Source organism: Erythrobacter sp. (assembly GCF_039988855.1).
Taxonomy (GTDB): domain Bacteria; phylum Pseudomonadota; class Alphaproteobacteria; order Sphingomonadales; family Sphingomonadaceae; genus Erythrobacter.
In genome coordinates this window covers 56,014-111,506 of the sequence record NZ_JBDXIY010000018.1, presented here as the reverse complement: position 1 = coordinate 111,506, position 55,493 = coordinate 56,014, and the positions used below count along the sequence as shown (strand labels likewise).

59 protein-coding genes (2 of these 59 only partly in view) are annotated in these 55,493 nt (G+C 54.9%); 29 read left to right on the top strand and 30 right to left on the bottom strand.

Features of this window, described 5'->3' with window-relative positions; genetic code table 11:
* Positions 1-128 carry the end of an O-antigen ligase family protein gene (locus tag ABJ205_RS12080; RefSeq protein WP_348156126.1) on the top strand. 1,258 nt of this gene lie to the left of the window's left edge, so 128 of the gene's 1,386 nt are visible here — the last part of the coding sequence; its start codon lies beyond the left edge, outside the window; it ends in the stop codon at positions 126-128.
* A 476-nt stretch (positions 129-604) separates the two neighbouring features.
* Here ABJ205_RS12080 and ABJ205_RS12075 read toward each other — a convergent pair whose 3' ends face one another.
* Both ABJ205_RS12075 and ABJ205_RS12070 read right to left on the bottom strand, forming a co-directional pair.
* Positions 605-1,078: an acyltransferase gene (locus tag ABJ205_RS12075; RefSeq protein ID WP_348156123.1), complete on the bottom strand. Its 474-nt coding sequence runs from the start codon at positions 1,076-1,078 to the stop codon at positions 605-607.
* A 749-nt stretch (positions 1,079-1,827) separates the two neighbouring features.
* Positions 1,828-1,950, bottom strand: a complete 123-nt coding sequence (locus ABJ205_RS12070; RefSeq protein WP_348156121.1) for a hypothetical protein — start codon at positions 1,948-1,950, stop codon at positions 1,828-1,830.
* Positions 1,951-2,617: 667 nt separating this feature from the next.
* Between ABJ205_RS12070 and ABJ205_RS12065 the strand changes: the two genes are divergently transcribed.
* On the top strand, positions 2,618-2,803 hold the full coding sequence (locus ABJ205_RS12065) for a hypothetical protein (protein ID WP_348156118.1): 186 nt from the start codon (positions 2,618-2,620) through the stop codon (positions 2,801-2,803).
* 269 nt (positions 2,804-3,072) lie between these two features.
* On the opposite strand, the gene ABJ205_RS12060 is transcribed toward ABJ205_RS12065, so the two are convergent.
* The 4 genes from ABJ205_RS12060 to ABJ205_RS12045 are packed head-to-tail and all read right to left on the bottom strand — an operon-like array spanning position 3,073 to position 8,632.
* The gene (locus tag ABJ205_RS12060; RefSeq protein ID WP_348156116.1) at positions 3,073-3,993 is read right to left on the bottom strand and encodes a hypothetical protein; all 921 of its coding nucleotides are present in this window, start codon (positions 3,991-3,993) and stop codon (positions 3,073-3,075) included.
* Positions 3,990-5,819: a glycosyltransferase family 2 protein gene (locus tag ABJ205_RS12055; RefSeq protein ID WP_348156113.1), complete on the bottom strand. Its 1,830-nt coding sequence runs from the start codon at positions 5,817-5,819 to the stop codon at positions 3,990-3,992. The genes ABJ205_RS12060 and ABJ205_RS12055 overlap by 4 nt, the downstream gene beginning before the upstream one ends.
* Positions 5,816-7,381, bottom strand: coding sequence for a hypothetical protein (locus ABJ205_RS12050; RefSeq protein ID WP_348156111.1), 1,566 nt, complete (start codon positions 7,379-7,381; stop codon positions 5,816-5,818). The genes ABJ205_RS12055 and ABJ205_RS12050 overlap by 4 nt, the downstream gene beginning before the upstream one ends.
* Before the next feature lie 36 nt (positions 7,382-7,417).
* Positions 7,418-8,632 (bottom strand): NAD-dependent epimerase/dehydratase family protein, encoded by a 1,215-nt coding sequence (locus ABJ205_RS12045; protein WP_348156109.1) that lies wholly within the window; start codon positions 8,630-8,632, stop codon positions 7,418-7,420.
* Positions 8,633-8,830: 198 nt separating this feature from the next.
* On the opposite strand from ABJ205_RS12045, the gene ABJ205_RS12040 reads away from it, so the two are divergent.
* Positions 8,831-9,943 (top strand): endo-1,4-beta-xylanase, encoded by a 1,113-nt coding sequence (locus ABJ205_RS12040; RefSeq protein ID WP_348156106.1) that lies wholly within the window; start codon positions 8,831-8,833, stop codon positions 9,941-9,943.
* A 110-nt stretch (positions 9,944-10,053) separates the two neighbouring features.
* Here ABJ205_RS12040 and ABJ205_RS12035 read toward each other — a convergent pair whose 3' ends face one another.
* From ABJ205_RS12035 to ABJ205_RS12025, 3 genes are all read right to left on the bottom strand, one after another.
* Entirely contained in the window at positions 10,054-10,773 is a 720-nt protein-coding gene (locus ABJ205_RS12035) for a hypothetical protein (RefSeq protein WP_348156103.1), read from the bottom strand.
* A 238-nt stretch (positions 10,774-11,011) separates the two neighbouring features.
* The gene (locus tag ABJ205_RS12030; protein ID WP_348156101.1) at positions 11,012-11,494 is read right to left on the bottom strand and encodes a glycosyltransferase; all 483 of its coding nucleotides are present in this window, start codon (positions 11,492-11,494) and stop codon (positions 11,012-11,014) included.
* Complete coding sequence (locus tag ABJ205_RS12025) at positions 11,491-11,949, bottom strand: glucuronosyltransferase (protein ID WP_348156098.1); 459 nt, start codon at positions 11,947-11,949, stop codon at positions 11,491-11,493. The genes ABJ205_RS12030 and ABJ205_RS12025 overlap by 4 nt, the downstream gene beginning before the upstream one ends.
* 191 nt (positions 11,950-12,140) lie before the next feature.
* Between ABJ205_RS12025 and ABJ205_RS12020 the strand changes: the two genes are divergently transcribed.
* From ABJ205_RS12020 to ftsH, 3 genes are all read left to right on the top strand, one after another.
* Entirely contained in the window at positions 12,141-13,220 is a 1,080-nt protein-coding gene (locus ABJ205_RS12020) for a CaiB/BaiF CoA-transferase family protein (protein ID WP_348156095.1), read from the top strand.
* Between the two features lie 3 nt (positions 13,221-13,223).
* On the top strand, positions 13,224-13,676 hold the full coding sequence (locus tag ABJ205_RS12015) for a MaoC family dehydratase (protein ID WP_348156093.1): 453 nt from the start codon (positions 13,224-13,226) through the stop codon (positions 13,674-13,676).
* A gap of 266 nt (positions 13,677-13,942) precedes the next feature.
* Positions 13,943-15,904, top strand: a complete 1,962-nt coding sequence (gene ftsH, locus ABJ205_RS12010) for an ATP-dependent zinc metalloprotease FtsH (RefSeq protein ID WP_348156090.1) — start codon at positions 13,943-13,945, stop codon at positions 15,902-15,904.
* 75 nt (positions 15,905-15,979) lie between these two features.
* Here ftsH and ABJ205_RS12005 read toward each other — a convergent pair whose 3' ends face one another.
* The 4 genes from ABJ205_RS12005 to ABJ205_RS11990 form a co-directional block, all read right to left on the bottom strand.
* Positions 15,980-17,263: a DUF3667 domain-containing protein gene (locus tag ABJ205_RS12005; protein WP_348156087.1), complete on the bottom strand. Its 1,284-nt coding sequence runs from the start codon at positions 17,261-17,263 to the stop codon at positions 15,980-15,982.
* Between the two features lie 100 nt (positions 17,264-17,363).
* Positions 17,364-18,095, bottom strand: a complete 732-nt coding sequence (locus ABJ205_RS12000; RefSeq protein WP_348156085.1) for a ParA family protein — start codon at positions 18,093-18,095, stop codon at positions 17,364-17,366.
* Positions 18,096-18,283: 188 nt separating this feature from the next.
* Positions 18,284-18,628 carry a DNA-directed RNA polymerase subunit omega gene (gene rpoZ / locus ABJ205_RS11995; RefSeq protein WP_348156082.1) on the bottom strand — a complete coding sequence of 115 codons (345 nt, stop codon included), beginning with the start codon at positions 18,626-18,628 and terminating at the stop codon, positions 18,284-18,286.
* 96 nt (positions 18,629-18,724) lie between these two features.
* A complete protein-coding gene (locus tag ABJ205_RS11990; protein ID WP_348156080.1) occupies positions 18,725-20,242 on the bottom strand; it encodes a replicative DNA helicase in 1,518 nt (505 codons plus the stop codon).
* Between the two features lie 138 nt (positions 20,243-20,380).
* Here ABJ205_RS11990 and ABJ205_RS11985 point away from each other — a divergent pair, with 138 nt between their 5' ends.
* From ABJ205_RS11985 to ABJ205_RS11975, 3 genes are read left to right on the top strand one after another with little or no spacing between them, the layout of a single operon-like run.
* Positions 20,381-20,911, top strand: a complete 531-nt coding sequence (locus tag ABJ205_RS11985) for a UPF0262 family protein (RefSeq protein WP_348156077.1) — start codon at positions 20,381-20,383, stop codon at positions 20,909-20,911.
* A 26-nt stretch (positions 20,912-20,937) separates the two neighbouring features.
* Positions 20,938-21,651, top strand: coding sequence for a glycoside hydrolase family 25 protein (locus ABJ205_RS11980; RefSeq protein ID WP_348156074.1), 714 nt, complete (start codon positions 20,938-20,940; stop codon positions 21,649-21,651).
* Complete coding sequence (locus ABJ205_RS11975; RefSeq protein ID WP_348156071.1) at positions 21,630-22,079, top strand: cytidine deaminase; 450 nt, start codon at positions 21,630-21,632, stop codon at positions 22,077-22,079. The genes ABJ205_RS11980 and ABJ205_RS11975 overlap by 22 nt, the downstream gene beginning before the upstream one ends.
* A gap of 51 nt (positions 22,080-22,130) precedes the next feature.
* Here ABJ205_RS11975 and ABJ205_RS11970 read toward each other — a convergent pair whose 3' ends face one another.
* From ABJ205_RS11970 to ABJ205_RS11960, 3 genes are all read right to left on the bottom strand, one after another.
* Positions 22,131-22,832: a DUF4197 family protein gene (locus tag ABJ205_RS11970; protein ID WP_348156068.1), complete on the bottom strand. Its 702-nt coding sequence runs from the start codon at positions 22,830-22,832 to the stop codon at positions 22,131-22,133.
* Positions 22,833-22,916: 84 nt separating this feature from the next.
* Positions 22,917-24,050 carry a M14-type cytosolic carboxypeptidase gene (locus ABJ205_RS11965; RefSeq protein ID WP_348156065.1) on the bottom strand — a complete coding sequence of 378 codons (1,134 nt, stop codon included), beginning with the start codon at positions 24,048-24,050 and terminating at the stop codon, positions 22,917-22,919.
* Positions 24,050-24,721, bottom strand: coding sequence for a hypothetical protein (locus ABJ205_RS11960; protein ID WP_348156062.1), 672 nt, complete (start codon positions 24,719-24,721; stop codon positions 24,050-24,052). Before ABJ205_RS11960 ends, ABJ205_RS11965 begins: the two co-directional genes overlap by 1 nt.
* Positions 24,722-24,785: 64 nt before the next feature.
* On the opposite strand from ABJ205_RS11960, the gene galE reads away from it, so the two are divergent.
* The 3 genes from galE to ABJ205_RS11945 all read left to right on the top strand — a co-directional run bounded on the left by galE (position 24,786) and on the right by ABJ205_RS11945 (position 26,813).
* The gene (galE, locus tag ABJ205_RS11955; protein ID WP_348156213.1) at positions 24,786-25,835 is read left to right on the top strand and encodes a UDP-glucose 4-epimerase GalE; all 1,050 of its coding nucleotides are present in this window, start codon (positions 24,786-24,788) and stop codon (positions 25,833-25,835) included.
* Between the two features lie 109 nt (positions 25,836-25,944).
* Positions 25,945-26,070 (top strand): type B 50S ribosomal protein L36, encoded by a 126-nt coding sequence (ykgO, locus tag ABJ205_RS11950; protein ID WP_007165381.1) that lies wholly within the window; start codon positions 25,945-25,947, stop codon positions 26,068-26,070.
* Between the two features lie 140 nt (positions 26,071-26,210).
* On the top strand, positions 26,211-26,813 hold the full coding sequence (locus tag ABJ205_RS11945) for an HAD-IA family hydrolase (protein ID WP_348156058.1): 603 nt from the start codon (positions 26,211-26,213) through the stop codon (positions 26,811-26,813).
* 168 nt (positions 26,814-26,981) lie between these two features.
* On the opposite strand, the gene ABJ205_RS11940 is transcribed toward ABJ205_RS11945, so the two are convergent.
* The gene (locus ABJ205_RS11940; protein ID WP_348156056.1) at positions 26,982-27,323 is read right to left on the bottom strand and encodes a hypothetical protein; all 342 of its coding nucleotides are present in this window, start codon (positions 27,321-27,323) and stop codon (positions 26,982-26,984) included.
* A gap of 235 nt (positions 27,324-27,558) precedes the next feature.
* Here ABJ205_RS11940 and ABJ205_RS11935 point away from each other — a divergent pair, with 235 nt between their 5' ends.
* Both ABJ205_RS11935 and recQ read left to right on the top strand, forming a co-directional pair.
* Complete coding sequence (locus ABJ205_RS11935; RefSeq protein ID WP_348156053.1) at positions 27,559-28,113, top strand: helix-turn-helix domain-containing protein; 555 nt, start codon at positions 27,559-27,561, stop codon at positions 28,111-28,113.
* Positions 28,114-28,279: 166 nt separating this feature from the next.
* Positions 28,280-30,073: a DNA helicase RecQ gene (recQ, locus tag ABJ205_RS11930; RefSeq protein WP_348156211.1), complete on the top strand. Its 1,794-nt coding sequence runs from the start codon at positions 28,280-28,282 to the stop codon at positions 30,071-30,073.
* A gap of 11 nt (positions 30,074-30,084) precedes the next feature.
* Here the strand turns inward: recQ and ABJ205_RS11925 are convergent, their stop codons facing one another.
* Positions 30,085-31,581 carry a YifB family Mg chelatase-like AAA ATPase gene (locus tag ABJ205_RS11925; RefSeq protein WP_348156050.1) on the bottom strand — a complete coding sequence of 499 codons (1,497 nt, stop codon included), beginning with the start codon at positions 31,579-31,581 and terminating at the stop codon, positions 30,085-30,087.
* 162 nt (positions 31,582-31,743) lie between these two features.
* Between ABJ205_RS11925 and ABJ205_RS11920 the strand changes: the two genes are divergently transcribed.
* From ABJ205_RS11920 to ABJ205_RS11890, 7 genes are all read left to right on the top strand, one after another.
* The gene (locus tag ABJ205_RS11920; protein WP_348156047.1) at positions 31,744-32,793 is read left to right on the top strand and encodes a hypothetical protein; all 1,050 of its coding nucleotides are present in this window, start codon (positions 31,744-31,746) and stop codon (positions 32,791-32,793) included.
* Positions 32,794-32,919: 126 nt separating this feature from the next.
* Positions 32,920-33,054 carry a 50S ribosomal protein L34 gene (rpmH, locus tag ABJ205_RS11915; protein ID WP_348156045.1) on the top strand — a complete coding sequence of 45 codons (135 nt, stop codon included), beginning with the start codon at positions 32,920-32,922 and terminating at the stop codon, positions 33,052-33,054.
* Between the two features lie 126 nt (positions 33,055-33,180).
* Complete coding sequence (gene rnpA / locus ABJ205_RS11910; RefSeq protein ID WP_348156042.1) at positions 33,181-33,579, top strand: ribonuclease P protein component; 399 nt, start codon at positions 33,181-33,183, stop codon at positions 33,577-33,579.
* Complete coding sequence (gene yidD, locus ABJ205_RS11905; RefSeq protein WP_348156039.1) at positions 33,576-33,785, top strand: membrane protein insertion efficiency factor YidD; 210 nt, start codon at positions 33,576-33,578, stop codon at positions 33,783-33,785. The genes rnpA and yidD overlap by 4 nt, the downstream gene beginning before the upstream one ends.
* A gap of 72 nt (positions 33,786-33,857) precedes the next feature.
* Complete coding sequence (gene yidC, locus ABJ205_RS11900; protein WP_348156036.1) at positions 33,858-35,657, top strand: membrane protein insertase YidC; 1,800 nt, start codon at positions 33,858-33,860, stop codon at positions 35,655-35,657.
* Between the two features lie 4 nt (positions 35,658-35,661).
* The gene (gene yihA, locus ABJ205_RS11895; RefSeq protein WP_348156034.1) at positions 35,662-36,372 is read left to right on the top strand and encodes a ribosome biogenesis GTP-binding protein YihA/YsxC; all 711 of its coding nucleotides are present in this window, start codon (positions 35,662-35,664) and stop codon (positions 36,370-36,372) included.
* Between the two features lie 239 nt (positions 36,373-36,611).
* Positions 36,612-37,598, top strand: a complete 987-nt coding sequence (locus ABJ205_RS11890) for a hypothetical protein (protein WP_348156031.1) — start codon at positions 36,612-36,614, stop codon at positions 37,596-37,598.
* A gap of 88 nt (positions 37,599-37,686) precedes the next feature.
* Here ABJ205_RS11890 and ABJ205_RS11885 read toward each other — a convergent pair whose 3' ends face one another.
* Positions 37,687-38,121, bottom strand: a complete 435-nt coding sequence (locus ABJ205_RS11885) for a VOC family protein (protein WP_348156028.1) — start codon at positions 38,119-38,121, stop codon at positions 37,687-37,689.
* Positions 38,122-38,251: 130 nt separating this feature from the next.
* On the opposite strand from ABJ205_RS11885, the gene ABJ205_RS11880 reads away from it, so the two are divergent.
* Entirely contained in the window at positions 38,252-38,908 is a 657-nt protein-coding gene (locus ABJ205_RS11880; protein WP_348156025.1) for a glutathione S-transferase family protein, read from the top strand.
* Positions 38,909-38,955: 47 nt separating this feature from the next.
* Here the strand turns inward: ABJ205_RS11880 and ABJ205_RS11875 are convergent, their stop codons facing one another.
* Entirely contained in the window at positions 38,956-39,423 is a 468-nt protein-coding gene (locus ABJ205_RS11875; RefSeq protein WP_348156022.1) for a cupin domain-containing protein, read from the bottom strand.
* A 30-nt stretch (positions 39,424-39,453) separates the two neighbouring features.
* Here ABJ205_RS11875 and dapE point away from each other — a divergent pair, with 30 nt between their 5' ends.
* Both dapE and ABJ205_RS11865 read left to right on the top strand, forming a co-directional pair.
* Positions 39,454-40,611 carry a succinyl-diaminopimelate desuccinylase gene (gene dapE / locus ABJ205_RS11870; protein WP_348156020.1) on the top strand — a complete coding sequence of 386 codons (1,158 nt, stop codon included), beginning with the start codon at positions 39,454-39,456 and terminating at the stop codon, positions 40,609-40,611.
* Positions 40,612-40,631: 20 nt separating this feature from the next.
* The gene (locus ABJ205_RS11865; RefSeq protein ID WP_348156017.1) at positions 40,632-41,888 is read left to right on the top strand and encodes a dicarboxylate/amino acid:cation symporter; all 1,257 of its coding nucleotides are present in this window, start codon (positions 40,632-40,634) and stop codon (positions 41,886-41,888) included.
* On the opposite strand, the gene ABJ205_RS11860 is transcribed toward ABJ205_RS11865, so the two are convergent.
* From ABJ205_RS11860 to dapB, 4 genes are read right to left on the bottom strand one after another with little or no spacing between them, the layout of a single operon-like run.
* Positions 41,885-42,373, bottom strand: a complete 489-nt coding sequence (locus ABJ205_RS11860; RefSeq protein ID WP_348156014.1) for an N-acetyltransferase — start codon at positions 42,371-42,373, stop codon at positions 41,885-41,887. The genes ABJ205_RS11865 and ABJ205_RS11860 overlap by 4 nt on opposite strands.
* Positions 42,370-43,023 (bottom strand): endonuclease III, encoded by a 654-nt coding sequence (nth, locus tag ABJ205_RS11855; RefSeq protein WP_348156012.1) that lies wholly within the window; start codon positions 43,021-43,023, stop codon positions 42,370-42,372. The genes ABJ205_RS11860 and nth overlap by 4 nt, the downstream gene beginning before the upstream one ends.
* Positions 43,020-43,883, bottom strand: coding sequence for an ion transporter (locus ABJ205_RS11850; protein WP_348156009.1), 864 nt, complete (start codon positions 43,881-43,883; stop codon positions 43,020-43,022). Before ABJ205_RS11850 ends, nth begins: the two co-directional genes overlap by 4 nt.
* A gap of 29 nt (positions 43,884-43,912) precedes the next feature.
* Positions 43,913-44,641, bottom strand: coding sequence for a 4-hydroxy-tetrahydrodipicolinate reductase (gene dapB, locus ABJ205_RS11845; protein WP_348156006.1), 729 nt, complete (start codon positions 44,639-44,641; stop codon positions 43,913-43,915).
* 35 nt (positions 44,642-44,676) lie between these two features.
* Here dapB and ABJ205_RS11840 point away from each other — a divergent pair, with 35 nt between their 5' ends.
* Positions 44,677-45,378, top strand: a complete 702-nt coding sequence (locus tag ABJ205_RS11840) for an NAD-dependent deacylase (RefSeq protein ID WP_348156003.1) — start codon at positions 44,677-44,679, stop codon at positions 45,376-45,378.
* A gap of 5 nt (positions 45,379-45,383) precedes the next feature.
* On the opposite strand, the gene yaaA is transcribed toward ABJ205_RS11840, so the two are convergent.
* The 5 genes from yaaA to mutM form a co-directional block, all read right to left on the bottom strand.
* The gene (gene yaaA / locus ABJ205_RS11835; RefSeq protein WP_348156000.1) at positions 45,384-46,172 is read right to left on the bottom strand and encodes a peroxide stress protein YaaA; all 789 of its coding nucleotides are present in this window, start codon (positions 46,170-46,172) and stop codon (positions 45,384-45,386) included.
* A 347-nt stretch (positions 46,173-46,519) separates the two neighbouring features.
* On the bottom strand, positions 46,520-47,284 hold the full coding sequence (locus ABJ205_RS11830) for a HesA/MoeB/ThiF family protein (protein WP_348155998.1): 765 nt from the start codon (positions 47,282-47,284) through the stop codon (positions 46,520-46,522).
* A gap of 153 nt (positions 47,285-47,437) precedes the next feature.
* Positions 47,438-48,898 (bottom strand): chromosomal replication initiator protein DnaA, encoded by a 1,461-nt coding sequence (dnaA, locus tag ABJ205_RS11825; protein ID WP_348155995.1) that lies wholly within the window; start codon positions 48,896-48,898, stop codon positions 47,438-47,440.
* A gap of 444 nt (positions 48,899-49,342) precedes the next feature.
* On the bottom strand, positions 49,343-49,603 hold the full coding sequence (gene rpsT, locus ABJ205_RS11820; protein ID WP_348156209.1) for a 30S ribosomal protein S20: 261 nt from the start codon (positions 49,601-49,603) through the stop codon (positions 49,343-49,345).
* A 159-nt stretch (positions 49,604-49,762) separates the two neighbouring features.
* A complete protein-coding gene (mutM, locus tag ABJ205_RS11815) occupies positions 49,763-50,578 on the bottom strand; it encodes a bifunctional DNA-formamidopyrimidine glycosylase/DNA-(apurinic or apyrimidinic site) lyase (protein WP_348155993.1) in 816 nt (271 codons plus the stop codon).
* A gap of 151 nt (positions 50,579-50,729) precedes the next feature.
* On the opposite strand from mutM, the gene ABJ205_RS11810 reads away from it, so the two are divergent.
* Both ABJ205_RS11810 and ubiB read left to right on the top strand, forming a co-directional pair.
* Positions 50,730-51,485, top strand: coding sequence for a class I SAM-dependent methyltransferase (locus ABJ205_RS11810; RefSeq protein ID WP_348155991.1), 756 nt, complete (start codon positions 50,730-50,732; stop codon positions 51,483-51,485).
* Positions 51,486-51,490: 5 nt separating this feature from the next.
* Positions 51,491-53,083: a 2-polyprenylphenol 6-hydroxylase gene (ubiB, locus tag ABJ205_RS11805; protein WP_348155988.1), complete on the top strand. Its 1,593-nt coding sequence runs from the start codon at positions 51,491-51,493 to the stop codon at positions 53,081-53,083.
* Positions 53,084-53,194: 111 nt separating this feature from the next.
* On the opposite strand, the gene ABJ205_RS11800 is transcribed toward ubiB, so the two are convergent.
* On the bottom strand, positions 53,195-53,584 hold the full coding sequence (locus ABJ205_RS11800) for a hypothetical protein (protein ID WP_348155986.1): 390 nt from the start codon (positions 53,582-53,584) through the stop codon (positions 53,195-53,197).
* 165 nt (positions 53,585-53,749) lie between these two features.
* Between ABJ205_RS11800 and coaBC the strand changes: the two genes are divergently transcribed.
* Entirely contained in the window at positions 53,750-55,465 is a 1,716-nt protein-coding gene (gene coaBC / locus ABJ205_RS11795) for a bifunctional phosphopantothenoylcysteine decarboxylase/phosphopantothenate--cysteine ligase CoaBC (RefSeq protein ID WP_348155983.1), read from the top strand.
* Positions 55,462-55,493, top strand: the 5' portion of a protein-coding gene (gene dut, locus ABJ205_RS11790) for a dUTP diphosphatase (RefSeq protein WP_348155980.1). 427 nt of this gene lie beyond the right edge of the window; only the first 32 of its 459 coding nucleotides appear in the window; the start codon lies at positions 55,462-55,464; the stop codon falls past the right edge of the window. Before coaBC ends, dut begins: the two co-directional genes overlap by 4 nt.

Sequence of the window (55,493 nt, the reverse complement as noted above, 5' to 3'; positions counted from 1 at the left end):
CTAGCTTAGGCGCTCAAGTCATTCATTCGCCTAAGACCCGACTTTCAAGTGCAAGATTGGCTGCTATACAGCCAACTGCTTTCGGGCACAGCGCCGCTGTATCGCAAGGTGATCGACTTAAGCCGTAGTGCAGACCAAAGCTTACCCGGAATAGGGCTGGGTCGCTTCCCTGACAGTACTTCAGTCTCGTTAGATGTCGCTTATGTTCGAGGTATGAATATGATTATGACATTAGGCGAGGAGATTATCGGAGTGCTGAAAAAGGCCGTGGGGGTCGCTAATAAAGCGGGCCTTGCTTGTGATTTGGCCGCCTGTTCCCGGTCAACACCTATGGCACAGATTAGGAGTTGAAATTTAAGGGGCGTTTGTTTTTCGCCGTAGTGACGAAGGAACGAAGATGAGAAACAAACAGTCACAGTCCAAGGCGAGTACCAAGCATGTGGTAAAGGACATCCGCCGCGAGGGATCAATAGACATGTGCCCAAACCCGTACTCAAACAACCAAAATCTTTTAGCTTTTGGGCAGTGAGTTGGGTTTGGGAAAAGATCTAACTGATGCAAGCTAAGCGCCAATGCATTGAGCCTGCTTAGAGATTAAAGTCACTTAATTGCTGGCCTCCTCAGCCTCCTCAAAAGCCGCAAGTTCATGAGGTTGCAGGTTGCCCATAATGCCAAAGCGAGCGGTTTTGATGTTGCTTTTGAGGATCTTGCCAGGATTTCCTGCAACAATACTGCGAGCGGGGATATCTTGTGTGACTATTGTTCCGGCAGCAACGACACAGTTATCTCCCACGCGCACGCCGGGAAGAATAATCGAGCCCGCCCCAACAAAGCAGTTTGAGCCGATATATGTACTTACATGGATGCGTTTGACGAAGTCGTGGGTGAAGATGTGTACGCTTGGCGTGATGATGGTATAGTCTCCTATGTGGACGCCCTTGGGATGAGTGTAGTCCAGATGGGCTTTGCGCGAGATTCGTACGCCCTCACCTATCGACATCCCCCATATCTTGCGCAAATAGGCGCAATGGAACACCTGGCGGGCAAGGTACAATCGGGTGCGAATTTTAGCGAGCATAGCTTTTGTTTTGTTCCCTAACCGCTCTCAGTCGGAGCGGCGTCAATCGTAGCAATAGACGGCGCACATGCCAATATTGTGTGGCGACATCATTTTGAAAATGCGTTTCTTGGGTGCAGCCGTGGCTTCCAAGTTGCGAGCCAAAGCTGTGGTCACCTTATTGGCTGGGTCTGTGATTTGATCATGAGGCTTCAGCAAGCGGTTCTCTGGCGTAAGATCCCTACCGTATTCTTACAGATCTCAGGCATTGTGCTGTAGGTGTCGAACCTCGTCCCTAGTGGCAGCATGCGCGGTGTCGCGTGGAAGCCTGCATTTGCTGGTTTTCATGAAATGCCTCATACTTGGGGCTTATGGCCAGAAGAGGTGCCGCCTCGCAGGGGTTCTAGCACGATCATGACGCTGTCCTCAGATGAGATGCGCCAAGGCGTTGCCTGCCGGATATCTTTTATTCTGCGATCGGCACTAGCGTTTTGGTCTTGGGCGTTTGTTTCTCTTAACTTTTACTTTATGATGGCGACGCGAAACAAACAAATCTTGATAGGCAATCCCAAAGTCGCGCCATAGGTGCTGACGGGGAACAGATTAAGTCTACAGAACTTTTGTCACGAGTTGGTGCTTAGATTAGCAAATCGTTAGCCTTGTCGTATTGATTGATATTGGGTGTCTAGTTTGCGGTATTCCTAGTGAGGATATTGGACTAACTTTTATGTAGCGTTCTTTGCCCACTCGCCCAGCGGAGGGTTGCGAATTTATTGCTTGCGGCAAATCTTGTGAAGTGCGACGTCAGAAACGCCGAATTCTATGGCGAGGTGGATCACGGCTTTAGACCAGACTAGGTCGTAAAACTCGCGGCGCGTGAATGTCTGGCTCATGCTATTCTTTCGAGATTTGATTTTCTGGGCTCGTCAGAGTTCACCAATGCTCTCACTTGGAGGCGCTTATCCCACATTTTTTAATTCTACGGACTTGTGGGGTAAGCCAGAACAACTTTAGATCATTGGGCGTTCGTCGGAATGTTCGGCGATGATGTCTATGCAATGGTGGACCGCACCCCTCAGGATCGCAGACCTTGTGAGAGGGCCTGCGGCGATAGCGTGGCTTGCACGGATATGGACATGCACTCACAGAGCGGATCCTGAACCCTCGCCTTTCTTGCAAGTCCGTACAATTCGGGTGGTACCGAAGCAGCAAGACCGCACTGGCCTTTTTAGTGAGTTATTGAGAGGGGTGGTGTCTCGGAGCAACCGTGTACGTCCTGATGCTGTAAAAGGGCTATAAAACAGTGCTTTATGACATTTTCCGGGCCTATTTCCGGGCTTTGTTGTCCGACGAAGACAAATTCGCAATATATTTGAATATGTTATGTTCTAAGTGCGAGTCCTCTTCTGGCACCATTTCTCTCAAAATATGTAGAAAAATCAATTATTTGTGCCAGACCAAGAAATTTGGCCCACCTTTTCGTCCACCTCGTTTTTTGCGATGCAGTGGCGTCGAATGGCGTCCTATGTTCAGCTCCTTTGAACCGATGGGGGTGGGCAAATGGCGGCAAAGGCTAAATCCAAGATTGAAGCGAAAGAGCTTCTCATCGCGATCGAAACCTTCGAGCGGTCCTACCACATCGCAAACCACCGCACCGAGATTTGCCGTGTAGACGACGAGGCGATAATCGACATTAATGACGCAATCGTTCTATCCAGCAGCTTGCTTTGGTTTCTCGGCGTCTAAGATGGAGGCTCCGATACCTAACGCGTAAAGAACAGAGCTTGGCGTCACTGACACGAATGATCCGACGGATCATTGAGGGGTTCCAACGCAGGGCTTGGTACTTGACCGTTGCCACCCTCTGCGACTTGAATGAAGGTCTAATTTCCTCACTCGACCGACTGAAAGCCGTTACTCAACTAGCGGCTTAAATCACACCTTCGCTTAATGACTGAAGATGAGAGCGGAAATGGATATTTGCGATTGATAGGAACACGTGATCATTCCGGCAATCAATCGAGCTTAGCTCGAATGCCTACACGCCCGATCACGCCTCCAAAATCACGAGTGGGAATGTTGGAAGAGTGGTCGATATAACCCAATTCACCAAACATTATGAGCGAGCTTGAAACGCGGCGTTCCAAACCACCACTGATGCGCCAAACGTTGTCATCGCGCGCAAGAGGGAAAGCCTGGCTAAAGTCATCTTCGTAGTCGCGGTTAAGGTAAGAGGCACGCGCGAAGCCCGTGAAATCATCGCTCAAAGGTGTCTGGGCAAGCACTCTCACGCCCAAACCTTGAAAACTGAAACGATCGTCATCGGCATCAATGTCGAGGACGAATGCAGCAATGCTTAGCGAAGTGTTGCTCCCTTGCGGGCGGTAGGTGTGGCGCAGTTCGCCAAGCAGCTCAGTTTGATCAAAACCGGTGAAGCGCTCCTCGCTTTGATCACGGTAGCCATAGCGAAACCGTCCAACACTCGTATGACCATCGCCATGCCGATAGATTAGCTGGGAATCCGCACGGCCACGGGTGAAAACCCTGCCCTCATCGCCAATGACATGGTCGGCCGTACCGCCCAATCGCAACCGCACACGTCCACCGTCTGTTAGCGGGATATCTTGGCTGGCTCCGACAGTGAATGAATAACGATTAAACAAGCTATCGGTTGGAAAGACTTCTGCTCCAATGCTGCCGAATATTCGGGTATCATCGATCCGGTAACTCCCCAGCAGAGCACCGCCGATGACGCCTTCCAGACGTTCTTGATCAACATCGTTTTCGACAATGTCGGGCGGAACGACGGAGCGCCCACCATAGGTTTCAAGCTCAAGAACAAAGGGATCATCTGCGGATTGCGCCATTACGGAAGAGTGCGCAAAAAAGGCCGAAAGAACGAACACTGTCTCGTTGAGTTTGGGGGGCAGTGTCATTGAACCGTTCCTGGTCTTTCGATTGTTGATTTTTGAGTAATTGGGCTTGCTGACCCACGTATCCGGATCGAAAGAACCGATTCCAGAGTGTACCAAGCCCGCAATGCCCGAAAGGCAAAATACTCTGGCATGCCAAGCAGCGCGATCCATTCTCGGTTGATAATGATCGCAAAAAAAGCAACCAGCGCAGGTGCGCCAACCAAAACAGCGATGATGGACTGCCACACCAAAACGTTGTCGGTGCCGGTGTCAGTCAAAAGTTGGAACAGTCCAAAAATCAAGATGGGGACCATCATCGCGCGCCGCGCCGAGTTGAGCAGCATATAGGGAAGCACAAGTTTGGCGCGAACACTTAGGCTCCGGTTCACCAAGGTATTTTTGGCGCGCGCGGTGACGTGATAAACTGACCGGAACCACCGCATGCGCTGCTCCCGCATATGTGCGACGGTTGCAGGAACCTCAGACACATACTTAACCCTTTGGTCGACAATCGCGTGATAGCCCAGCTCTGAAATCCGAAAAGACATGTCAGTGTCTTCGCCGTTCATGCCAGTGGCAAAGGGGCCAGCCTGGTGCAGAGCCTCCGCACGGTAAAGTGCAAACATCCCGGGTACACCGATCAATCCCCAAAACGCGCTTAACGCTGGGGCGTAGTAGCCATGCTTAAGCAGTACTTCCACCAGCCGCGCGCGGTCAAACAGCCCGCCACCCGGAGGCAGTGGGACACCGCCGACCACGCCAATGTGCGGGTCATGAAAATTCTGTATTGCAAGATCGATTGAGTCTGGATTGATTTGAGTGTCGGCGTCGATCCGCAGGATCAATTCGTGTTTAGCCTCTTCAACAGCTCGATTGAGAGCGAAGGCCTTTCCCGGAGTAGCGACATGGATCACCCGGCCATCAACCGCCTGTGCTGCGTCAATGGCATCTTGTGCCACCTTTGCAGTGGAATCTTGCGAGCCATTGTCCATCACAAGCAATTCAACCGGCTCAGACAGGTGCCGAGCTGCTTCATCAATGTGGCGGATGGTCTCGCCTATGATGTGCTCTTCATTAAAGGCGGGAACAATCACGCTGACGGGGGCTGAAAAGTCCTTCGCAGCAGAAATCGCCCGTTCGATTACGCCGACTATGTACAGCAGCAGGAACAGCATCGGCAGGAAAAGAAAGACACCCGGCCCAATCCCTCCGAGCAGGGTCAGCTCTCGCATGCCATCAATCACCGGGCTATTCAAAGAGCCGATAAACCCAGAGATAAATCCAGAGATTGTTGCGATCGCCAGAAAGCGCAGAAACATGCGCAGGTTTTCCTGTTCGCCGGTTCGAACATGTTTGGGCTCAGGCATGGCACCGCGCTCCACCAGCATCAAAGAGAACAGCGCAAACCCGATCAGTCCAGCAAAAATCTGAACTAAGGTTAGCGGATAGGGGATGCCTAGAAGCGATAGAAACGCTGAATTGGTCAAATCCAAGAGCGCGCATATCGCGAGAAACCTGAGAACGAGATCTGCCGCGAACTTGATCCGCGCAGAAATCTTGCCCGATGCATAGATCGAGAAGGAGATATAAAACGAAATCACATAGGTTCGGATTGCGATCGAATGCTCACCGGAATAGGGGGCAAAAACATAGTCTCTCTGCGGGAACAGCCAGTCAAAGGTACCAGCTTGAAAAAGCCACAATTGCACGACCGACAAAATGCCAAATGTTAACAACAAAGCCGGCGCTCGCATTGTTGAGACTTTGACTGACAGGCCTTCGGGCTGACTATCGATGGAGCGATAGTCAATCGACTTGCGGATTGTGCTATCTTGCGTTGGGTTCATCGCGCAGTCGCTGGAGCGGACACTTGCGACGGTTGATTGATGACGCTGACCAACAAAGCGACCCCAGGGATGTCAGGCAAAACCCCAGAACCCAATCGATGGGCAACAATTCGTTCGCCGGGCTCCTGCCGCAGGAATACAATCCAACCCGCACGGCCTTCTTTCAAAGCAATATTGGAAGCCACTTCTCCATTGCTGGCTACATGGATGTCAGCGGAGTTAGCATTGTCACTCACTGCCCAAGTGTCCGGATTAAGGTTCGACAGAAGCACTGTCGCAGCTCTTGCGTCAGGTGCAGAAAGGCCATCTGCCGAAAGCGTGGCACTGCCCGCGCTGGTCAGTAGTGCGCTCAATCGATCCAGTTCGCTATCTGTGCCAGGTTCCCCAGAACGCAATACAGTCTCCGGCAAAAGCTCTGCCACGGATTGGGCGATGTCTCCGCAACGCAGATCATCCGCGTCATAGGCTGCGACAGAGATATCGATGGCGTTGGATTGGCCTTGGAACTCGGCCGGTATGGCAATCGATTGATTCACTCTGCTGACATCGCTGCCAATGCGATTGGAATAGAGCAGCCGGTTGTTGATTGAGACCGCAATGTCGCGTTGCAACGCGGACGTAGCGGGACCAACCTGCAACCTAAGATCAAGCGCGCCAGGCAGGCGGCCATCGGGAAGGTCATTGCCATCATATGCATATCGCCAGTTCGTACGGCGAGTGAAACGGCGTTGACCCTGATTGGCAGGATCGCTGGAAAGCGCGATTGGATAGGTCGCCGGAATGGTGAAATGCTTCCGCTCTGATGCATTGCCAGCTAGATCCAGCAATTCATCCAAAGAGACGCCTTCGTCTGCGAAAATCGGGCGATAACCTTTGTCTTGGAGGACCGAAGCTGCAAGCAGCGCGGACGATGCGTCATTGCCGGTCAAGTCACCGTTCCAATCAATCGGCACCCGGTCACCCCACAAGGCGAGCAAGTCCCGCGGCGAGTTTGGCGCTTCTGATAGGGCGAGGCGCAACCCGCTGGAGCCATCAACATTCACGACCGCGGCAATGGCATCATCGGTTGTGCATTCCGCGATTGGACCGCGCCCTTGTAAGCTCAGGCCGACCGAAAGGACGCCCGACGTCAGTTCTTCTGGTGTCAATTGAACTTGCAATTGGTCGCTTTTTTCGCCTTCGTTCAGAAGGTAGTCAGCGCGTTTCACCCCGTTGATGTTAACACGCAAAACCCCTTCTACGCCCCCAGCAACCAAGCTGTTGAACGACAGGATGAGATCGCCCGAAACAGGTCGAGCATCGACGGGCAGCCGAAATTCAAGGTTCGAATACGAAGGCAAGCCCGACAATATCAACGGCGTATCTTGGATAACGGGAGCAGCAAAAACACCGCTTCCATCTGTATCAAGACTGGCCAGAACCGTCTGATCGCCATCGTCAAACTGAGGCCTGTCATCCGCCACCGTTCTGTCCCACGCGTTGTCAAATGCGCCGCTCTGACCGAGGAAAATCAATATCCCGATCAACACCAATGCCAATAGTCCTAGTCCTGCAAGTCGCATGGATTAAAGTCCCCTGTGTTCCATTATTCGCTTGCCTTAAGCGACCAATTTCCTGGTTTGTGCGGCGTCACTCAACTCTTGTTCGCGCTCACGGTTCCAAGCAGACTTGGCAGGAATGCTTGCAAAATCAACCCGATGCTTATGCATCTTGGAAAGCGCAATTGTTCCTTGAAGATTGGCGCTGTCGAGCAAAATCGGATCAAGGCCCAGCCCACGGAATGTTGCGTTGCTGACGACCAGTTCATTTTCAGCAGCTTCTGCGCGAGGATTTGGGACGAACTCAATTTCTGCACCTGTCCGGCTTGCCACCAGTTTTGCCAAATCGATGACGCTCAGTGTTTCCGCGATCTGGTTCAATATCTTCACCTTATCGCCCCTGCGCGGCGGCGCTTTGATGGCCAGCTCGATACACCGAACCGTATCCTGAATGTTGATGAAAGCCCGCGTTTGGCCGCCCGTGCCATGAACTGTTAATGGGTGACCAACCGCGGCCTCAACCAGAAAGCGGTTCAAAACCGTCCCATACTCACCATCATAGTCAAACCGATTGACCAGCCTTGGATCCAACTTAGTTTCCTCAGTCTGCGTATCCCAGACTATGCCCTGATGGAGATCCGTTATCTTTATACCATCGTTCTGCGCATAGAATTGGAACATCAACTGATCGAGTGATTTGGTCATATGATAAACGCTGCCGGGCTTTGTGGGGAACAGGATCTCCCTCACATGCGCGTCACCATGATCGTCGCGGACTTCAACATCGATATAGCCCTCCGGGATCGAGAAGCCGTTCCCGCTATAACCGTAGACACCCATCGTGCCGAGGTGGACCAAATGCGCATTAGGAGCATGCTCCGCCAATGCGACGAGGAGGTTATGTGTCCCGCCAACATTGTTGTCGACCGTGTATCGTTTTTGCGTGGGGCCTCGCATCGAGTAAGGCGCGGCGCGCTGTTCAGCAAAGTGCACGACAGCTTGCGGATTGATCCGCAACAACAGTTCGTTAAGCGATTCCGTTTCTCTTGCGATATCAAGCAATGCGAAATCGATGACCTTTCCAGTCACCTCTTTCCAAGCCTGGGCACGCTCTTCGATGCTTGCGATCGGCGTGAGACTTTGAACCTTCAGTTCTTTATCGATTGAGCGCCGGGACAGATTGTCTGCAATTGTGACATTATGCCCTGCTGCCGAAAGATGTAATGCAGTCGGCCAACCGCAAAAACCGTCTCCTCCAAATACGATAATGTCCATTTAGATGTCCCATTCATTGATTTGGCCATGGCAACCCATTCCGTACCGTTGCACTTTGGCTGATGTATAGAAATCGAGGTGTATTCACGCTGAACTACGTGATTTTCCAGATCAACTGAGCTTTAATCTCGGTTAACTAGCGATCCTGATCGACTAAACAGGAATGTAATTTTGCTGCTTATAACAGAAAAACACCACATGAACCGTAGGAACATGTTAAAAGTTGTAACAGGCGGTGTCATCTCATCTACGATGCCCTCTTGTGGACTAGCCAAGCAATCAACATCGCTTTCGCAATTGGCAAGATCACGCGGCATTCGGTTTGGATGCGCCGTTTCTCGCAAAGCCTTGGCAGATCGGCAGTATGAAGAATTGGCGCTCACCCATTGTGACACATTGGTCGGCGAGAACGCGCTCAAGTGGCAGTATTTGGAACCCGTTCGAAACCAGTATGTGACGGACGAAGCACACTGGTTGACGCAATTTGCTCAGCAACATGACCGGAGGATGCGCGGGCATTGTTTTGTGTGGAACCATCATGATCGAATGCCAGATTGGTTGGTGAAAATCGCTACCTTGCTAAGAGCCAACGAATCGCAAGAGCTTACCCGTCATATGTGGCGACGTGGGGCGTTTATTGCTCGGGAGTTCCCCCATATCGTGTCTTGGGACGCAATGAACGAAGCCGTTGATCCCACCACAGGCGAGCTGCGTGAAACGCATTTCAAGAGACTCTTGGGGGATCGTTTCTTGGATCTTGCATTTCAAATCCTCCACACAAGGCTTCCGCAAGCTCGGCTCGTCTATAACGAAACTATGAGCTGGGAGATGGACGGCACTCACCGCAACGGAGTTTTGCGTTTGCTAGAGCGTCGCTTGTCACGTGGGACTCCCATTCATGCTCTTGGGATTCAAAGCCACATTGGCAAGACAATCGCTCGACAACGTGATGAGGTCGCATGGCGGCACTTTCTTGAGGAGGTGCAGGCGATGGGTGTCGACGTGTTATTGACCGAATTAGATTGCAGCGACCGAAATATATCAGCCAGCAGTCCGGAATTGCGCGACGCCGAGGTAGCGGCGCATACCAAGGGCTATCTCGATCTAACTTTGAGCTTTCCAAATGTGCGCGAGGTGCTGGTGTGGTCTCTCGCGGACAAGCACAGTTATATGAACCGTAAAAGCTACCCAAAACCGCGACGTCGAAAAGACGGTCAACTATTGCGCGGTCACCCATTCGATGAATTGCTCAGACCCAAACCCATGTTGCAAGCGATCAAAGACGCATTTGAGTTCGCACCTCAACGATGACTGGTAACAGTTCGCAAGGCTTCCCATTGAGCCTGCCAACGCGGCCTTATACCTCGCGCGATTGTGTGAGTTTAAAGGTCAGATATTCTCAATTGCTGCATTGCAATTGGTTAGCATTGTGATTGCAGCACTATCGATAACCGCTCGCCCAAAGTTTGATCTTTCCCCTCAATAACCTTTTGTGCCTGACGCAAGGCCGAGCATGAGAAATTGGTACCGTCCTTGGCGCTAATCTCAATAATCTCGACGAATGCATCAGCGGGCATGACACGGGCGCCGCGTGTGAGAAAAGCGTTGTGCCACCTTTCACCACCAGAGACGATTTGCGCAAAGACCCTTCTTTCTTCACCGTGCTCTTCTGGGAAGACCACTTTGCCGGATTGTTCAAGCGATGCGCGATCAGTGCCGCCTCTTAGGAAAAGCGCAGCAAAACGCCGTGCTGCTTCCGACCGGTTACTGGCAGCGAGGGCGATTTGCATCATGGCCTCTTGAGCCAACGGATCGCGCCAGCCTCGTTGAGCTGCATATTGGATTGCAAGGCCGCTAGCTTCATTGTCGCCAGCTGTGAATTGGGCCTGCGCCAACAAACGTAGGTGCCGAGCGGGCACTGGCCGGCGCCTAACGAGTTTCTGCGCTTGAGAGACGGCCATTTCTGAAGCACCCGCATCAATTGCTAATGCTACGATTCTAGGTTGGGCTCCTGAGCGGAACGGTTCTGGAACTTCGAGTGCTAGGGCCGGTGTCTTCCGTGCCTCACGATCCAGCTGGACGCCGATAGTAATGACGGCGGCTCCGATCAGAAGTGCGAACCAGATCACGCGGCCGATCATGGTTTAACCTCCGCTCGCGGTAGGGCAAAGCGCACAAGCACAACCAGCCCAAAAGCGGCAAGCGCCAGCATAGTTTGGTTGCGAAGCGGGTAGTCTGTGATCGATTGCGGACCACTCAAACTCAACTGGGTAGGCGACATCGGTTCAAGCCTGGCCGTATTGGGCGCAGCTTTGTTCTATGTGAGTGTGATAAGGGGCAAGCGAAATCAGCGTAAGTAAAATGCGTTGCGAACGCCTGCTAAAGCTCGCCGTTTTCGATGAACTCAGCAATCGCACTGCGAAGTTGCTTGGCCGTGGAGGACATTTGCGGCCTTGCAGATGTTAAGGCCAAACCTTCAGCGATTTTTGCTGCAAGCTCAGCTTCGTCCATTGCAACGAGCAAACCAGCTCGACCTCTTAAGTTTTGGACAGTCGCCACTTGATGGTCATTGCGGTGTTCTCCATGGTCAAAACGCCGTGGGAAAAGCAAAATCGGCTTAGAAAGCCGCTGTGCAGTGAGGACTGTTCCAATGCCAGCGTGACTTATGATTAATTGGCTTTCTTGAACCAAGTTTTCAAACTCGGCTGGCGCGATGTTTTCGCGTGCTACCATGTTCTTTGGCTGGTATGTACCTTTGCCGGTCTGGGCGATTACTTCCATGCCCAAATCGGGCGCAAGCTTATCTACGGCCTCGATCAACCGATCAAAGCCCAGTTGCATGCCGACGGTAACTAGGATCACAGCACCGCTCCGCGATATTTGACGTCATTACCGTCAGCCAGATGTTCCCATTGGGTCAGGCATTGGTGCGCAGTGCGTTTGGATAGTTTGCCGCACATGGAAAGTTGCTCTCCATTCGCAACGCTATCAATCCACAGCGTACGTGCACCAAGCAATCGGCCAGCAAGCAGGCAGAAATATCCCGGTGCTGCCCCTGTCGAAAGTACAATGTGTGGGCGATGCTTAAGAATGATCTTGATCGCAGTCATAGCGCAAAGGATAGCCTTGAAGGGCGTGTTCTGATTGCAATCGGGCAATGTCTCGGCGTCCAAAATACCGCGCTGCTCAGCAATCAAAGGGTCGGTCGTTGCAAAGCGCACATCATAATTGCCCAGCGTATCGCGAAGCAGCATGAGTTGTTCCCAATGCCCGCCACCAGAGGCGATTGCCAGAACCTTGCGGTTCGATCTTGTCATGTGCTTTCGATAATCCCGTGGAGTTCTCAAACTTGCTTTGCGCCCTATTTCGCAATTGTGATGAGTGTCAATGTTCAAGCCAGTGATCGGCCCAAGGCTTTCGAATGTGTGGCCTTGCTCTTCTGCGGGGTTAGGGCCACACAGCTTGCCCGACACAAGACAAATGCGCTTTGGGATTGGAGATAATTGAAATGACCACCTCATCTGGCCCGCTTGCTGGACTCAAAGTTATGGAGTTTGCTGGGATCGGTCCGGGCCCGCATGTCGGAATGCTATTGGCTGACCTTGGTGCAGAAGTTGTGCGGATTGATCGTCCCGGCGGCGCGGTGATGAACCCCGTGGTCGAACGTGCGCGTCACAGGGTTATGGTGGATTTGAAGAGTGAGGAGGGCGTTTCCTTTTGCCGTCAAGCTGCAAGCAAGGCAGATGTGCTTATCGAGTGCCTTCGCCCAGGCGTGATGGAGCGGTTGGGGCTTGGACCTGACGAGCTTTTGGAGCGCAATCCGGGTCTTGTTTATGCGCGCCTGACGGGCTGGGGCCAAGATGGCCCGCTCGCCAAGGCAGCAGGGCACGACATCAACTATATCGCCATCACCGGTGCATTGGACGCGGTCGGGCGAAAAGGCGAAGTGCCCATTCCGCCACAAAACCTGATCGGTGATTTTGGCGGCGGCTCAATGTACTGCGCTTTTGGTATTTTGGCGGCGCTTTATGAGCGGGAACGATCCGGTAAAGGACAAGTCGTCGATGCAGCTATTGTTGACGGCGTCACCAGCCTGATGAGTTTCTTCTTTGGCCAGCGCCACGGGATGATCCGAACGAACGAACGCGGCACTGGGATGCTCGGCGGCGGTGCGCACTTTTACCAATGCTATGAATGTTCAGACGGCAAAGAAATTTCGCTCGGGTCGATTGAACCGCAGTTTTATGCAGAGTTGGTCCAACGTGCGGGCGTACCTGACCTCGCAGAAGGCCAGATGAACCCGGCAAACTGGGCGGACTACGCCGAAAGACTGACAACTTTGTTCAAGACGAAGACGCAAAGCGAATGGAACGAAATTCTTGAAGGCACAGATGTTTGCTATGGACCGGTTGTAGGTCTCGATGATGCGCCCAACCATCCGCATATGAAAGCCCGTGGAGCCTATGTTGAGCATGAAGGGCAAACCCATCCTGCTCCCGCTCCGCGTTTTAGCCGCACTCCAGGGGCGGTGCGGTCAAGCGCCGACAATGGCGATGCAATCGTCAAAAGCTGGCTTGCAGGAGAGTGAAACATGGCAGGTAAATTCTTTGACGACTGGAAAGTCGGTGAGAGGCTGAGCCACGAAATCCGTCGAACCGTTACCGAAACGGACAATCTGTTGTTTTCGACCATGACTCACAACCCTCAGCCGCTTCATCTTGACGTAGAAGCGGCGAAGGAAAGTGGATTCGGGCAAATTCTGGTGAATTCGACCTTCACCTTTTCTCTCCTCGTGGGTCTGTCAGTGGGAGACACGACGCTTGGAACGTTGGTCGCCAATTTGGGCTTTGATAAAGTGGTAACACCCAAGCCCGTGTTTATCGGCGACACATTGCGCGCCGAAAGCGAAGTCAAGGAACTCAGGTCCAGCAAATCGCGTCCTGAGGCGGGGGTGGTGACGTTCATTCACGAGCTAATCAATCAACGCGATGAAGTTGTGTGCCGGTGCGAGCGTTTTGCGCTGCTGAAGAAAAGCGACGCCTAAGCCTCTGGAGGCCGTTCGGACCGAGTCGGCGCATCACCGCCTAAGGCTTGCCACAGCACAATTCGTGCTCGCGGGGCGGCACCTGTGGCTCCGGCAGCCCTTTCTCCGCTTGTGCCTGCTGCGTACGGCGCGAAATAAACGCTGCCAGATGATCGATTTTCTGCATCTGAGTGTGCGAGAATTTCGGAGCTGTGGGCGAATACGCATTAGCTTGCGATTCACGTGACCTATCCTACATTGTGAGGGTAGATAAGGAATCGATCCGAATGAACGACCAAAACGATCCCAACGAGCAGCCTCCTGAAGGCCAAAACCCGTGGGTGAAACAACTGATGATCTGGGGCGGCATATTTATGGCGCTGTTGCTTGTTGTTTCCTTGTTCAATGGGGGCGGGCAACCCGTTGGCGAACAAATTGCCTATTCTGATTTCCGTGATCAAGTGGCTGCTGGTTCTGTCAAAGAGGTCGCTCTTGGCGAAGATTTGATCACTGGCACCCTCAATAGCGGCGAGACATTTAGCACTGTACCGGTGGCAAGCGATACGCAGATCACTACTTTGCTAGAAGACAATGAAGTGCGCTTCACGGGCAAAGCGCCTGAGCAAACAAGCTTGTTGCTCGTCATTCTGATCCAGGCCCTTCCGTTCATTCTTATTCTCGGCATTGCGTTCTTTGCTTTACGCCAGATGCAAAAAGGCGGCGGTGGCGGCGCCATGGGTTTTGGCAAATCGAAAGCCAAAATGCTCACGGAACGTCAGGGCCGCGTCACATTTGACGACGTTGCGGGTATTGATGAAGCGCGTGAAGAACTCGAAGAGATTGTTGAGTTTTTGAAAGATCCAACGCGCTTTTCCAAGCTCGGCGGTCAAATCCCGAAAGGGGCATTGCTCGTTGGTTCCCCGGGTACAGGTAAGACGCTTCTTGCCCGCGCAATCGCTGGCGAAGCTGGCGTGCCATTCTTTACGATCTCCGGTTCCGATTTTGTGGAAATGTTCGTCGGAGTAGGGGCAAGCCGTGTGCGCGACATGTTCGAGCAGGCCAAGAAAAGCAGTCCGTGCATCGTGTTCATAGATGAGATTGACGCCGTTGGACGCTCACGTGGCCATGGTCTTGGTAACTCAAACGACGAACGCGAGCAGACGCTGAATCAGCTTCTGGTCGAGATGGACGGATTTGAGGCTAATGAAGGCATTATCATTATCGCTGCGACCAACCGTCCCGATGTTCTGGACCCTGCGTTGCTGCGCCCGGGCCGTTTCGACCGTCAGGTTGTTGTGCCTATCCCTGATATCGAAGGCCGTGAGAAAATCCTCGGCGTTCATATGAAGAAAGCCCCGCTTGCTCCTGATGTGAATCCGCGCACGATCGCACGCGGCACACCGGGTTTCTCAGGTGCGGACTTGGCAAACCTAGTGAACGAAGCAGCGCTCTTAGCTGCGCGCCGGAACAAGCGTCTTGTCGCAATGCAAGAGTTCGAAGACGCCAAAGACAAGGTCATGATGGGCGCAGAACGCCGGTCTATGGTTATGACCGAGGACGAGAAGAAGATGACCGCTTATCACGAAGCTGGCCACGCGCTTGTCTCTTTGAATGAGCCGGCATCTGATCCGATCCACAAGGCGACGATCATCCCACGCGGCCGCGCGCTGGGTATGGTGATGCGCTTGCCTGAGCGTGATAGCTATTCCTACCACCGCGACAAAATGCATGCGAACCTTGCTGTTGCTATGGGTGGCCGTGTGGCTGAGGACATCATCTTTGGTTACGATAAAGTCTCCAGCGGCGCATCCGGCGATATCCAGTATGCGACCAGCCTTGCGCGCAATATGGTTACACAATGGGGCATGTCCGACAAGCTTGGCCCGCTTCAGTTTGAGGAAAGTCAAGAAGGCTATCTTGGAATGGGCCAGACCTCGCGTTTGATGCGGGGAGCGGAAACAAACAAGCTCATTGATGCTGAGATCAAGGATCTGGTCGAATCCGGCCTCAAGCGCGCTGAAGAGATTCTCAAAGAGCAAGAGGACAAGCTTCACCTGCTCGCTCAAGCTTTGCTTGAATATGAAACTCTCACCGGTGAGGAAATCGATGCGCTTATGAAGGATGGTAAGATCGATCGTCCTGATGAACCCAAGGGTCCGAGCGCCGTTAAACCGGTTCAAGGCTCTGCGGTTCCCAAAGCGGGCAAGCGTTTTGGTGGCTCGAGTGGCGAGGCTCCTCAAGGGGCCTAATCTCTTCAATTTTCCCAAATGGGAAAGGGGCGTCAGAGAAATCTGACGCCCCTTTTTCGCGTCGTCCAGTAGTCCTTAGAACGCGCCGAGCAAAAGCAAGGCCTGTAAGAACAGGATCAAGACAATCCAAATGAATATGCTCAAGAGCAAAAGGCGCCACAATGCTGAGAACTGGCCTATCTCATAGGTGCCCCGCAGCTGCTTATAGAGGTGCACGGGCGGGATGATCAGGAGCGGAAGCACCACAAGAGGCACCGGCGCTCCAAAGCTCCCTGCCAGCGATACTGCAATGAACAAGAGAGACATGAAGCTCAGTGAATAAGTCACGAAGATCGCATGATCATAAGCCTTGAAGCGCCGTTTCCAGGCGAAGACAAGCCAAACGAATGGTATTGAGAGCGGTATAAGCAACCAGCTGAATTTATAGCCATTGGCCTGCAGCTTATAGAGCATCAGACTGGGGTTCTTGTTCCACTTAGCTAAGAACGCGTCCAACGGCTCGACTCCTGTTTGCACAAAAGAGACCGTTAGATCCTCCTCTATGAAGGGATCTGACTCTTGCGCCACAGGCCTGAATTCTGCGAGGTCTGCCAACCCCTTTTCAGCAGAGGCAATTTCTGCTGCCAGATCGCGATACTCCTCCGACCCTGCAGGTAAAGAGTTAAGGTGCTCTTTGGCATCCGCAATCTGGAGCTTCCCTTGGGTTGCCAAGTCGTTAAGAAAGCTAGGATTTCCTGAGGTCAACCAGCGCGTTAGATTCCGCCCTCGGTTGTCCAGTGCGGTCAAATCTGTTTCGAGCTGCTCGCGCTCAATTCCCGATTCAATTCGCTGCGCTTGGTCCAGATCGTCAGAAGCCAGTTCAGCGTCGATCTGCTCGATCTTCTGGGCCACGTTTTCACGCTCGGATTCAACCAGAGCGGTCAGCTGAGCGCTCGCATCCCCTTCTAGATCGATCGGGGCCGAAAGACCCAACATCTGGAAAATTGCGAACATGGCAAAGACGCTGAACAAGAACATCGCCATGGGACTAACAAATTTGGCGCGCTCACCATTGATATAGCGACGCGTCAGTTTGCCCGGTTTAAAGACCAGCAGGGGGAGCGTGAGCCAGAATTTGCCATCCAGATGAAGAACCCCGTGAATCAGGTCGTGTCCGATAACGGCGAGCGAGCGATGCACTTTGCGTTTCTGGCCGCATTGCGGGCAAAAAGTGGTGGTGACCATCGCCCCGCAATTCGCACATTCTTCGGGCTGGAATTGTGTCACGCCGCCTTTGCTTTCGCCGTCCGCAGGTTCAACCGCGCGCCCGGAAAGCGCTCCTTCCATCACCCCGCCAAGACCCTCGGCAATCTCGCTCATTCAATGCACCCTCGTTTTTGCGCAGCGTTGCACTATAGGCATAGCGGGCGTTTTGCCAAAGAAGTCTAAGTCGGGAAAGTGTTTGGATTGGACCGCTGTTTCAGCCTTTCGCAAGCTTTCGCTCTATTGCTGTCCATAGCTGAGCGAATGCGCGTGCAGCTGGCGATCGAGGTGCGAAGACACCCACTGGTTTTTGCTCAACGGCGCACTGTTCGACCGCGCTCGCAAGCGGGATCACGGGCCATTTCGGATTGGCTGCGCGTGCGTCTTTGTGCAGATTTCGCCGCATGTCGATCATCGACATAACAGGGAGAATGGGCGGGTGGCTTTTACCAGAGCCTTTCACTTCCTCGACCACTTGCTTCAACGCCCTAGTGGAAAGCGGCGATGGGGGAAGGGGGACAATTACCAAATCGGCGACCCGCATTACTTGCGCGCTAACCTCGTTCAAAACTGGAGGGCAATCAAAGATGATCCGGTCGTAGTCCTTGCGAAGCCCGGCAGCGATTTTGGCAAGACGCTTTCTCTTGCCGATCCGACTGAATTGGCGATCAAGAGAACGAATACTCTCATCTGCGGGAAGCAAATGAAGGTTGGGATAATCGGTCTTTCGGATCAGTTTCCTGGGTGTCCGGTCAAGATCGAAAACGCTTTCCGCGTTGCGTTTCTTCTTGGGGTCGATGCCCATTAGAAACCCAGAACCGTTGGATGCATCCAAGTCCCACAAAAGAGTCTCGCGCCGGGAAATGCTTGCCGCGCACCATGCGAGGTTGACCGCAAAGGTCGTTTTTCCGACCCCGCCTTTCACACTGTAAACCGCTATGGATGCCATTGCGTCGTAACCTTGCTGTGAGGTGCCCTAGTCGCCGCTAGGAAAATCCTACTTTACATAACACAAGAACACTGTCGGTCTGTCAGATTGATGTCATCTGGATCGTGCTCAGGTGTCTCGAAGTGGCGCAAACAAAAAAGGCCGCCAATTCGGCGGCCTTTTCTAAGATTGTTTAGTGCCAGAGGGCCTTAGCCATCGTAGTCGGCACCAATCGAAGTTGAGCGTGTAGGAGCGCTTGCGGTGATACGCAGAGCTTCTGCCGATTGGCTCAATGAACCGATTTCATCGGCATCATCTTCGTCATCAGGAAGGATCTTTTGAAGGCCGGTCACGAGCGCTTCATTGAGTTCTTTCGGCTTGATCGTTTGTTCTGCGATTTCGCGGAGAGCCACAACCGGGTTTTTGTCGCGGTCACGATCAAGCGTCAGTTCGCTGCCGCCCGAGATTTCGCGAGCACGTTGTGCTGCGAGCAGGACGAGGTCGAAGCGGTTTGGAATCTTATCGACGCAATCTTCAACAGTAACGCGTGCCATGGGCGAGCCTCATAAAATCAAAAGCTTTTGGAAAAGAGCTGGCGAGCTAGTGTTTCACGGACTCAGAGTCAAGGAATTTGCGGGTGTGAGCACTCACTATTCTTCCATCCCCCAGCTTGAATAATCGCGGGTGTTGGGCGAGGTAAACTTGGTGATTTCGCTTTGGAAGTGGAGGGGCACGTTGCCAGTTGAACCGTGCCGCTGTTTGGCAACGATCAGCGATGCCTTGTTCTTGATCTCAAGATATTCCGCTTCCCACTGTGCGTACTTCTCTTGCAATTCGATTGAGCTTGAGCCGTCAGAGTTCGGCATGTCGGGACGCACGGCCTCTTTGTAATAGTCCGCGCGGAAAATGAACCAGACCATATCTGCGTCTTGCTCGATCGAACCCGATTCCCTGAGATCAGAGAGCATGGGGCGCTTATCATCACGCTGCTCAACCGCACGGCTAAGCTGTGAGAGCGCGATAACCGGCACACTCAGCTCTTTGGCCAATGTCTTGAGACCACGGCTAATTTCCGAGATTTCATTCACCCTGTTGTCGTTCGCCCGGCCCGAGCCTTGCAAGAGTTGGAGATAGTCGATCACGATCAGGCCAATGTCATGCCTGCGTTTGAGCCGCCTAGCTCTTGTGCGCAATGCGCCAATGGTGAGGCCGGGAGTATCGTCGATGAACAATGGCAGCTCCGCCAAACGCTGACTGGCGAAGCTGAGTTTTTGAAAGTCGTTTCGGTCCAACGTACCCGAACGCAAGGCTTCGGATGACACTTCAGATTGTTCGGCCAAAATACGTGTGGCAAGCTGGTCGGCGCTCATCTCCAGGCTGAAGAACGCTGTTGGCGCGCCGTAGCAGTGATCACCGCCTTCGTTTTGCCATCTGAGGTATTCCTCTGCGCAGTTGAACGCGATGTTGGTTGCAAGCGATGTTTTGCCCATGCCTGGGCGACCAGCAAGGATGATAAGGTCGGAATCGTGCAAACCTGCCGTCTTTTGGTCGAGCGTCTCAAGGCCAGATGTCTTTCCTGATAGACCGCCGCCCGAATTCATGGCTGCCTCAACCATTTTGATCGCAGTTAGCGCGGCATCGCGGAAGCTCTCAGCTTCCTTGCCTGTCGCAGCACCCTCTGCGACCCGGTAAAGGTCAGCTTCGGCCTGAGCGATCCGGTCCACTGGGCTGGTGTCCTCGGAGGTATCAAGCGCGCCTTCGACGAGCCCGCGGCCAACGCTGACGAGTTCACGCAAGAGGGCAAGGTCGTAGATTTGCTGCGCCAGTTCGCGGGGGGCCAAGAGCCCGGCGCCGTTGGCAGTGAGCTGTGCCAGATATTTGGGCCCGCCCAGCTCTTTTAACGCTTCATCTGCTTCAAAATGCGGACGCAAAGTCACCGGTGAAGCGGTCGCATTGCGCTCAATTAACGCCAAAATGCGTTCAAAAATGCGTTCGTGTACAGGTTCGAAGAAATGGTCCGGCCTGATCGGGGTTTGAAGTTCTTCAATCACCCGGTTGTCGATCAGCACAGCGCCCAAAAAGGCGGCCTCGGCCTCTAGATTGGATGGCAGTTTGCGACCACCATCGGGGTCATTGTCGACGAGCGAGAGAGGGGTGGGTTCAGCCATGGGCACTCAATGCGCGCGAGCTTGGAGCAGGGCAAGGTTTAGCTGCGTCAATTTTACGTCCAGTGCCTGTGGATAGCGGGGATTGGGGATAGTTGTGCTTGAAGTGTGCCCCTCGCATCTGCGAAAGCGCATCTTGTCATGTCACACTCGCCTTCCGATTCAGCTATGCAGCCAATGGGCCAATCTCCGGGAACGCATCGCATTGCGCATATTTCTCTGGATGAAGAGACGATTTTGTGGCGCAACGCCGATGTCGAACAAGAACGGCGCGTGGCAATTTACGATCTGATTGAAGAGAATACCTTTAAACCTGTCCGCAGCTTTGAGCGCGGGGCGAAGGGGCCTTACCGACTGAAGCTCGCTGTGCAAGACGGGCGTTTGGCAATGGAAGTGGCGGATCAGGATGAGACCGTGCTGGAAACGCTCGTGATCGGCCTTGCCCGGTTTCGGCGCCCGATCCGCGAATATTTTGCTATCTGCGACAGCTATTATCAAGCTATCCGCAAGGCAACGCCTGCCGAGATTGAGACAATAGATATGGCGCGGCGGGGTCTGCACAATAATGCAGCCGAACTTTTGGTCGAACGGCTCGAAGGGAAGGTTGAAACCGATTTCGCCACAGCGAGGCGTTTGTTTACACTGATTTGTGTCCTTCATATCAAGGGTTGAGACCAGTTAGGATTAAGGCAGGCAGAGTGGCGAGACGGGGTAAGAAAAAAGCTGGGCTTGGCATTTGGGTGTTCCGCGGGGCTGCGCTTTTGGTGCTGGTCGCGGTCAGCTTTGCTGCGTGGTTTTGGTGGGATATGCGCGGTTGGCGGCCTGACGCGGAACTGTATCCAGAACAAGGCGCTGTGATCGAGGCAAGGGCGGCGGATACCCGGTTCGAAACGCTTAAGGCGACGGGAGCAGACTTTGTCTATCTAGAGCTTGGCGAAGCGGTGCTTGCGCCTGATCCCGGTTTTGCAGCACGGCTGGAAAACGCTCGTGATTCCGGCCTCAAGATTGGCATCTCAACACCTTTTGATCCATGCCTTAATGCTGAAAAACAGTCGTCCTATTTTACCCGCATGGTGCCGCGTGATAGCGCGCTTTTGCCGCCTGCTATTTCGCTTAAGAGCTTGGCATCAGTTTGCCAGCCTGCAATCAGCGATGCTGCGGTTGAAAGCGAGCTTATGACGCTCATCAATCAGATTGAGATGCATTCTGGCAAGTCGGTAATCCTCAGGCTGGGGCGGGACTTTGAACTGCGTCACAATATTGCCCGGATGATTGAACGAGACCTTTGGTTGGAACGTGACCGTGCGCGGCCTGATTATGCCGGGCGGCCTTGGCTTTTGTGGAGCGCTAACAGCCAATATGTGAGCGAGGCTTCCCAGGTGCCGATTGAATGGATGGTGGTGCAAAGATGAATGATGCCAAGAAGACTTTAATCGACGCTGCTCAAAGGGCCGCACAAGCAGCTTATGCGCCTTATTCCGATTATCAGGTGGGTGCTGCACTGCTATTTGAAGATGGCGCGATCATAACCGGCACCAATGTCGAAAACGCGAGCTATGGCCTCACTTTGTGCGCGGAAACGGTCGCGGTGGCACGGGCTTTTGGTGAGGGGCGGCGAGGTGGCTTGACGGCGGTTGCAGTGGTTGGGCCCAAAGACAAAGGCGACGGTTCACCGATCACTCCGTGCGGGCGCTGTCGTCAGACCCTCAACGAAATCGCTGGGTTGGGAGGTACAGACCCGGTCATTTACTGCGTAGGCAATGAAGAGGTGCGCGAAGTCGCCTTATCACAGCTTTTGCCGCATGCATTTGGGCCCGATCATCTGGCCCCTAAAGGCTGATTTCGAGATCGCTTTTGGAGTAGAAAAACGCTTTCACCCTAAGCTTCGAGCTTAACTACCCAGCAGGCCGCCAAGCGGATTTTTGCGGAAAGTACGCTCTTCTGCGCCGATGTAGGAAAAAATTCCGTCCAGCCCCTGATCGGTGACAGAGCGATTGATGCTTTCGCGGTTTAGGCCAACTCGGCGGACGAAGGAGTGTTTGTCGGCTAGGCCATCAAAGGTCTTATACACCCCGGCGCGATCCAAAGCGCTGTCAACCAATGGTTCAAGGCGTGAATGCAGCCGATCATTGGCTGAGCTGCGAAGGTACTGCGTGCCGCCGTCCTTTTCGCGGATGATGCCCGGGGCGTCATTGAAGGAAAGATCGTCGATGGCCTCGCGGAAGATTGGCTTTGCCTCTCCTGCTGCGACGCCAGCTGCGTCGTTGATCTCGCGGGTGATACCATCGAGGATACCGAGCTTGCCTGCTCCGCCAAGGATCGAGCCAAAGATACCCCCTCCGCCGCCAAGGTTACCAAGTCCAGGAAGACCAATGCGCACCTCTTCATCGCCATAGAACGCGCCGGGCACAGCCAACTTATCAAGTGCGCCATCGGTGGCTTTGCCAAGGATCGATGAAAGGCCAAGGCTGCCTCCGCCGCCACCAAGCAGATCGCCAAGGCCTTGTGCGTGCAAGGACGCAGGCATCAAAGTGGCCAAGCCAGCGGCGCTGGCACCGACGATAAATCCACGACGATTGGCTGAAACTGACATGGCACATTCTCCCGATCCGATTGAAATCACGAGAGCTTGTAACATACTTTAAGCGCAAATGGGTCCTGCCGACGTAAAATCCTGTTACGCGGTTTCGAGCCACTCCAGCAAAGCAGCCAAACATTCACGCCCCAACATTTTGCAGCGCTCAGGTGACCAGCCTTGCTCGGGCTCAGGAAAGTCAGCTAAATCTTTGTACGGCATTTCCAATGTCATTGCGCAGGCGCCAAATCGCTCTGCTACTTGATTAGTGGAAACCGTCAGATTGGCCTTGCCTGCCCAAGCTTTCGGATAGCCAAGCTCAGTTTGGAAATCAGGTGTGCGACGATCAAGAATGCGTTCGTAAGCGTAGTATTGTTCGCCAAGTTCCTCTGTCCATGAAGGGATGCCTTCAAAGCCAGCAAGGAACACCGCCGGAATCGCTTCGTCGCCGTGCACGTCGATGGCAAAATCGACGCCTGTTTCGTCCATCTTATTGCGGATGGCGAGGACTTCTGGCGACTTTTCGGTTGTGGGCGTTTCCCATTCGCGGTTGAGGTTGGTGCCAACTGCATTGGTCCGCAAATGCCCGCGGCGTGATCCGTCCGGGTTGCAATTGGGCACAATGTGGAACCTGCATCGTTTCAACAGACCGCGCGCCACTGGATCGGCTGGGTCTGTAAGGCATTCCAATGCCCCTTCCATCCACCATTCGGCCTGTGTTTCGCCGGGGTGCTGGCGTGAATAGAGCCAAACTTGCTTTTCCCCTGCGCCCATTTGCAACATGTCCAATGGCTGGCCATCCAAGGTGGTGGTGAGCCGTGTAAGCTCAACCCCTTCGCAAGAGGCGGCCTCGGCAACGAGATCGTGATGTCGCTCCATCGAATAGGGAGCGAAGTATGCGAAATATGAAACGCCCGATGCAGGGGTGTAGGAAATCGTGAGCGTGCCGCCCTCTTCGTCCTTGTCAAAACTGCTCGAAGTGCGTGCCCAATATTCACGGTCCTCAGAAACGCAGGCATCATATCCTGGCCACCCGCCGGGAAAGGCGCTTTCATTTAGACCAGTGATTTTGAGAGTGATTTCTTCGCCTTCAGCGCCGCTCACCCGAAAGTGGAACCACTGGGCAAACTCGGATTTATGATCTTTCTTGACGGCAAGGCGAGCGCTGGTGCCTTCAACCGAGAGAATCTGGATGTTGCCGCTATCAAAAGCGGCATCAATGGCGATTTGCGTCATTATTGTTCCTGAAGTTTGTTCCCAAGGTCGTCCACGTCGATGGAGACGGTTCCGCCCCTAACCGCATCTTCGCCGCCGGGGAAGTCCTTGAATAAGGCTTCGGCTAATGCGGCGGCACTTGTGTCAACTTCGGCATAAGGCGAGTTTATCGAAACGGCTTGCTGTGCGCGCCCTTCCCAAAGGCTGTTTCCGCTCGCATCCGATATGCGCACGGAAAGTTCCGTCAGCGCATTGGGTTTACTGGAATTGCCGCCAAGGTTGAGGCCGATCCCAACGCCAAGTCCGCCGCCATAACTGCCGGTGCTTCCGCCCACGCCAACACTCACGGGGCCGCGCGATGAAGCAGGTGCAAGCGAGTTGCGACTGGTGGTTATGCGGGCGGTTTGCATTCCTGGTGCATCTTCCAATGCGATGGAATAGCCATGGCCTACAAGCTGGGCAGCAACGGCATCATAGAAGGCCTCTTTGGCGCGAAGATTGCTCACTTCCTCTGGGAAGGTGATGGCGATAGGCCCCCGATCTGTGCCTTGGCCTATTCCGGCACTTTCTTGGCTTATGAAGCGCGTGACTTCGACAGGACCGGAATAGGCTGAGCCGACACAGCCCGTTAGCGATAGGCCAAGCACAAGAGCTGGAATGATCTTGCTAATCTGTAGGTTCTTTGGTTTCATTGCGCCCCTCACCTTTTCATTCACGACTTAAAAGTCTTCTGATGCTAAGGGCGGCTCTATGAACATGACCTCAACATCGAACGACACTGTAGCGAAAGCTACCTCGGAAAAACAGGCCGTCCTGGTAACCGGCGGGGCTGGGTATATCGGTAGCCATGCCGTCCTTGCGCTTTTGGACAATGGATGGCCGGTGGCTGTGATCGACAATCTGACCACGGGTTTCCGCTTTGCAATCCCAGATGGCGTCTCCTTTTACGAAGGTGACATCGCAGACACGGACCTTTTGGCGCGCATATTTGATGAGCAAAACATCGGTCAGGGCATTGGTGCGATCATGCATTTCGCAGGTTCTATCGTGGTGCCAGAGAGCGTGGAGGACCCGCTCAAATATTATCACAACAACACTGCCAAAAGCCGGGCGCTTTTGGATGCGGCGGTGAGGGCGGGCGTGCCCCATTTCATCTTCTCTTCAACGGCTGCGACTTACGGCGTGCCAGAGGTTGCCGCAGTGTGCGAAGATACACCGCAATTGCCGATAAACCCTTATGGCTGGTCTAAGCTTATGACCGAGCAGATGCTGGGCGATATCGCGGCGGCGCATGAACTGAACTTTTGCGCTTTGCGTTATTTCAATGTGGCAGGCGCCGATCCTCAGGCGCGCACCGGGCAATCGACCGCCGGCGCGACGCACCTTATCAAAGTCGCTCTTGAGGCGGCTTTGGGTAAGCGTGAGGGTGTTGGGGTCTTCGGTACCGATTTCGACACCCCCGACGGCACCGGCGTACGCGATTATATTCACGTAAGCGATTTGGCCTCAGCTCACGTTCACGCTCTCGAAGCGCTTATGGCTGAACCTGAGCGCTCACTGACGATGAACTGCGGATATGGCCGGGGTTTCTCTGTGTTCGAAGTGCTTGATGCGGTGGACCGTGTGACAAACACCCTGATTGAACGTCGTTTGGATGGGCGACGGGCAGGCGATCCCGCTCAGTTGATTTCGGACCCATCGCTGATTCGCTCGACCCTGCCTTGGCAACCCCAGTACGATGATCTTGATACAATCATCGCCCATGCGCTTACCTGGGAGCGCAAATTAACTGATCTGCGTGGCTAAGCGGGGCAGGTAATGGTTGACGAATCTGCTGCCCCCCCATATGTGCGCCTCTGCAATTTCCGCGCGCCGGATCAATCCTTGGCGCGCTTTATTATTTGGAACAGATGTCATGAAGATCCGTAACAGCCTTAAGTCGCTGAAAAACCGTCACCGCGATTGCCGTGTTATTCGCCGTCGCGGTCGCACATATGTGATCAACAAAACCAACCGTCGTTTCAAAGCACGCCAAGGCTAATTGCCTTACGCGCGGGTGAAGCCCAGCGCGTTGTAGGGACGAAGAGACAAGCGGCCCGCCTCCATCATTGGAGAGCGGGCCGCCTCTCTTTGTAGCGCAAGAACATTTCTTGGCTGCAATTCACATAAGGGATCGAGCAGATGAGCAAAGCAGTGGTGTTCGATGTGGGGCGCGTTTTGTTCCATTGGCAATTGCGCAATCTGTTTGAGAAAATCATCCCTGACGAGGCGGAGCTTGACTGGTTTCTTAGCCATGTTGTGACCGAACAATGGCATTTTCGGCACGATCAGGGCGCGACCCTCGCTCAGATGCTACCTGCGCGCATCGAACAGTTTCCCGATCAGGCTCTGCGGATCGCGGCTTACGCTGCGCGTTTTAGCGAAACTTGCGATATTCCGGTTGCAGGCGTCCATGAGCTCGCACGGCGCCTCAACGCGTCGGGTACGCCGCTTTATTGCCTTACCAATTATGGTGATGAATTGTTCGCACAGTTCCGCGCCACTCAGCCGATCTTTGATTTGTTTGAGGACATCATCGTCTCAGGCGCTGAGAAAGTCGCAAAGCCCGAGGCCCGGATCTATGAAATCGTCGAAGAGCGATCAGGGCGCAGTGGCGCAGACCTTTTCTTCACCGATGACAATCGCGCTAATATCGAAGCTGCAGAGAAATGCGGATGGGACGCACATTTGTTCACCGATGCATCCGCGCTCGAACAGCAGTTAGCAAGCTCAGGCCTTCTTTAGAAAAATGCACAAAAAAGCCCCGGCGCGCTGTTGGGGAAGAGCGCAGCCGGGGTCTTTAGTATCACCCGAGTGGAGATACGGGTGGATGGGATGCGGGCCGCACCTCAACGCTTGAGGGGACAGGCGCGGCCCGCTGATGGAGAAGGTTGATTAAGTTGATTGCCGCAATCAATTACCGTTGCAGCGCTCAAGCTTTTCTTCGTTCAACTTTTCGCCGTTTGCAGTGAAGCCTTTGATTTCGCCGAGTTCACGGGCGAGGCCGCGGCAGATGCGTGATGCACGTGAAGAACCTTTGTTAGCAACACAGGTCGTGCCCCGACACGCCCAAGCAACGCCGCCAGCAACCGTACGGTTGTCTTCAGCAGGCTGAGCCAGCTGCGCAGTGTAGTATGGGCCGTTGTCGGCCAAAGCCGGCGTGGGCGCAGTGGCAACGCCAAAGGTGAGAGTGGTGTAAACGACCGCAGATGCAAGAATTGCGAGACGTTCGGCGCGGGGGAGAGAGAGGGTCATCTTGTATTCCTTTTGATGGTGCCTAATTGGGCATCATGTTGCGATGCACAGTTTCGAATCGAAACCAGTTGCGAATCACTACCTATGTAATTAGGTTGCAGGTTGCAACTAAAAACTGAAATTTTCTTGTACCCCCTACGGCGTGCACCAAACGGGCCTCTCATGGGACACTTTGCAGTCAGATTTTGCGATTTTGGCAAGGTCGGTTAGAAAGGTTGCAGGAGAAGGACTGATTATGGGCGATATTAGAGAACCACTGCGCGAGTTGATCGAGTGCGGATTGCCGCAAGCATTGGAAGTGATGGGCGAACGCTGGGCGTTTATGATCTTGCGGGCGAGCTTTAATGGGCTTCATCACTTTGAAGAGTTCCTAAGCGAACTTGGGATTGCACGAAACATCCTTTCGAACCGCCTCGCGAAGCTGGTTGAACACGGTATTCTTAAGCGTGAACCTTGCGCCGACGACCGCCGCAAAATCGAATATCGCCTGACCGAAAAAGGCTTTGACCTGCTGCCTGCGATGATCGCTCTTCGCCAATGGGGGCAAAAGTACAGCCACGAACCTGTGATAGAAGATCCGGTATTGGTGGATGAACAAGACCGACTGCCAATCGGGCCTGTTTCGATGCTATCGCATGATGGCCGTGTGCTCGATCACCTTGGACTCAACATGATTCGCCGGGCAGATATCGGAAGGCGTGCAGATGGCACCATTGCTACGCCCGCGGGCGAAATCGGGGACGGCGACGTGATCGATCTATCCTCTGCCAAACGGGCTGTCCGCAAATAGTCGCCTAAGCGCGGCCTTCGTTGCTTTTTCCAGAATTCTGCGGACTTCGCCGCCGCCGCATCTGGCGGCTGAGACGCGTCTGATCTAGCGAGAGGGTTCCTTTCTCCACCCTCCTTTCGGATCCTGCGCTTTGACTGCGACTACTGATGCCTCAATTGTCGATGCAATTAGCGCGCCTCTCCCCGATGGTGTGTATGAGGTTTTGCGCCGCACCTTTGGCTTCGATGGCTTTCGGGGGATGCAGGAGCGGGTGATCGCCCGCATTCTCAATGGCGAACATACCCTTGCTTTGATGCCAACAGGGGCGGGCAAGTCGCTGTGTTACCAAATCCCGGCTCTCACAACGGAAGGGACAACGATTGTTGTTTCTCCCCTTATTGCTCTGATGCATGATCAAATTCGAGCAGCGCGCGCAGTTGGGATACGTGCAGCCTCTTTGACGTCGGTGGATTCGGATCAAGCGGAGACGGCAAAGGCGTTGCGAAACGGGGAGCTCGACCTCCTTTATGTCGCGCCTGAACGGGTGAACACCTCAGGGTTTCAAGCGCTTTTGGCGCAGACGGAAATTGGGCTGTTTGCGATAGATGAGGCGCATTGCGTTTCAGAGTGGGGGCACGACTTTCGCCCGGATTATCGCGGGCTTCGCGAAACGCTTGATCGGTTTGATCATGTGCCGCGACTGGCTCTGACCGCCACCGCAGATGAGGTGACGCGCGAGGATATCCTTAAGCAGCTGGGCATTGCGCCTCAGGGGCTCATCAAAGCGGGATTCGACCGGCCCAATATCCGTTATTCCATTGCCCCACGCGACAATCAGGCAAAACAAATCGCCGATGTAATCGTGAAAACGCCTGGTGCAGGCATTGTCTATGCAACGAGCCGCAAGGGTACAGAGGATCTGGCTGAAAAGCTTGCCTCAACTGGTCGCCCGGTTCGTGCCTATCACGCCGGCTTTCCTCCAGAACAGCGCGCCGCCACTCAGGCCGAGTTTGTCCAGTCAGAAGACATGGTGATGGTTGCCACGATCGCCTTTGGAATGGGGATCGACAAGCCTGATGTGCGTTTTGTGATTCACGCAGGTCTGCCCAAATCGATCGAGGCCTACTACCAAGAAACCGGCCGTGCTGGGCGCGATGGCGATCCGGCAAGTGCCCATTTGTTCTGGGGTGCAAGCGATTTTGCCAAAGCACGCTTGTGGCTCGCCAACGTTGATGAAGAACGAATGCCGAGCGAACGTGCGCGTCTCAATGCGCTCGCCGGGCTTGTCGAGAGTGCGCAGTGTCGCCGACAACTGCTTTTGAAGCACTTCGGCGATGAATTGCCCGAACCTTGCGGCAATTGCGACCGCTGTTTGGAACCGCCTAAAGTACGCGATGTGACGGAAATTGCACAAAAGCTGCTCTCAGCCGTTTACCGCACCGGACAGAGCTTTGGCATGGGCTATATTGAGCGGGTTCTGCTTGGCCGCGATGATGACCGCGTTATGCAGCGCGGCCACGATAAGCTATCGGTTTTTGGTATTGTTGCTTCTTTGGATGCGCCATTGCTCAAGCCTGCTATGCGGTTTCTCACCGCACATGAAATGCTAGTGACGACCGAGCACGGCGGACTGGCGCTTGGACCTGAGGCAAGGGCGGTTCTCAAGGGCGAACGTGCAGTTTTGATTGCAGAGCTTCCCAGAGCCAAACGTGGACGCGGCGGTTCTAAAGGCGCAGGCGCTATCCCCAATCCGGTGGGTGACCCCTTGTTCGATGCTCTTCGTGCCAAGCGCAGCGAGCTCGCCAAGGAGCACGGAATGCCCGCCTACATCATATTCCATGACAGCGTGCTGCGCGCGATGGCTGCCTTTGCACCGCAAACCTTGCGCGAAATCGGTGAGCTTCAAGGTGTAGGAGAGAAGAAGCTCGAGACTTGGGGGGCTGACTTCCTTGAGGTCCTTCGCGCAGGTGTTTCCGGTTAAAAAAACTTGTTTCAAGGCGCGCGCATCTTTTGCCGGTAAGATAAAGCCTCCGCGATATGAGGGCGGCCGACCGTTTCCGTGCCAGCTAAATCCGCAATTGTGCGCGCGACTCGCAGAACGCGGGTATAGCTTCTGGCTGATAGCCGCAGCTTTTCTGCTGCTCTCATCAGCAATGCGCGGCCTTCCTCATCGGGTCCTGCGTGTTCCTCTAAAGCGTCGCCCCCAAGTTCAGCATTTGAGCGGACGCCGCGCGTCGCGGCATGGCCTCTGGCGCCTGCAACTCGTCTCGCGACGTCGGCGCTCCCTTCGGCTGGTGGGGGAAGGGTGAGGTCAACCGCGCTCACCGCGGCGACATCGACGTGCAAATCAATCCGGTCGAGCAGCGGTCCAGATAAGCGGGATTGATAATCGCCCATGCAGCGCGGATAGCGATTGCAGTTCTGCACCGGATCACCCGCATAGCCGCATCGGCATGGGTTCATCGCTGCAATCAACTGAACCCGCGCAGGGAAAGTGACATGCGCATTGGCCCGCGCAACATCGACCTGACCTGTTTCCAACGGCTGGCGTAGCGAGTCGAGCACTGGACGCTGAAATTCGGGCAATTCGTCAAGGAAAAGAACGCCAAGGTGCGCGAGGCTGATTTCGCCTGGACGCACTTTTAGACCGCCTCCGGTAAGAGCGGCCATGCTGGCGGAATGATGGGGTGCGCGGAAAGGCCGTGCGCGGCTGATCCGGCCTGCTTCCAAAGTGCCGGCCACTGATTGCACCATGGAAACCTCAAGCGCTTCTGTTGGACTGAGCTCGGGCAATATTCCAGGTAGGCACGATGCAAGCAGGCTTTTCCCCGATCCGGGTGGACCTGACATGAGGAGGTTGTGCCCGCCGGCTGCAGCAATCTCTAACGCGCGCTTGGCGGTTTCTTGTCCCTTCACCTGTTTCAGATCGGCTGCGACCACTGGTTCGTCAACTTCGCCGCGAGGGGGTTCGTCTAGAACCGCATCGCCTTTCAAATGGTCGAGCAGGCTTCCTAAATCGCGCGGTGCAAGGACGGGAACACCGCTTGCCCAGCGTGCTTCGGACCCTTGTGTGGCGGGACAAATCAGGCCCGTTTCCTCGCCGCTTGCATAAAGCGCTGCGATCAAAACGCCCGGCGATGCCACAACTCGGCCGTCCAGTGATAGCTCTCCCACCGCAACCCAATCATTCAACTGCTCGGCATCGGTTACTCCCATCGCCGCCAGCAGCGCGAGCGCGATCGGCAAGTCATAATGTGAGCCATCTTTGGGAAGGTCTGCGGGGGATAAGTTAATGGTGATACGCTTAGGCGGCATCGCGAGGCCCATAGCCGACAGAGCCGCCTGCACTCTTTCGCGGCTCTCACTCACCGCCTTATCGGGAAGACCGACAATAGAAAAACGTGGCAAGCCCGGTGCGACCTGACATTGAACTTCGACCCCGCGCGCCTCAAGTCCTAGGTACGCGACAGTACGAATGAGTGCGACCATGCCGCAGCCCCCCTTACGTGTTTTTGCACCCGGCACGTCCTCCGAATGTCCAGTTGTAAGCGTAAACGCGTTCTTGTCGAGCCGCTTCGCACGACTACGCAAGGACTTTGAAAGGATAAATTTTGGCACTTCGTGAAGGGAGTGCGGCATATTTTTGCCGGCATGAAGAAAATTGCCGCATTCCTCATTGCTGCCCAGCTTGCGCTGACTTCAAGCCCTCTTTGGGCTCAAGAGTATGCCGGAGCGCATAACGGCTCGCGCACTGTTGAGACCCGAAGTTGGGTAGAGGAATGGGATCCGGTGCGGGGACGCTGGGTCAAGGTTGATGGCGAGGATCTTCGTCCTGAGGGCCGTGCAATGCCGACGGTGGTGACCACAATTACCAACGCCAAAGCCGTATCAGAAACCCTCGGCGCGGTGCGATATGCAGGACCGGTTCCTGTCAACCGTGCTCCCGCAACGCTCGCGCAATATGGGCCATTCATTGTTGTGGGAACGTCGGTGGCCAAAATGGTGAGCTCCACAAATGGCCGCAGCCCACAAGATTTCGACGCGATGATGCACGATTTTCCCGGTATTTCCATTCTCGAGATGGTTGAGGCGCCGGGCACCAGCAACGATATCGCGAATCTCGCAGTAGGGCGCAGAATCCGTGAAGCTGGAATTTCGACGCATGTGCCGCGCGGCGGTTCCGTTCGCTCTGGCGCGGTTGAGTTGTTTTTGGCGGGGGCATCACGCTCGATTGAGGACGGCGCGACCTTTGCCGTTCACTCGTGGCTCGATAATCACGGACGCGAAGCGGATGATTTTGCCGCTGACCATCCTGCGCACCGTCTTTACCTCGACTATTATGTCGAAATGGGAATGAGCGAGGCTCAAGCGCGCAATTTTTACGCAATGACCAATTCTGTGCCGCATGCGAGCGCACGATGGCTTAAAGCCGATGAGATGCGCAGCTGGATCGCGCCCGAGCAAGCCTCGCTGCAGCGATATGCGGCGCGCCAAGTCGAAACCGCGCAGATCGCCGCTACTTGCACGTTCTGCGAGGGCGTGCGCGCGAATGTCGCAGCCGCCAATGCCAGCACCCAGTCAATGGATTTAGGAACGCTGGCTCTAAACGCTGTGCCGCCTGCCATCGATTACAGCGATGTGACCGGCGTGAAGATTGCGGCGAAGAATGCACTCGCTGATACGTCTTTGCTTGACTCATGAAACGCTTTTCCATAACTGCGCGCGCTTGACACAGGCCACTTATTTCAAAGAGGTCTAACCCGGTTGCGGTCGTATCAACCCATTTAGGGGCGCCCGGCAGTAACCAAGCAAATATTCGAGGACGAAATGAAGCGGACTTTCCAGCCTAGCAATCTTGTGCGTGCCCGTCGGCACGGCTTCTTTGCACGCAAAGCGACCCCAGGTGGCCGCAAAGTGCTTCGCGCCCGCCGTCGGCGCGGTCGTGGCAAACTCTCAGCCTGATTTTCAGGCTCCATACTGCGATCACGCGCCAGTTGAGCGTGTTGCATATGCAATCGGCCGTTTGGCACAAGACGGTCCAATCAAGCGGGCTCCCATTGGGGGCCCGTATGCGTTATTGATTCGGTTATGCTCAAAGTCCTTACAAAGCGCGCGGATTTTCTGGTCGCCAATAAGGGTCTGCGAAATGCGAAGGTGGGCTTCGTCTTGCTAACCCGGCCTAACAAAGGCGAGGGCGTAAGATATGGCATCACCGTCACCAAAAAAATTGGCAATGCGGTTGTTCGCAACCGGATGAAACGGCGATTCCGCGAATTGTTGCGCGAGCACCTCCCGCAGGGCGGACTGCTGGATCACGATCACGTCCTAATCGGCAGATCGGGCGGCGTCGAACGCGACTTTGCCCATCTGGCAGAGGATCTTGTCGATGTTCTGGAGCGGGCGAAATTGGGCAAGGGCGACAGCACCAGAAGGCGCAGACCGCGCAAGGGTTCGATAAAGCGCGCGCCCGTTAAAGGCCCCAAATGAAGTACATTTTGATCTTCATCGCCCGGGCATGGCAGCTTGGTCCATCGGTAATCCTACCGCCTACTTGCCGTTATTCCCCATCTTGCAGCCAGTACATGATTGAGGCAGTCCAAAAGCATGGTGCATTCAAGGGTGGATGGTTAGGGATAAAGCGTATAGGGCGCTGCCATCCTTGGGGCGGGCATGGTCACGATCCGGTGCCATAACGGTCATTGGAATCGTAAGCGTCTTACCCATATAATACACTTTGCGGTCGTCACTCACTTAAGGGTTCAGTTTTGGACAATCAGCGTAATCTTCTGCTCGCCGTTGTGCTTTCAGGTTTGCTCATCCTGGGTTGGGATGTGGGTATGCGGTACATCTACCCCGCTCCGCCTGAGCCCGTTATGGCTGAGGCAGATGGAGACCGAGTGGGCTCTCCAAGCCCTGCATCTGCAAGCGGAGCCTCTGCCAATGGAGGGGAGGCTAACACTTCTAATGCTGCTGGCGAAGCTGAAGCTGAAACGGGGCCGGTCAATCTGGAAACGGCGCTCGCTGCGCAAACCCGCGTCACAATCGATGCGCCAAGCGTTGCAGGTTCGATCAATCTGGTTGGCGCACGCATCGATGACCTTGTTCTTAAGAACTATGACGCCACCACCGATGAAGACAGCGAGTCTGTGCGTTTCCTCGCACCGGGTAACACCGAAATTGAACATTTTGCCGAGTTTGGTTTTGTTGTGTCAGGCGAACGGATGTCGAGCCGGGCGATCTGGGAAGCTGATGGTGACAGCTTAAGCGTCAATACGCCGCTCACGCTTTCACGCACGGATGAGAACGGCATCACTTACAAAATCAAATTTGCGATTGATGACAATTATATGATTGCTGTCGATCAAACGGTTGAGAACGGCTCGGAAGCGGCTTCGATCATTCAGCCTTTTGCCTTTATCAAGCGCACCAGCACGACGGCTTCGCCCGATCAATTTATCGCGCATACTGGTCCAACGGGCGTGTTTGGCGGCTCACTTTATGACCCCAATTCTTACGAAGAGCTAGCCGAGCTTGGCCGCGATTCGCCGGCGGGTGCTGCATCATGGCTTGGCTTTACCGACACACATTGGGCAAGCATTCTGATTCCGGGTGAGGGGGAGACCGATACAGCAGGTTGGCGTTCGCTTGGTGACAATCTCTTCCGCGCTGACCTTATCTATAATGCGCAAACCGTGCCAGCAGGCGGTAACATGTCGCAAACCACTCAGCTGTTTGCTGGCGCGAAGGTAAGCGGGGTTCTTGATGCCTACGAAGACACCGGGATCACTTACTTCGGTAAGGCGATCAGCTGGGGTTGGTTCGAGTGGTTTGAGAAGCCGCTTTTGTGGCTGCTTCGGACGCTCAATAGCCTTGTTGGTAACTTCGGTGTCGCGATTATCTTGCTCACCTGCATTATCCGCGGGCTCTTGTTCCCAATCGCGCAAAAGCAGTTTGCCTCGATGGCGGCGATGAAGGCTATCCAGCCTAAGATGAAGGCGCTGCAAGAACGCTATAAAGACGACAAGCAAACGCAGCAGCAAAAGATTGCCGAGCTCTTTAAGGAAGAGAAGGTCAACCCGCTTGCTGGCTGTTTACCCCTTGTCATCCAAATCCCGATCTTTTTTGCGCTTTATAAGGTGCTCTATCTGGCGATCGAGATGCGGCACGAGCCATTCTTGTATATCAAGGATCTTTCCGGACCTGATCCCGCAACGATCCTCAACGCCTTTGGCCTCCTGCCTTATGACGTGCCCGGCTTCCTTGGCATTGGCGTTCTGGCGGTTCTGATGGGCTTCACCATGTGGCTGACATTCCGTTTGAATCCAAGCGCGATGGACCCAATGCAACAGCAGATATTCAATCTGATGCCGTGGGTGCTGATGTTTGTGATGGCTCCGTTCGCAGCGGGTCTGCTCCTTTACTGGGTGACATCAAACATTCTGACCGTTGCGCAGCAAAGCTATCTCTATTCCAAGCATCCGCAGTTGAAAGCGGCAGCAGCGAAGGAGAAAGCGGAAAAGGCGCAGAAGAAGGCCCGCGAAGAAGCGGAAAAGAGCGGAGCATGACGCTGTGACCGGGCACACAGAGGAAGAACTTGAACGGCGCGCAAAGGAACGCCGCGAAAAGAAAGCCTCGCGCCTGTTTTCAGGACGCGTGGACTTCCTCCTGTCTGCCCCGCAGCTCAAATTTTTACCCGAACCCATTGTGCCAGAGATCGCTTTTTGTGGGCGCAGTAATGTCGGCAAGAGCTCGCTTCTGAATGCGCTTACTGGGCGCAAGTCCATTGCCCGGGCGTCGATCACACCCGGGCGCACGCAGGAACTCAACTACTTTGAAGTTGGGCTTCAAGATCCCAACATTCCTGATGGGAAGCCTCTGTTCCGGCTCGTTGATATGCCCGGCTATGGTTTTGCTAAGGCGCCGGTTAAGGTGGTTGAGCGTTGGAAGAAGTTGGTGCGTACATACTTGCGAGGCCGCCAAGTGCTTGCTCGCAATCTCGTGCTTGTCGACAGCCGTCACGGCCTTAAAGATGTCGACCGTGAGATGATGAAAATGCTTGATGAGGCGGCTGTGGGTTATCGCATCGTTCTCACCAAAACAGACAAGATCAAGGCGAGTGAGCTTGAGCGTGTCTCGAACCGAATCGCTGAAGAATCGCGCAAACATCCGGCTGCTTTTCCAACCTTGCACCTAACCAGCAGCGAAAAAGGCATGGGGATTGAAGAACTTCGTGCAGCGGTTGTCGCCGATGCTCTGGGCGAAGGTTATTTCGAGAAATAGTTAACGAAAATCCGCGCGTTTTCTCACGGGCCTTAGGGTCCTGGCGAGCGGCTTGTTAACGTCTCCCTGCTTTTGTTCCTGATTGCCGGTGCATGTCTAAATTTCTGATTCACCATACGAATTTCCCCAGCGGTTTTGCGTAGGCCGCCATTTCCTCTCTGTTAACTTTGCTGAAACTGTTGGCTGTGAAGACCGGTGCCAGACAAACCGAAGACCAGACCAATAGGGGACCACTTCGCATGAAAAAGATCATTATTGCAGGCGCATCAATCGCAGCTCTTGCTATCTCGGCTCCAGCGGCCGCGCAAAGCTCATCCACTGTAAGCCAGACCGGCAACGGCAACAGTGCCGCCGTGGCTCAAGATAACGCCAACACATCGACGATCACTCAGTCCGGCGACAACAATGACGCAGATGTCATTCAAACGATTGGCACTGGCAATGAGTCCACGATCACGCAAGATGCCAGCGGTTCAAACGAGGCAAGCGTCTTTCAAAACGGTCTGAACAGCACATCGACAGTTACCCAAACTAGCGATGCAACCGACGATGTCGCAATCGTTGTCCAAGACGTTTTGTCCGACGATGCGACCGCAACGATCACGCAAACCGGTAATGGTGGCGGTTCGAGCTCGAATATTGCGCTCATCGACCAAGACAACGGCACAGGCAGCACCGCCAGCATTGCGCAAAGCGGTTTGTCCAACATCGCGGAGACGATTCAAGAGGGTTCAGACAACCTTTCTGACGTCTTGCAAACCGGCCTTTCGGGTACTGTTTTTGTTGACCAGATCGGTGACAACAACACCGACCTCACAATTCAGGGCGGCGATACCAACATCGCGGATGTTAATCAGGGCGCAGTAGGAGCAGCGGTGAACGGCACGACCTCAACCGTCTTCCAAGGCGGCGATAACAACTCCGCAACTGTCAACCAATTGGCTGACAATAACGAGAGTTTTGTTGACCAAGGCTTTAGCGGCGGTTCGCTCAACATTGCACTGGTCAACCAAACTGGCACAGGCAACTTCAGCGGCATCGAACAAGGCGCATCCTCTGTCAGCAACGGCAACATTGCAGACGTGCTTCAGTCGGGCAATGACAACGCCAGCTTCATCTCGCAAGACGGTGACACGAACAGCGTTAATCTTGACCAAACAACGGACGGAAACTTCTCCGACGTTATCCAAGCGGGCAATGGCAACTCAGCTAACGTGAGCCAATAATTCAAAGACACCAGTAAGTCTGTCCACTTGCTGGAGGCCTGTGATCGCCGGGTGCCCTTATGGGTGCCCGGCGATTTCGCTTGTGGGGCTAAGCCGTGAAAAGCGCCGATTGGTCGGCAAATGCCTTGAATTCAAGCGCATTGCCTGCTGGGTCGCGCAGAAACATGGTTGCCTGCTCACCCGGTTTGCCTTTGAAGCGCACGGTTGGCTCAATCAGGAAAGCAGTTCCCGCATCGCGTAAAGTCTGTGCGAGTGCATTCCACGCTTCCATCTCCAAGATCACCCCAAAATGCGGAACCGGCACGCCGTGTCCGTCAACATGATTGCTGGCAGCATCCGATTTTCTATTGGGGGCAAGGTGCGCAACGATTTGGTGACCGTGAAAGTTGAAATCGATCCATTCATCCGATGATCGTCCCTCTTCGCAGCCCATAACACCGCCGTAAAAACGCCGCGCTGCGTCGAGGTCATCGACCGGGAAGGCAAGATGGAAAGGGGCCAGGCGAGAATGGGGAGAGGGCATTTGCGAACTCCTTTGGGAATGTCGAACTCTTGTAACCCGTTCAGCCTCGACAGCGAAACCCTGAATACGTAAGGCTGACTGCAATTTCAGGCCCGTAAGGTGAAATGTCAAAGGTGGAACTGGCAAAGATATGAAACTCATTATTGGTAATAAGAACTACTCTTCCTGGTCCTTGCGCGGCTGGCTTGCGGCTAAGCAATCGGGTTTGCATTTCGAAGAGATCACCGTCCCGCTTATGGGCGAACATTGGGAAGCTCAAAAGCAGGGCGAAGAGTTCCAACCATCCTCGGGGAAGGTTCCGATCCTTTGGGATGGCGATAATGTCATCTGGGACAGCCTTGCGATCATGGAATATCTCGCTGACAAAGTTGGGCGCGATCGGTTCTGGCCAAAGGATGAGGCCGCGCGCGGTATGGCACGTGCGTTGGTCGCAGAGATGCACTCTTCTTACGGCGCGCTGCGTAGCGAAATGCCGATGAATGTGCGCACCCGGGTACCGCTAGAAAATCTATCAGAACAAGCCAAATCCGAGATCGTGCGCATCCTTCAGCTATGGGCAGAGGCCCGCGCGCGGCATGGGTCTGCGGGACCATTTCTGTTTGGCACCTTTGGGGCCGCCGATATCTTCTACGCGCCGATCGTCTCGCGTTTTACCACCTATGGCATTGGCGTTCCCGGCTTTGCGCAAAGCTATATGCAGGCGATTTGGGAGCACGATTGGATGGCCGAATGGATCGCGGCTGCCGGAGATGAAGAATGGGTGATCGAGCAGTTTGAAACTGCCTGAGACAGATCGCGCGGATTGAGGTGGGACGCGGCAAATGTGCTCTGCGCCTAAGGAATCCGATCGGTGTCGTAGCGCGTCCCATCTTTGCGGAAGTAGCCATCTGACCTGAAAACCATATCCACGTCAGGATATTCACCGCCGTCGGTTTCATAATCACCGGCAGCTGCCACTAAAAATGTGCACGGTGCGCGCCCACGGTTTTGAAGGTGGTGGCCATTCTCTTGACCTGCAGGCCACGCTGCCACATCGCCCGCGTGCAAGACAGTCTCGCTGCCATTTTCGACCAGCACCGCTTCGCCAGAGATCATGATCAGAAGCTCATCAATGGTATGGTGCCAATGACGTTGAGATGACCATGCGCCGGGTTCCAGTACAACGTGGCTTGCCCGAAGTTTCTCTAGGCCAGCAGCAGGTGCCAAGCGTTGATATTTGCGACCTTGGACTGGTTTGTCAAAGGGCTCCGGGTATCCGGTCGCATTTGTTTGAGGGATAGCGTTCAAATCAAGCTTGGGCATTGGGCTCATCTCCTGCTAGCGATGTGTTCCATGAGTATAGCCCTCGATTACGCTAAGCGTCTAATCTCACACGCCTCCGTCACGCCTGCCACTGGCTCGGTTTTTGACGAGATGGAGGCGATGCTTGCACCTCTCGGCTTTGATATCCACCGTTTCAAATGCGGCGATGGCGCAGAAGGCAGCGATGAGGCTCCGGTTGAAAACCTGTTTGCTATTCGCAAAGGGCCTAAAGGCTCAAAGCACTTTGCCTTTGCTGGGCATTTGGATGTGGTTCCGCCAGGAGATGGCTGGGAAAGCGACCCGTTTGTGCCCACGCAAGAAGGCGAGCTTCTTTATGGCCGGGGCGCAGTTGATATGAAGAGTGCGATCGCCTGTTTTGCGGCGGCCGTGCACGATATCCCAGCGGAGGCTGGCACGCTCAGCATGATTATCACCGGTGACGAAGAAGGGCCTGCGCTCCACGGTACGCGGGCGCTTATTGACTATATGCGCGGTGAAGGCACTCAGCCTGACCTGTGCCTTGTGGGTGAGCCCACCAGCGTCAATCGGCTTGGCGATATGATGAAAATCGGACGGCGCGGTTCGGTCAATATCTTCCTCACGGTTGAGGGCACCCAAGGCCACGTTGCCTATCCGCATCTGGCCGATAACCCCATTCCCAAACTTGTCGCGATGCTGGACGATCTGGAACGCCAAGTGCTGGACAAAGGCACAGACTGGTTCCAGCCCTCCAACCTTGAAATCACCGATATTGAGGTCGGGAACAAAGCGCATAATGTAATCCCGGCTGAGGCACGCGCGCGCATTTCGATCCGCTTCAACGACCTGCATTCAGGCGCAAGTTTGTCAAAATGGGTGAGCGATATCGCCGAAAAGCATGGTGGACGCGCGCTTCCGATTATCTCGGGCGAGCCATTCCTGACCGCTCCCGGCGCATTCTCCGACATGTTGGCCAAGGCAGTCGAGGAAGAAACTGGCGTCAAACCAGAGGCCTCCACCACTGGCGGCACGTCCGATGCGCGTTTCCTTCGCAGCGTTTGTCCCGTGATTGAATTTGGCCTGTGCAATGCAACCATGCATAAACGCAACGAAGCGGTGGCTATTCCAGATCTGGATGCGCTAGCAAGGATTTACACCAAGGCAGCGCTGGGGGCGCTGGCTCTCGAAGTGACACAAGAAGAGGCGTAGACGCCCATGAAAGCCCAAAAATGAAATCATGGTTTGCAATTCCGCTTTGGCAGCGGGTTATCGGCGCTCTCATTCTCGGGATCATCGTTGGCTATATCTGGGGGCCGGGGGCCGCGAGTATCAAGATCGTGGGCGACATCTTTATCGCCTTCATCAAAATGCTGGTCGTGCCACTCATTTTCTTCAGCCTTGTGGCCGGCGTTGCGAGTATCGGCGACCTTCGCAAACTTGGCAGCGTGGGGTGGCGGGCGCTACTCCTCTTCGTGGTGACAGGGCAAATTGCGGTCTGGCTTGGCCTTGGCATTGGCACATTGGTGCAGCCGGGTGCTGGCCTTGATGTAAGCGCCATGAACTTGGATGCCGCCGCACTGGAACGCGCTCAGGCCCGTCAGGAAGACGCCGTTACGGTTCAACAAATGATCCTTGAAATGGTGCCATCGAGCCCGGTACAAGTCATGGCAGACGTCAACGTCCTCCCGCTCATCATCTTCTCGCTCCTGATCGGGATCGGCATTTTGATGGCGAAAGAAGAGGGTGAGCCTGTTCTCAAAATTTTCGAGTCCGGCAGCGTCGTCATGCAGAAAGTCACGATGATCGTGATGGAGCTGACCCCGTTTGGTGTCTTTGCTCTTATGGCATGGGTCGCAGGGACCTTGGGCGTTGACGCGCTTCAGGCGCTCGGGATCGTCGTTGTCCTCAATTACCTTGGCTGCTTCCTCATCATCGGCCTCATCTATGGCGGGATGATCAAATTCATCGCCAAGCTGCCGGTGATCGACTTCTTCCGCGGCATCATCGACGCCATCGCGGTGAGCTATTCCACAGCCAGCTCCAATGCGACTTTGCCCGTGACCTTGCGCTGTGCACGGCGGAATTTGGGCGTATCGAATTCGGTCGCAAGCTTCGTGATCAGCCTTGGCGCGACGATCAATATGAACGGTACGGCGATGTATCTGGGCCTTGCGACATTGTTCGGGGCGCAGGTGTTCGGGGTTCAGCTCGACATGGGCGACTACGTCCTGATCTCGATCCTTGGCACATTGGGAGCCATCGGCGCAGCGGGCATTCCGGGCGCAGGCTTGATCATGATGGTTCTGGTGTTTGGCGCAGTTGGCGTGCCGCTTGAAACCATTGCTCTGGTCGCGGGAATCGACCGGATCATGGACATGATGCGCACCACCACCAATGTCTCCGGCGATGCAGCGGTGGCGACGACGGTGGCGAGCCTGACAGGTGAAATCGACAAAGCTGAGATGATCTCAGCCGACGATGTCTAAAGCGTCTGGTGCATCACCAACGCATCGACAAACCCCTCTTGCGGATGCTCAAATGCATCGGGGAGGCGGCCAACGATGCCAAACCCCATGCTTTCCCAAAGGCGGATAGCGCGGGTGTTGGTGGAGAGCACGAAGTTGAATTGCATCGCTAGGTAGCCATGAGACCGGGCTGCCTTCAATGCATGCTCACACATCGCCCGAGCGACACCGCGCCCGCTCGCAGTTTTACTCACCATAAAGCCGCAATTGCACACATGCGCGCCGCCGCCTTGCTGGTTCGTGGTGAGGTAATAGGTCCCCAGCACGAGCTCACCCTCAACGGCGACAAATGTGTGTTTGGATGGGTCCATCCAATAGGCAAGCGCCGCTTGCTCACTCATATCGAGGGGCAGAGCATAGGTTTCGCCTGCCCGGATTATGGGGAGCATAATGCCGAGGATCGCCTCTGCGTCACGTTCGTGCGCTGCGCGAATATTCAAGCTCATGCGCGCGCCTTAGGCTTCTCGGTCACCTTCTTGCGGAAGCTGCACAGGTTGACCTGACCACAGCGCCAACATTCCGGGGTGCGCGCTTTGCACACGTATCGGCCATGCAGGATCAACCAATGGTGCGCATGCAGGCGAAAGGGTCCGGGCACGCGCTTTTCCAGCTTTGCCTCAACGCTCTCCGGCGTCTTGCCCTTGGCAAGCCCCGTTCGGTTGCCAACGCGCAGGATATGCGTGTCGACCGCAAAGGTCTCTTGTTTGAACCAGCAATTGAGCACCACATTGGCGGTCTTGCGGCCCACCCCGGGCAAGCGAACCAGATCATCGCGCGTGTCCGGCACTTCGCTGCCATATTCGTCGACCAAAAGCTGCGAGAGCGCGATCACGTTCTTCGCCTTAGAGTTGAACAGGCCAATCGTCTTGATGTGATCGATGAGCTCGTCGAGACCCAAATCGAGCATTTCTTCAGGCGTTTTGACCTTTGCAAAAAGCGCGCGCGTCGCCTTGTTGACCCCAACATCGGTCGCCTGCGCGGACAAAGCCACGGCCACCACCAGCTGATAGGCATTGCCATATTCAAGCTCGGTCTCTGGCTCTGGATTGTCCTCTGCCAAACGGCGGAAGAATTCAAAGATTTGATCTTTCGTCATTCTTGAGGCTTCTGACTTGCCCGCTCCAACTTCTCAAGCTTTGCGACAACGTTCTCGTCAATCTCATCAAGCCGCGCCAAATGTTCGCGCATATCTTGAATTTTTTGGTCTCGCCTAGCTTGCATCGCGTCGGAAAAGGCTGCCGCGATAATCCCTGTCGGCATAGCGACAAAGGCTACTCCCGACAATGCTAGCGAGCCTCCGATGATCTTTCCCAAAATTGTGATCGGATAGGCATCGCCATATCCGACGGTCGTCAAAGTAATCACTGACCACCACAGCGCACGCGGGATAGAGCCAAAGGCATCGGGTTGAATATCGCCTTCAACTACATGCAGCAGCGTTGCGCCCGTCAAAACGAAGATGAACCCAAGCGCAGCCGTCACGATCAAATCATCGCCGCGATCTGCGATGGCTCTCCATACCGATACTATCGCCTGATTAAACCGCCCAAATTTCATCACAGCGATGACCCGGAACAGGCGCAGTATTCTGAGGACAGCGGCATCGCCTGCGATAAGCGGAGCGAGGGTCGCTACCACCACTATGAGGTCTACAATGCCAAGCCACGAGCGCATAAATGCCCAGCGTTTGCCCCAGGCAGAACCCTCTCCCGGTTCTTCGGCGGCTGCGTATATTCGCGCGATATATTCGCCGAGGAATATGGTGCCGAACACCAGTTCGCCCATCAGTAGGGCGTTTTGTATTTCGTCCGACAGCTCCGGTTCAGTGCCAAGCGCTGCGCCAATAACCGCGAGTACAATCGTCACGATTAGAAGTCGGTTAAGGATCGTCAGACGTCCATCAGCATGAGCACCCACAAACAGTTGTTCATAGAGTTTGGCCCGTAAGCTTGCCATATTCTACCCCCCCCCCCGCCTCGCCGAACCTAAAGGTCAAGCACATCCTCCATGGTGTAGCGCCCTTGGGGCTTGCCAATCAACCACTCGGCCCCTCGCACGGCGCCGCGTGCAAAAATTGTCCGGTTCTCCGCCGAATGGGAGAGGGTGAGGCGTTCTTGCTCGCCTGCAAAAATCACCGAGTGATCGCCTGCGACACTGCCGCCTCGTAAAGTGGCAAATCCAATATCGCCAGATTTACGCGCGCCGGTTTGTCCGTGGCGGCCTGACTCCATTTTTTCCTCAAGATAGACACCGCGCCCGCGCGCCGCTGCTTCGCCCAACAGCTTGGCCGTGCCTGATGGTGCATCGACCTTGTGGCGGTGGTGCATTTCCAGCACTTCGATATCCCAATCATCACCAAGCCGCTCTGCCGCTTGTTTGACCAGCGCGCTTAGCAGGGTGACACCAAGCGACGTATTGCCGGTTTGGAGGACCGGGATCGCCTTGGCCGCATCTTTGATTGCAGCGAAATTGGTATCATCAAGGCCCGTTGTGCCGATTAAGATGGGCACGCCTGCGACCCGCGCGACCTTAAGGTTCGCCTCAAGCGCGGCGGGAGCAGAGAAGTCGATCAGCACATCTGCTTGAAGTGCAAGCGGGCCCGGCAATTCGCCCGCATCCACGCCGCCGGCCAAGGTGTGACCTGCCTCTTCGACTGCGCTTGCAAGTGCCTGACCCATGCGGCCTTTGCTGCCGATAATTCCAAACGATGCCATTGCTTTGCCTCAATATGACGTGTTTCAATACGTCCATGACACAGGTTTCTCGCATCGTCATCCTAACAGGGGCCGGAATTTCCGCAGAAAGCGGGATCGACACCTTTCGCGACAGTGGAGGGTTGTGGGAAAAGCACTCAATCGAAGACGTTGCAACTCCTGAGGGTTTCGCGCGCGATCCTGATCTTGTGCTGGGTTTCTATGATGCGCGCCGGGCGGCTTTGGCGGATGTGGAGCCTAATGCTGCGCATACAGCTCTTGCCCGGTTAGAGCGTGATTTCTCTGGCGATCTTCTCCTTGTGACGCAAAATGTTGACGATCTGCATGAGCGGGGCGGATCGACCACAATTTGCCATATGCACGGCGAGCTAAAATCCGCCCTTTGTACATCGTGTGGGACTCGCTCGCCGTGGGAGACCACCATGATTGACCGCCCGCCGTGTCCCGTATGCCAAGCCCCAACTTTGCGCCCCGACGTCGTGTGGTTCGGTGAGATCCCGTACCAAATGCGCCGGATCGAAGAGGCGATGATGGGGTGCGACCTGTTCGTATCCATCGGCACCAGCGGCGCGGTGTATCCAGCGGCCGGCTTTGTTCAGCAGGCCAAGCGTCTGGGCGCGCGCACGTTGGAGCTCAACCTTGAGCCAAGCGAAGGCACGTCGATTTTCCATGAAGCGCGCCATGGTCCTGCGAGCGAATTGGTGCCCGCGTGGGTGGAAGAAGTGCTCGGAGCCTAGCCCTCTTACTTCTTCTTCACCGGCGGTTGGGGCCTCGTAAACACCAACTCCGTCTCACTCGAAGCGCTTGCATCGAGCGTATAACCCTCCGCATTAAATCCGCGCAGGTCGTCCGCTTTCTCAATCCGGTTTTCCATAATCCAGCGCGCCATCAGGCCTCGGCCAAATTTGACATGGTACATAAGCCGCCGCGCCTCGCCGTCTTTGACATTGAGGAAGGTTGCCTCGATCACTTTGCCGGGCAGGGCGGAGGTGTCGACCGCCTTGAAATATTCGTTGCTAGCCAAGTTCACGACCGTTTGATCACCGTGCCCTTCAAGGTCGCCAGCCAATTGCTCACCAATCCGGCTGCCCCAAAAATCATAGAGCGATTTGCCGCGAGGGTTTTTCATCTTGGTGCCCATCTCAAGCCGGTAAGGCTGGATCGCATCCATGGGCCGCAGCACGCCGTAAAGCCCCGACAAGATGCGCAAATGATCCTGCGCATAAGCCAAGCTTTCATCACCCAGCGACTTTGCCTCCAAGCCCCAATAGACGTCGCCGTCAAAGGTTAGCCCTGCAGGCTTTGCCGAATTGCTCCGACCCTCCAGATCAAACGCCTTGAACCGCTTTGCATTCAGCGCAGCCAGATTGTCAGAGATATGCATCAACTTGGCGAGCGACTGTGCCGATTGCTCTTTAGCAACGCCAGCGATCTCGCGCGTATCATCTTCAAGCCGGGGGCGAGTGATCTCAAGCGAGGTGCTTGGCTCATCAAAGTTGAGCTTTTTGGCAGGCGAGAGAAGGGTGATCATTGGGTTTGTCCTGAGGAGAAATACGATTGGGTACGGGTTAGAGGCTTCGTCCTTGTGTGGTAAACAGTGGGGAGGCGCAAGTGTCCCAAAGGGTATGTTTCCTCCGTCTCAATGCCTCTTTTAGGATTTGATTTATGAGACATGGCTATCTCATCGAATGCATAAAAAATCGAATAAATCTTTATTGTTCAAATGTTTGTATATTCAGTGAACGAGACGCTTCTGGTTTGGGATGTTTGCTGTATTCGGTTTTGTCGATGATGAACTTCGAGAAAATCCTGTGCCAGAAAAGAGGTGTGTAGGAAAAAGAGGCTTGGTCCAAGGCAATCGCCCCTCTGCGATCATTCTCACCCGCACCCCTTACACGCTGGGTCCTTCGTAATGGTCAGTGTGCGCATTCCCGGCTGCATCCCATCGAGGATATGCAGCTTGCCCCACATGGGTTGCCCAAAACGGTTGACGCCCGCCAAGAGCACGCGCACCGCTTGCATAGCGGTAAAGCTGCCCGTCCATCCGGCCATCGCGCCAAGCATGCCGTCTTCGGCGCAGGTGTCGCAATCCTCCGCATCGAATGCATCGCCAACAAAGCAGCGGTAGCATGGGCTTCCTACAAGGTGCCCGGCAAAGGCTCCGACTTGACCTTGGAAGCGGCCAACAGCAGCGGAGAGTAAGGGCACGCGCTCGGCAACGCAGGCATCGGACACCGCGAGCCGCGTGGCGAAATTGTCGGTGCCATCCAGCACAAGATCCGCGCCCGCGATGAGGTCGCCGACATTCTCCGAAGTGATCCGGCTATCAGAGATGTTCACCTCTAGAGCATCGTCAAAATTCGCGAGCCAGCGGCGTGCGCTGGTGGCTTTGCCGTGGCCGACATCGCGGGCAGTGAAGATAGTCTGGCGCTGGAGATTGCTTGCATCGACCACATCGTCATCAACAAGGGTGAAGCGTCCGATCCCCGCACCGGCTAAATATTGCAAGGCGGGCGAACCAATCCCGCCAAGCCCGATCACTGCGATGTGCTTGCCGCAAAGCGCCACCTGCCCTGCGCCGCCGATTTCGGGCAGCACAATATGGCGGGCAAACCGGTCAAGACGGGCTGGGGACAAGCTCATGGATGGGCTGTTTACATGCTGTGCACGCCCTGTCGACAGGGCTGTGTATAGCCCTGTCGATATGGTGTCGATTGGATGTGAATTTTCTGGGGAGGACAGCTGTTGTCCATCCTGTTGAAATCCCGTGAAAATAATGTGCGAATTAACCTTCGTCTAGCTTTCGAGCTGGCGCAGTAGGCTGCGAACATCTCCGTCCATATCCGCATCGCGCGTGCGCAAATCCTCGATCAAGCGAACGGCGTGAATAACCGTTGAGTGATCGCGGCCACCAAATTTGCGGCCAATCTCCGGATAGCTGCGCGGAGTAAGTACCTTTGAAAGATACATCGCCACTTGGCGCGGACGCACCACCGCACGCGCGCGGCGCTTTGATGACATCTCTGACCGGTCTATCCGGTAGAACTGGCACACAGTGCGCTGGATTTCGTCAATTGTGATCCGGCGGCGATTGGCGGAAAGGATATCGGTCAGCTGTTCTTCTGCGAGATGCAGCGAGACCTCTTGGCCTGTCAGCTGAGCGTAAGCGATAAGCTTGTTCAGCCCGCCGATCAATTCCCGAACATTGCGAGTGATTGTCCGTGCAAGGAAGTCTATCACATCTTCTGGCACGCTCAACGGTGCGAAGCGCGCGAGTTTCGATACGAGCACTTTCTTGCGCAGTTCAATATCGGCGGCTTGAATGTCGGCGACCAGACCCATGGAAAGACGGCTCAGCAAACGTGGCTCAACACCGTCGAGTGCTTGCGGTGCACGGTCAGCGGCAAACACAAGGCGTTTGCCCTCGGCCAGGAGTGCGTCAATCGTGTAAAGTAGCTCTTCTTGCGCGCTCGCCTTGCCGATGATGAATTGGATATCGTCCACCAGAAGAAGGTCAAAGCTGCGCAGCCGCGCCTTAAACTCGATCATTTGATTGGCTTTAAGAGCCTGCACAAACTCAACCATAAACCGCTCTGCTGAGCAGTAGAAAATGCGAGCGCGAGGGTGTGATGCAAGGAAGCCATGACCGATCGCATGGAGCAAGTGGGTCTTGCCCTGACCGGTTGCCGCTTTGAGGTAAAGCGGCGAGAATTGCGGTTGCTCAGTTGCGGCCATTCGCTGGGCTGCATTGCAAGCAAGCACATTGGCTTCGCCGGTAATAAAGGCCTGGAATGTCAACGATGGGTCGAGGCCCACGCTTGAGGTGAAACCAGCGTCACTGATTGTGCCAGCAGCAACCGCAATCGCGCTCGCACCGTCATTTGCTGGGCGACGTCCATCGTCAAGACGCAGTTCTGGAAGCTGGCGGCGACCGGGATGTACCTGAACGTTAACCGTACGCACATCACTGCGCATGATTTTCCAAGCAAGCTGCAAACGGTCGTGGAACCGGTCCTTCACCCAATTGGCAGAAAATTCGGTTGGCAAAAACAGGTCAAGTGTGCCCGTTTCTTTGTTAATGCCGCCGACCTGAATCGGTTTGATCCACTGGCTGTGCAATTGGTGCCCGAGGTCCTTTTTGAGGCCTTGGCTAATGTCGGCCCAATCGGCAGCCAAGTTCACAGATTCTGCATCTTCCATCAAATCGTCATCAGCCTTACGGCGCGTTGTCCGCGTCTTATCTGTGTTATGCCCCATGCGTTCCCCACTATTATCAGTCCTCGAAAGCAGTGCTCCAAGGCTTAGCTCATGACTTTGCGATCGGGTAAAGCATCCCTCACCCTCTGAGGCACCCCTCACAGACTAACCTGTCGATCAAATGTGTGAACCCGGACTGTCCCGCGCCGGGTAGAGCGCTAATAAGCGCATCTTCGGCGGTGAGCGCAAGCGATCAATTGCAATAAATCTTAAATATTTGTGTTGACTCGACCCGACCCCGCAGGCTTGCGTTCAAAGTATTGATTTTAAACGAAATGATGGTTTCGTGTCTGCGAATCGTTGGAATTCCGGGCATTCTCGGCAGTTAACCACACTATGTCGTAGGCAAAACAAAAGGGCCGTGTCATCAGACACGGCCCTTAGTTTCTCTACGAGGGGTCACGTTAGGTAAAATTACCCTACTTACCTCTACCTAGAAGCGAATCAGAGTGCAGCGACTCGCTTGGTCAGGCGCGACATTTTACGCGCCACTGTGTTCTTGTGCATCACGCCGCGCGCAACACCGCGCGCCAGTTCTGGCTGCGCGGCCTTAAGAGCGGTAGCGGCTCCATCCTTATCGCCAGCTTCGCAAGCTGATTCGACTTTTTTGACGAAGCTGCGGATGCGGCTCATGCGTGCAGTGTTTACTTCTGCGCGCCGGTCGTTGCGACGGATACGTTTACGGGCTTGAGGCGTGTTTGCCATAGGTCTGTCTGTCTCGCGTTCTGTAAGGGCCACAAAATGCGCCCGGAAAATCTCAATTGGGTATAAGAAATGCGGCGATTCACCGCCGGAAAGCGGCGCATCTAGTGTGAAACGGTGTGAAAGGCAAGGAATGTTTGCCTGTCATTGGCTCTGGAGCATTCATTTTTGGCACATCGGACAATACCATGTACTGCGCCCACCTTGGGCAATACGCTTGATCACACCGCCGTCATCGTGGTGGCATGCCTCACCCTCACGGCCATAGACATCGAATCTGGTCGCGAAATAGCCTAGCTCACCGTCGGGCGCTGCATAATCGCGCAATGAGGAGCCGCCGTCGCGGATAGAGACCGCCAACACGTCTTTAATTGCGGGCACCAAGCGCTCCAGTTGAGGCCGTGTCACCTTGCCGCCCTGCTTGGTTGGACGGATGCCAGAGCGCCATAACGCCTCGCACACATATATATTACCGAGACCAGCGATGATCTTCTGGTCGAGCAGGCACAGCTTGATGTTCTGAACCTTGCCCTTAAGCGTACTCTTTAGATAGGCGGGCGTGAGGTCCGGTCCCAAAGGCTCTGGTCCAAGGCTTGCAAAAGGACCCCATTCGTCCAGCGCATCGGTGGCAACCATATCGACTGATCCGAATCGCCTTGGGTCGCACAAGGCAAAGCGGTTGGTTGCCGTTTCTATCACCATATGGTCGTGCTTGTCGGGTTCTTCCGGATCAATCCGCCAGCGACCGCTCATGCCGAGATGGAAGATAACGCTTTGATCCCGGTCGAGGTGAAACAGCCCATATTTCGCGCGGCGCGAGAGACCAATGACGACCGCGCCGGTCATGACCTGCGCAAGGTCTTTGGGGAAAGGGCGGCGCAAATTAGGGCGGTTGAGGATAACCCGTTCAATGCGCGCGCCGTCAAGGAACTTTGCAAGCCCCCGGACTGTGGTTTCAACTTCGGGTAATTCGGGCATCTTTGTTTGGGCTCGCAATCGCTCACGGGATGGTATGGCCAAGTACCGGGCGGACGCCAGGGGCGCATGCATCAAAGACTTTGACCGCACGCGGAAAATACACCCTTTATCACCCTTTGCGCGGGGCACAATTCCCTCTAGGGGTTGCCCTATGACTGACCAATCGTCCGACACCGTCTCCTTTGGCTATTCCGATGTAAGCCCAGAGGAAAAGACCCGCCGCGTAGGCGAGGTTTTCTCCAGCGTTGCCAAGAAATACGACATCATGAACGACGCGATGTCTTTTGGCATGCATCGAGGCTGGAAGGACCGTTTTGTAAAGCGCGTTAAACCTCAACCTCACGAAAACATCCTCGATATGGCGGGCGGCACGGGCGACATCGCATTTCGCATGGCGGACCGGGGCGCGAATATCACCGTCGCGGATATCAATCAGGAAATGCTCGACGTGGGTGCAGAGCGTGCGATGGAACGCGATGAAGCGGCAGAGGCAGGCAGTCTCGTGTTCTCTTGCCAGAACGCCGAGGAAGTGTCCTTCGCCTCCAACAGTTTTGATGCCTACACCATCGTGTTTGGTATTCGTAATGTGACCTTCAAAGAGAAAGCTTTGGCCGAGGCGTACCGCGTCCTTCGCCCCGGAGGCCGGTTTTATTGCATGGAATTTTCTGTCACAGATTGGTCGGGCTTCCGCGAGATCTATGACCTTTATTCAATGCACATCATGCCTCGCATGGGCCAAGCAATCGCAGGTGATGCCGAAAGCTACCGCTATCTCGCCGAATCAATCCGCAAATTTCCTCGTGCGCCAGAGTTTGAGGCGATGATCCGGGGCGCTGGCTTTGTGAACACCAAGGCCGAGATTATTCTGGGCGGCGCGGTCGCAATCCATTCAGGATGGAAAGTCTAAGACGCATGACCACGTCTGCAACGCATCTTTTCCGTCTTGCAAGATGGGGCGTAACCCTTGCGCGCCGCCGCGCTTTGGTGGGGATTGAGGACGATCCCAACGCACCTGCACCGATAAAACGATTGGCGAGATTAGCACGGTTAGCGACCCTTACTGGTAAGAAGGGTGAGCGCGATTACGCGGGCGCATTTCGTGCAATCGGTCCGGCTGCGATTAAGCTGGGGCAGACGCTGGCCACGCGGCCCGATCTTGTAGGCGAGGAGGCGGCGTACAATCTGCTAAGCCTTCAGGACGACCTGCCGCCTGTGGATTTTGCGCTTATCAAACAGTCGATCGAGACGAGTTTTGATCAGCCGTTGGAAACGCTCTTTTCTGAAGTGGACCCGGAACCCGTGGGTGCGGCCTCTATCGCGCAGGTTCACAAGGCACGCACTACCGATGGGCGCGAGGTCGCAGTCAAAGTCCTTCGCCCCGGTATCAAAAAGAAATTCGTCGAGGATATCGCGACCTATGAATGGGCAGCGGCTCACGTAGAGGCGATGGGCGGCGAAGCGGGCCGTTTGCGTCCGCGCGCGACGATCGCCAATTTCAAACGCTGGTCTTATTCAGAGCTTGATTTGAGGCGCGAGGCGGCCTCTGCATCTGAGCTTGCTGAGAATATGAGCGGGGTCGATGGTTACTGTATCCCCGGTGTCGATTGGGACCGGACCAATGGCCGAGTACTGACCATCGAATGGGTCGACGGTATCAAAATCTCGCGCCGCGAAGATTTGATGGCGGCGGGCCATGATCTGAACGCTTTGTCACAGCGGCTTGTGATCAGCTTCCTTACTCAAGCAATCAGCGCAGGTTTTTTCCATGCTGACATGCATCAAGGGAATTTGTTTGTGCAGGCCGATGGCACCATCGCCGCGATTGATTTTGGGATCATGGGCCGGATCGATCGCCGCGCGCGGCAATGGTTGGCAGAAATTCTCTACGGCCTCACCACAGGCAATTACAAACGTGTCGCCGAAATCCATTTTGAGGCACAATATGTGCCAAGCTACCATTCGGTGGGCGAATTTGCGACGGCTCTGCGCGCGGTTGGTGAACCTATGCGCGGCAAGCCTGTGAAAGAGCTAAGCGTCGGGCAGATGCTCGACGGATTGTTTGCGATCACCCGCGATTTCGACATGCAAACACAGCCACATTTGCTGCTTTTGCAAAAGACGATGGTGATGGTCGAAGGCATAGCAACACAGCTTAATCCCGACATCAATATGTGGGACACAGCCGCCCCTTATGTGCGTGATTGGATCCGCGATGAGCTTGGACCAGAGGCGGCGGTGGCAGAGCGGCTGAAAGAAGACGCGCAGACTTTTTTGCGCCTGCCTGACCTTATCCGCCGGATCGACGAACGATTCCCAGCGAAAGGCGGCGCACCCGAACAAGTTCCCTTGCCGGACATCAAGTTGATGTCCGATTTCGGTCAGAATACTGATAGCGCTTCAGAACAGGGAGGCGGCAAATCAGGTGGCAGTTGGTCTGGCTATTTCGTGGCCGGTCTTGTCGGAGCAGGCGCGGTGCTCGGCGCTGGGTTTGCCGGGCTGATCTAGTCTGCGCAAGGCAGAAGTCAGGGCACCCTATCGGGTTTTCTTGCCCATATTCTTTGCCTTCCTAAGGCTATCAAATCACCCGCAGATCGAACGCACGCCTGCGACATCGTGCTATTGCGATTCGGGCAAAACCCGCGCTGCGGTAAGCGCCAGAAGCGTAGCTAAAAGCTCGACCCCCATCGGCATCATCCAGCCTTCATAGGTCCCGTCGACAAAGACGCTGATCGCGCGCACCACGCAAACAGTTCCGATCAAGGCGGCAGCTGTATGCAATAACGTGGCATTGGCTTTCCAAGCGCCGATGATCAGGCATCCAGCCGTTACCCAGAAAAAGGATGTGAAATCACCCCTCAGTGAGGAAAGCCCTTGTGCGCTTGTTTCATCCGCCAACGCCAAACCAAAGCCTGCGCCCGAACCAACCGGATCTGTCAAAAACCCAAACCCGATAAAGATGAACAAAACGCCCAATAGAAACAGCGATACGCGCAAAATGACAGCCACAAATGATCCCCTTAAATCTCTCTTGCCCGAAGGCTTTATGCTTAAGTGCAATCTTAACCATCCAAGCGCAAGGTTTCTCACACACTTGGCGCAAGCGTCGAACGTGGCTAGACGTGGCCCAGACAAAGGCGATGTGCCCCAGGGTTTGAAGGAGTTAGACAAGCTGTGAGCAGTAAGGGACCTAAAATCTTACTCATCGTCGGTGGCGGAATTGCGGCCTTTAAATCGCTCGAGCTTGTGCGGCTTGTGCGTAAGGCGGGCGGAGATGTCACTTGCGTCGTCACCAAGGGTGGTCAGCAGTTTGTGACCCCCATGTCTTTGGCGGCCCTTTCGGAAAATCAAGTGCATACGTCGCTGTTCGATCTCAAGAACGAGGTCGAGATGGGGCATGTTGAATTGTCGCGTGAGGCCGACCTTGTGGTTGTGTGCCCCGCGACAGCCGATCTGATGGCCAAAATGGCGGCAGGCGTTGCTGATGATCTTGCGACAACTCTGCTGCTTGCCACCAATAAGCCAGTCATGGCGGTCCCTGCGATGAACGTTAAGATGTGGGAGCATGCGTCAACTGTTCGCAACGTTGAGACGCTACGCGAAAATGGCGTTACAGTAATGCACCCCGATGAGGGGATGATGGCTTGCGGCGAGTTTGGCTATGGCCGCTTACCCGAACCACCATCCATTTGGCGTGCGATTGCAGGTCACTTCGACATTGAGGTTGAAGAAGAATCACCGCTCGCGCCGGCGACCCTTCCACCAACTGAGGTGGAAGCGATTGAGCCGGAAGATGAGAGCGAAGCAGCATCTGCTGGTGGTCTTGGGGGGCTGCTCTCGAGGATTATTCCGCGCTCTACAGAAAAACGCAGCGCCGGGGAAATTCAGGCTGAGCTAGATGCACTTGGCGAAGAAGTGCCAGAGGAATTCCTAGAAGAGCTTCCCGAAGAAGATATTGAGTTCAATCCGGATCTGGATGGCTCGCCGCTTGCTGTGAAAGGCTCTGGCAAGGCTGCACCCCCCGTCAATCAGGACGCAATCAATCACGAAGTGGATGATCGCCGTCTTGCCCCTGACGCCGCCGAAGAAGGCCTCAACGACAAGGCTTCTAATCTGGAAACAGAAGAAGCCAAACCTGCGAAGATTGCCGCCAAAAAGGCCGCACCTGTCGAGGCGGAAACAATCGAAGCGGATGAGGAAGAGATTGCTGGAATCACGGCCGATGCGTCCCACCAACCGCTTGAAGGCAAGCACGTCCTGGTGACGGCTGGGCCCACTTGGGAATCGATTGATCCGGTGCGCTATATCGCCAACCGGTCCAGCGGCAAACAAGGCTTTGCAATTGCTGCTGCTGCGGCTGCGCTGGGTGCGGAAGTGACTCTTGTCGCAGGGCCTGTCTATCTGAAAACACCCAAGGGCGTTACCCGCGTCGACGTGGAAAGCGCCGAAGAAATGTCGACCGCGGTTAAGCGCGCGCTTCCTTGCGATGTTGCGGTGATGGTTGCAGCCGTCGCCGATTGGCGTCCCAAGGAATACCGCGATGAAAAAATCAAGAAGCGCGGCTCTGCACCGCCCGCGCTTATGCTAACCGAGAACCCCGATATTCTCACCAATCTGGCAGCGGGCAAAAAGCGTCCGAAGCTCGTTGTGGGCTTTGCTGCTGAAACGGAAAGCGTGATCAACCACGCCAAGCAGAAACGCAAACGCAAGGCGGTCGATTGGATCGTTGCCAATGATGTTTCAGGCGATGTGATGGGCGGTGATGAAAACGCAGTGCATATCATCACCGGGGACGGCGTTGAGAACCTTAAGGAAATGCCGAAATCAGAGGTGGCGATGGCGATTATGCAGCGCGTCGCGGACACATTCCAAGCGGAAGCAGCTGAATGACGAACACGGTTACTGTCGAAGTGAAGCG

Coding starts and splice junctions, on each gene's coding strand:
- ABJ205_RS12055 (WP_348156113.1), bottom strand. CDS start 5,819: ATGAACCCAACGCAAGATAGCACAATCCGCAAGTCGATTGACTATCGC.
- yidD (WP_348156039.1), top strand. CDS start 33,576: ATGAAGTACATTTTGATCTTCATCGCCCGGGCATGGCAGCTTGGTCCA.
- ABJ205_RS12065 (WP_348156118.1), top strand. CDS start 2,618: ATGGCGGCAAAGGCTAAATCCAAGATTGAAGCGAAAGAGCTTCTCATC.
- ABJ205_RS12075 (WP_348156123.1), bottom strand. CDS start 1,078: ATGCTCGCTAAAATTCGCACCCGATTGTACCTTGCCCGCCAGGTGTTC.
- ABJ205_RS11965 (WP_348156065.1), bottom strand. CDS start 24,050: ATGACGCAAATCGCCATTGATGCCGCTTTTGATAGCGGCAACATCCAG.
- ABJ205_RS12015 (WP_348156093.1), top strand. CDS start 13,224: ATGGCAGGTAAATTCTTTGACGACTGGAAAGTCGGTGAGAGGCTGAGC.
- ABJ205_RS12040 (WP_348156106.1), top strand. CDS start 8,831: ATGAACCGTAGGAACATGTTAAAAGTTGTAACAGGCGGTGTCATCTCA.
- ABJ205_RS11885 (WP_348156028.1), bottom strand. CDS start 38,121: ATGCCCTCTCCCCATTCTCGCCTGGCCCCTTTCCATCTTGCCTTCCCG.
- ABJ205_RS12025 (WP_348156098.1), bottom strand. CDS start 11,949: ATGACAAGATCGAACCGCAAGGTTCTGGCAATCGCCTCTGGTGGCGGG.
- rpmH (WP_348156045.1), top strand. CDS start 32,920: ATGAAGCGGACTTTCCAGCCTAGCAATCTTGTGCGTGCCCGTCGGCAC.
- dnaA (WP_348155995.1), bottom strand. CDS start 48,898: ATGGGGCATAACACAGATAAGACGCGGACAACGCGCCGTAAGGCTGAT.
- ubiB (WP_348155988.1), top strand. CDS start 51,491: ATGACCACGTCTGCAACGCATCTTTTCCGTCTTGCAAGATGGGGCGTA.
- ABJ205_RS12050 (WP_348156111.1), bottom strand. CDS start 7,381: ATGCGACTTGCAGGACTAGGACTATTGGCATTGGTGTTGATCGGGATA.
- dapE (WP_348156020.1), top strand. CDS start 39,454: ATGAGTATAGCCCTCGATTACGCTAAGCGTCTAATCTCACACGCCTCC.
- ABJ205_RS11920 (WP_348156047.1), top strand. CDS start 31,744: ATGAAGAAAATTGCCGCATTCCTCATTGCTGCCCAGCTTGCGCTGACT.
- ABJ205_RS12020 (WP_348156095.1), top strand. CDS start 12,141: ATGACCACCTCATCTGGCCCGCTTGCTGGACTCAAAGTTATGGAGTTT.
- ABJ205_RS11935 (WP_348156053.1), top strand. CDS start 27,559: ATGGGCGATATTAGAGAACCACTGCGCGAGTTGATCGAGTGCGGATTG.
- ABJ205_RS12005 (WP_348156087.1), bottom strand. CDS start 17,263: ATGAGCGAGATTGCCGAGGGTCTTGGCGGGGTGATGGAAGGAGCGCTT.
- ABJ205_RS12000 (WP_348156085.1), bottom strand. CDS start 18,095: ATGGCATCCATAGCGGTTTACAGTGTGAAAGGCGGGGTCGGAAAAACG.
- yaaA (WP_348156000.1), bottom strand. CDS start 46,172: ATGATCACCCTTCTCTCGCCTGCCAAAAAGCTCAACTTTGATGAGCCA.
- ABJ205_RS11880 (WP_348156025.1), top strand. CDS start 38,252: ATGAAACTCATTATTGGTAATAAGAACTACTCTTCCTGGTCCTTGCGC.
- mutM (WP_348155993.1), bottom strand. CDS start 50,578: ATGCCCGAATTACCCGAAGTTGAAACCACAGTCCGGGGGCTTGCAAAG.
- rpoZ (WP_348156082.1), bottom strand. CDS start 18,628: ATGGCACGCGTTACTGTTGAAGATTGCGTCGATAAGATTCCAAACCGC.
- ABJ205_RS11945 (WP_348156058.1), top strand. CDS start 26,211: ATGAGCAAAGCAGTGGTGTTCGATGTGGGGCGCGTTTTGTTCCATTGG.
- ABJ205_RS11810 (WP_348155991.1), top strand. CDS start 50,730: ATGACTGACCAATCGTCCGACACCGTCTCCTTTGGCTATTCCGATGTA.
- ABJ205_RS11925 (WP_348156050.1), bottom strand. CDS start 31,581: ATGGTCGCACTCATTCGTACTGTCGCGTACCTAGGACTTGAGGCGCGC.
- rpsT (WP_348156209.1), bottom strand. CDS start 49,603: ATGGCAAACACGCCTCAAGCCCGTAAACGTATCCGTCGCAACGACCGG.
- ABJ205_RS11830 (WP_348155998.1), bottom strand. CDS start 47,284: ATGAGCTTGTCCCCAGCCCGTCTTGACCGGTTTGCCCGCCATATTGTG.
- dapB (WP_348156006.1), bottom strand. CDS start 44,641: ATGGCATCGTTTGGAATTATCGGCAGCAAAGGCCGCATGGGTCAGGCA.
- ABJ205_RS12045 (WP_348156109.1), bottom strand. CDS start 8,632: ATGGACATTATCGTATTTGGAGGAGACGGTTTTTGCGGTTGGCCGACT.
- ABJ205_RS11940 (WP_348156056.1), bottom strand. CDS start 27,323: ATGACCCTCTCTCTCCCCCGCGCCGAACGTCTCGCAATTCTTGCATCT.
- ftsH (WP_348156090.1), top strand. CDS start 13,943: ATGAACGACCAAAACGATCCCAACGAGCAGCCTCCTGAAGGCCAAAAC.
- ABJ205_RS11840 (WP_348156003.1), top strand. CDS start 44,677: ATGACACAGGTTTCTCGCATCGTCATCCTAACAGGGGCCGGAATTTCC.
- ABJ205_RS11850 (WP_348156009.1), bottom strand. CDS start 43,883: ATGGCAAGCTTACGGGCCAAACTCTATGAACAACTGTTTGTGGGTGCT.
- galE (WP_348156213.1), top strand. CDS start 24,786: ATGACCTCAACATCGAACGACACTGTAGCGAAAGCTACCTCGGAAAAA.
- ABJ205_RS11860 (WP_348156014.1), bottom strand. CDS start 42,373: ATGAGCTTGAATATTCGCGCAGCGCACGAACGTGACGCAGAGGCGATC.
- ABJ205_RS11975 (WP_348156071.1), top strand. CDS start 21,630: ATGGATGGTGGTGCAAAGATGAATGATGCCAAGAAGACTTTAATCGAC.
- rnpA (WP_348156042.1), top strand. CDS start 33,181: ATGCTCAAAGTCCTTACAAAGCGCGCGGATTTTCTGGTCGCCAATAAG.
- ABJ205_RS11865 (WP_348156017.1), top strand. CDS start 40,632: ATGAAATCATGGTTTGCAATTCCGCTTTGGCAGCGGGTTATCGGCGCT.
- ABJ205_RS11985 (WP_348156077.1), top strand. CDS start 20,381: ATGTCACACTCGCCTTCCGATTCAGCTATGCAGCCAATGGGCCAATCT.
- ABJ205_RS11970 (WP_348156068.1), bottom strand. CDS start 22,832: ATGTCAGTTTCAGCCAATCGTCGTGGATTTATCGTCGGTGCCAGCGCC.
- nth (WP_348156012.1), bottom strand. CDS start 43,023: ATGACGAAAGATCAAATCTTTGAATTCTTCCGCCGTTTGGCAGAGGAC.
- ABJ205_RS11890 (WP_348156031.1), top strand. CDS start 36,612: ATGAAAAAGATCATTATTGCAGGCGCATCAATCGCAGCTCTTGCTATC.
- ABJ205_RS11875 (WP_348156022.1), bottom strand. CDS start 39,423: ATGCCCAAGCTTGATTTGAACGCTATCCCTCAAACAAATGCGACCGGA.
- ABJ205_RS11990 (WP_348156080.1), bottom strand. CDS start 20,242: ATGGCTGAACCCACCCCTCTCTCGCTCGTCGACAATGACCCCGATGGT.
- ykgO (WP_007165381.1), top strand. CDS start 25,945: ATGAAGATCCGTAACAGCCTTAAGTCGCTGAAAAACCGTCACCGCGAT.
- ABJ205_RS12070 (WP_348156121.1), bottom strand. CDS start 1,950: ATGAGCCAGACATTCACGCGCCGCGAGTTTTACGACCTAGTCTGGTCT.
- ABJ205_RS12035 (WP_348156103.1), bottom strand. CDS start 10,773: ATGATCGGCCGCGTGATCTGGTTCGCACTTCTGATCGGAGCCGCCGTC.
- ABJ205_RS12060 (WP_348156116.1), bottom strand. CDS start 3,993: ATGACACTGCCCCCCAAACTCAACGAGACAGTGTTCGTTCTTTCGGCC.
- ABJ205_RS11960 (WP_348156062.1), bottom strand. CDS start 24,721: ATGAAACCAAAGAACCTACAGATTAGCAAGATCATTCCAGCTCTTGTG.